Below are 56,675 nucleotides of genomic sequence, written 5' to 3'. Positions count from 1 at the left end.
CTAAAGAACTTTGCATTCTGTTATTAGTAAGAGATGCTGATTCTTGTGCATTTAAAGATGCAACGTTAGTATTAATTCTCATAATAAATCCTTTTAATTATGACACATTGAAAACGTAAAAGTTTTCGCCGGATACCTTCTTGTTTGAAGCAAGCATGAAGCTTAAACTCTAAGAGTTTATCTTCTCGGAACCAATTGGCCCCTACTAATCCATAATAGAAGTATCACATACCATTTCTTATTTTTAGCTTAAATTTTGATATTTTCAAAGAAGTTTTTTAATGTTTGAAGTGTGAGGTTGAGTTTATAGACAATAAAAAAGCCTCCTGCACAATAATGCAGAAGGCTAAAAGGGTTGAGTAGATATTGATAAAATGGTTATTGAAGAAGTCTAAGCACGTTTTGTTGTACTTGATTTGCTTGACTCAATGCAAATGCTCCTGCTTGAGAGATGATGTTACTTTTGTTGAAGTTTGCACTCTCTTCAGCATAATCAACATCTCGAATAATGGATTCTGCTGCTTTTATATTTGTCTCTTGCGTCATAAGGTTTCTAACTGCAGATTCAATTTGATTTTGAATCGACCCGATCGCTCCTCGGTAGGTATTCAGTGTGGTAATAGCTGTATCAACTGTACCTTGTGCAGTTGCAGCAGATGCTGCTGTCATGGTAGTGACACTTGTATACGCATTCAGACTTAACGCTGTTGTATTTGAGTTAATCGCCGTCGTTTGAATCATATTGGCAGTTGCATTCTCTCCAATTTGGAAGTTTAATGCTGGAGCAGAACTGGTTCCTGCAGCATTTGAAATAAGCTGTGTTCCATTATAGTTGGTTGATTTTGAAATGTTATCAAGTTGTGTCAACAGTTTAGAGATATCTAAAGCAATTGATGCTCTACCCGCACTAGACGTAGTAGCCGTATTGGCTTGGATCAATTTGGCTTTTACTGTATCAAGAATGTTTGATTGTTCCGCCATTGATTTATCTGCAATTTGTAATAAAGCAACTGCAGAGTTACCATTATCAATACCTTGTCGAACTGAAGTTGCTTGAGTTCTTAATTTATCCGCAATAGCAAGACCTGATGCATCATCCGCTGCTTTGTTGATTCTAAGACCTGAGCTCAGTTTTTCCAGTGACTCATTGAGTGCAATGTTCGTATTGTTGTTTGATTCTTGTGCATTTAAAGATGCAATATTTGTATTAATTCTCATCTTGTACCCTTTTCTTATTTTATACTTATAGAGTAACCTATATTAAAGTATGATGTCAAACCAAACAGAGTGCATTTTAATGAAAAATATAACCTTTTTTAAAAAAAAATAATGAATAAAGCTAAATTTAAGAAATGTTGCTTAAAAGAGCTTTATTTGTTATACATTTTACTTTAGTTTTAAAATGACACCGCACTCAATATGTTGTGTGTATGCAAATTGATCAAAAAGTGCAAAATGTTCTACAGTATGACTTTGAGTAATATGTTCTAAATCTCGAGCCAATGTCTCTGGGTTACAAGAAATATAAATAATCTGTTCGTAATCACACACAAGTTTTCTGGTTAAATCATCCAGTCCGGCTCTTGGTGGATCCACAAAAATAGTTGAGAAGTGATACTCTTTTAAATTTATTTCTTTTAATCGATTGAATTCTCGCACTTCATTGAGTGCATCTACAAACTCTTCTGCACTCATACGAATAAAGTCAATATTATTGATATTATTTAGCTCACAATTACGTTTGGCAGATTTAATTGATGTTTTTGAAATTTCTGTGGCTAAGACTTTGTTGAACTTTTTTGAAAGAGGAATGGTAAAATTTCCTCCTCCACAATAGAGTTCACACAAGTCCTCTTTCGCATCCATATGGTTTAAAACCCACTCAATCATCTGTATATTCACACCTGTATTGGGTTGAGTAAAGCCACCCTCTTTGTATTCAAAATAGAAAGGATCCTTATTAATAGTGAGTTCTTCTTGGATATAGTCTTGGCTGAGAACAATTTTTTGTTTACGTGCTCGTCCGATGACCTTTATAGCTAAACTCTTTTCTAAAAGGCGAGCTGCAAGTTCCCAAGCTTCATCCAACTTTCGATGGTAAATAAGGGTCACTAACATATCCTGTGTAGTAGAAGATAAAAACTCCACTGCAAAGAGTCTGTTTTTTAGTTCATCACTGTTTTGAATGGCATCTAACAGTTGTGGCATAAGCAGGTCAATATCATTGTAAATAATTTCACAGGAGTCAATTTCAAGTGCTTTTTTATTAAAATCGTTCATGGCGTACGAAAGAGTTGGGTTATTATGTTCATCAAAGTTTTTCCAGATTCGAAACTCTGCTCGGTTTCTAAAGTGGCTATCATTGCTCTTAATGATGTCAAAATCACTTGTTGTAAATGCTTTAAAACGCTCTTTCTCTCTTTGAATTTTATGGTTCAGTTGCTCTTCATACGAGAAGTTATGAAGCGTACAACTTCCACACTCTCCAAAATATTTACAATTCATATACGTAATACTCCTAATTTAATTTGATATTATATTAAAAGCAATATAATACCCTCATGAAAACATCATGGCAAGACCAACTACACAACCTTTTAAATTGTGATTTAAAAACACTCTACCCACTCGCACGTTCATTAAAACGAAAACTCTACTTTTATGTAGGACCAACCAACAGTGGAAAGACGTATTCTGCAATGAGTGAGCTTAAAAGCGCCGATTGTGGTATTTATTTAGCACCTTTAAGACTGCTTGCATTAGAAGGGTATGAGAGTTTAAAAGAGGCAAATATTCCTGTCTCTTTGGTCACAGGAGAAGAACAACATTTTGATGAAGAAGCAGCGCATGTATGCTCCACCATTGAGATGATTGATTTTAACATGGATGTGGATGTTGCCATTATTGATGAAGTACAAATGCTTGACGATATTGACCGCGGTTGGGCATGGGTCAATGCTATTATTGGTACACCTGCAAACAAAGTCATTATGACAGGCAGTGTCAATGCTTTGGATGCAGTTAAAAAGATTGCTGAGTATTTAGGTGAAGAACTTGAAATTGTACGATTTAAAAGAAAGAATCCATTAGAAGTACTTGACAAACCCATAAATTTAAGAGATTTACAACCAGGTACAGCATTGATTGCTTTTAGTCGAAAAAATGTATTGATGTATAAAGAACGTCTTCAAAAGTATCACAAAGTCTCGGTGATTTATGGAAATCTCTCTCCGGAAGTCAGACGGGATGAAGCACGTCGTTTCAGAGATAAAGAGACCGATATTCTTATAGCCACGGATGCCATTGCCATGGGCTTAAACCTGCCTATTAAAACAATTTTGTTTACCACGTGTGAGAAGTTTGATGGGGTGCAACGACGATTAATCAGTCCCAGTGAAATCATTCAAATATCAGGACGTGCAGGACGATATGGTCATCATGAAAAAGGACATATTGGAGCACTCAATAAAAAGACCTTAGCACAAGTTCAAAAGCTGTTTGAAACCCCTGTAAGTACTATAAAACCACCTTTTAAAGTCAAAGCCAGTGCCGAGCAAATTGAAGCCATTGCGTCACACTTGCAAACCACAAGTTTAAGTAAAGTGTTGAAGTTTTTTAAACGCAATATGAGTTTCAGTGGGCCTTTTGTGGCTGCCAATATTGCTTCAATGATTGAGGCTTCAAGCATTGTGGATACTAAGTTTAATTTAAAACTTCAAGATAAATATATGCTCTCCCAAGCACCCATGACCACAAAGTCAACCATCATCAAACAAGCGTATGAAGCCTATATTGCTGCTGTGTTAAAGTCACGAGTGGTGCGATACAAACCCTCAATTACGGTTCCTAAAGTAGCCAAAACGCAAAAAGATTTATTGCTGGTTGAAGATGAAGTGAAAAAAATCTCACTGTATTTATGGCTTTCATATAAATTGCCCAATTTATTCCCCGATGAAAATAAAGCTCGTATGACCCGAGATGCATTAAATACCTTCATTGAAAACTCACTTAAAAGTAATGTAAAACTTGCTTCTGAAAACAGAGAATTTCAATCTAAAAAACGATTTCCTAAAAGAAACAGTAAAGCGCGTGGCAACAGAGAAAAAAGCCGAGGAAACAGGAAATTTAATTCATAGTTTGTTATACTATTAAGCTATAATAAACCAAGGACATCGATGCTGCACTTTATTAAGTCAACGATTAAAAATAAAGCTTTATTTAACGAACTTATTAAAGAACTCAATAGAAACATTCTCGATGAGAAAAAAGTGGTTAAACTCATCAAAAACAAAGAGATCAATATCAATCAACTTGACGATAAAGGTCGAACACTTCTTTTTGACTTGGTTAAAAAACGAAAAACGGAATCCATTAAACTGCTTTTAAAACATGGCTTAAAACTTGAAATTGAAGACATTTACGGGAAAACAGTGATGAATGAAGCCATTGATAACAACGATGGTGTGATGGTTCGTTTCTTATTGGACATGGGATTCAGTCTTAATTACATTAATAAATCACGACGAAGTATTGTACAAGACATTGCACTTGAAGGCAAACACAAACTCTTTGAAATTTTTATTGTCCGAGAGGCTGATTTACTTCATAAAGACAGCTATAATCGAAATGTGCTCTTTGATGCCATTGAAGGTGAGAGTTTTGAAATTGTTGAAGAGATTGTCAACAATGTACCACCTGAAGAGTTAAACGTTTGTGATAATGAAGGTCAGAGTGCCCTTTTTAATGCGGTACTTAAAGAGGACTCGAGGCTGGCGATATATCTAATCAAACATGGGATTGATGTCAATATCGTCAATTTTGAAGGCAGAAATGCTCTTTTTAATGCTGTGTTATTGGGTGCAGACAATTTAGAAATTATTGAAAAGATGATTCGAAAAGGGATCGATTTATCGTGCAGCGATAACAATGGTTTTAATGTGGTCAATGAGATTTTAATGATTTACAAAATGGTGAAAAAACCCATTGATGATGACGAAACCAAAAGTAAATATCGACTGGTCAAACCTTCACGAAACTACTTGAAACTGATGACCATTATGATGCAGTATGATCTGCCCATTAATGAACCACAAAAAAATGGCAAGTCATTGCTTTATAATGAAGTGATGAAAAAGAGCGTGGTAACCATTGAATTTTTACTTAAAGCGGGAGCTTCTTTGAATGTGCCCAATGAAGAGGGACAAACCGTACTTTTTTCAGTCCTTTATGGTGGGGTAAGCAACATCAGAATGATTGAGTACTTAATCGAACATGGGGCAGATATTGAGCATCGTGATTATGAAGAGCGGACGGTCATTGATGAGATGGTGGACATCATTTTAATCCAACAAAACTATAAACGACCCGAACATCGACGTTTTTTGGATATTAAACAAGAAGAACCCTATTTTGGCGTTTTGAAACGTCTGTTAGCGTATCGACCGCACATAAACAAACCCAAAAGCAATGGGCAAACGATTATTTATGAGCTTGTCAATTACAATGACTTTGAACTGCTCAAACTCTTTTTAAATTATGATATCAATTTGCACATCACGGATGATGAACAGAAAACACCACTTTGTGTGATGATTGAGAATGGTTTGAAACTGACCAATCCGCAAGAGAGAGAGGATTTTATAAAGCGTTTAAGTTTTTTATTGAAGTATCGAGTCAATGTTAACGCTGCAGATAAAGATGGCAGAACGGTGCTTCACAAAGCAGTCATTGCCAATGATTTAGAAGTGATTGAAAAACTCATTGCTTCAAAAAAAGTCGATTTACACATCAAAGATAAGCAAGGAAGAACCGCCCTTCACCATACTCAATGGAGAGGCAATACTAAAATTGCACGTCTGTTAATTGCCACTGGAGCACATGTAAATGAACCCGATGGGGCAGGGTATACGCTTTTAAATTATGCGGCTATTTTAGGACATTTGAATTTGGTGCAAGTGCTGATTTCTTATGGTGTTTTGATGTATAATAAAAATAAAAAAAGTAAGTCCGTCACGCAATTTTTTATTAAAAATGAGTCCAATTTGGACAAACTGTTACACAACAGTATCACCGATGTGAAGATGCAACATGCCATTGCACAAGTGGTGAAAAATTTAAAAAAAGAGATACACGAAGTTTAGGGAAGGTCTATGAAAAAAAATTTATCAATTATTATTTTAGCTGCAGGTGCAGGAACACGAATGAAATCAACAACACCAAAAGTGTTGCATACGATTTCGGGTAAACCAATGTTGTATTACTCTATTTTAGAGTCACTCAAATTAAGCGATGACATCACCGTGGTGATTTATCATCAAGCTCAAAGAGTACAAAGCAGCATGGAACAATTTTTTCAAAAAGAGCTTGAAACAGGACAACTGAAATTTGTAGTACAAGACCATGAAAACTATCCAGGAACGGGTGGGGCAGTGATGAATATCACTCCTACACATGAAAAGACGTTGGTACTTAATGCCGACATGCCATTGATTCAAGCAAGTGAGTTGGAGAAGTTTGATATTGATGCTACCATTGTAATGTCTGTTTTAGAACTTGATAGTGCGGATGGTTATGGTCGAGTGGTTGTTGAAAATGGCAACGTTGTAAAAATCGTAGAACAAAAAGATGCCAATGAACAAGAATTGGCCATCACAACTGCCAATGCAGGTATTTATCAGTTTGATACACAATTTTTACTCGAACACTTGCCAAAACTTAACAACAACAATGCTCAAAAAGAGTACTACATCACCGACTTAGTGGAAATGGCAATCAATCAAGGTTTGAGTTTGAAACCATTGGCTGTGAGTGTTGAGAACTTTAAAGGGGTGAATTCCAAAGTAGAACTCTCCCAAGCAGAAGTCATTCATCAAAACAGAATCAAAGAGGCCTTTTTAAAGCAAGGTGTAATCATGCGACTGCCTGATACCATCTATATTGAGTATGGGGTTCAAATTGAGGGTGAATCGATTTTAGAAAATGGCGTAACTCTTTTAGGTAACAGCAAATTGATTAATGCGCACATTAAAACTAACAGTGTGGTTGAAGACTCTGTTGTAGAAGATTCAGATGTGGGACCAATGGGACGCGTTCGACCAGGAAGTGTTCTTAAAGATACGCACATTGGAAACTTTGTAGAGACCAAAAAAGCGAAACTCACAGGGGTCAAAGCAGGCCATTTAAGCTATTTGGGTGATTGTGAAATTGATGAGGGTACGAATATTGGCTGTGGAACCATCACGTGCAACTATGATGGTATGAATAAACATCAAACCATCATTGGGAAAAATGTATTTGTAGGAAGTGATACGCAACTCGTAGCTCCAGTGACCATAGAAGATGATGTGATTATTGCTGCAGGAAGTACCATCACAAAAAATATTTCAAAGGGTTCTTTAGCAATTACAAGAGCTCCTTTGAAAGTCATCAAAGACTATTTTTACAAGTTTTTCAATAAATAAAAAAGGAGAGTCATGCATGCAGAACTTTTAAACAACAAAAAGATACTCGTCGCGGTGACAGGTTCTATTGCGGTGTATAAAACACTGGAACTTATACGTCTGTATGTGAAAGCAGGGGCCCAAGTTCGTGTGATTATGACTCAAAGTGCACAACGTTTTATTTCAGCATTGACCTTTGAAACTATCTCGCAACACACTGTCTTAACAGAAGAGAGTGAGTGTTGGGACAAAGACTCTATTTATAATCACATCGCCATAGGAAAGTGGGCCGATATTTTCGTCATAGCTCCTGCAAGTGTGAATACCATTAATAAACTGCGACATGGCATTGCCGATAATCTGCTCACACAAACAGCGATTGCCTACCCTCAAAGAAAACTGCTTTGCCCCGCAGCCAATACTAATATGTTGCACAATGCCATCACTCAAGAGAGTTTAGAAATTCTTCAAAAAAGCAACTACGTGATGGTCGAACCCGTTTCAAAAGAGTTGGCATGCCGAGATATCGGCAATGGGGCGATGAGTGACGTGGAAGATATCTTTTATGCCACTGCACGCGAGTTGTTACAAGAGCAGTATTGGAGCAATCGTGAGGTTGTGTTAAGTGGCGGTGGAACGATTGAGAAACTGGATGATGTACGTTATATCAGTAATTTCTCTTCAGGAAAAATGGCTTCAAGTTTGGCTTTGGCATTCTACTTAAAAGGGGCAAATGTGCGTTTGGTGTCTACTCGAGGGCATGAAAATTTGCCTAAAACAATGCATGTTGTTCCTGTGCAAAGCAGTGAAGAGATGTATGAACATCTTCAAGAAAACGTGCACAAAGCTAAAAAAAACAGTCCAAAAACACCCTATTTGTTTATGGTAGCAGCTGTGAGTGATTATGTGCCTGAAAATGTGCAAGAGGGAAAACTCAAAAAAGAGTTTTTGGGAACGTTGTGGAAAATAGAGTTGAAACAGAACATGGATATCTTGCACTCTTTGGATAAAAAAGATGTGATTTCTGTTGGTTTTAAAGCAGAGATGGATGAATTGGTAGCTTCAAGTAATGCTAAAAATATGTTGAGTAAAAAAGAGTTGGATGTTGTGTGTTTAAATGTACTGAATGACTCAAAGAGTTTTGGATCGACTCAAAATAGCATTGAACTCTATTGTAAAAACAAAGAAGAGGCTGTAAGTTTTTCAGGAGAGAAATTGCAACTCTCTTTAGCATTAGCAACGCATTTGCAAAAGGAATTCAGTGAGCAGTAACAATAACTTTCCTCAACACATTGCCATCATTATGGATGGAAATGGGCGTTGGGCCAAAGAGCGAAATTTAAAACGAACAGCAGGACATGAAGAGGGTGCAAAAGTGGTGCGTGAAATCACACAACACTGTGCTGCTTTAGGTGTGAAGTATTTAACTTTGTACGCTTTTTCTACGGAGAATTGGAATCGTCCTAAACTGGAAGTAGAGTTTTTGATGAAACTTTTGGAGAAGTATCTTAAAAGTGAATTGGATATCTATATGCAAAATGATATTCGATTCAGAGCCATTGGGGATATGAGTAAATTCTCAAAATCGTTGCAAAAGCAGATTGCACTCACCGAATCAACAACGGCAAAAAACAAAGGTTTAACCCAAGTGTTGGCGTTGAACTATGGAAGCCAAGATGAAATCACACGAGCAGTGAAAAGACTCACTCAAAAAGGCTTGGAGATAAGCCAAGAGAACATTGAAGCGTGTTTGGATACAGCAGGTTTTCCTGATGTGGATATTCTGATTCGCACAAGTGGTGAAGTGCGTATTTCAAACTTTATGTTGTGGCAGTGCGCATATGCTGAGATGTTTTTTGTACAAAAATTTTGGCCCAATTTCACAAAATATGACTTAGATGACATCATTGATGATTTTATAAAAAGAGAGCGGCGTTTTGGTGGAGTATGAGGCACTTATTATTGCATTTATAGTAGGCGCTTGTATGGGCTCTTTTTTAAATGTATTGATTGTGCGTCTCCCTTTAAACCTCTCTATATTAACCTCTTCAAACTGTCCTTCATGCCATACTAAAATACGATGGTATGAAAACATTCCCTTTATCTCTTTTGTTTTTTTAAGAGGTCACTGTTCATCTTGCCATACCAAAATCAGTTGGCAATACCCCATGGTTGAAGCTCTTACGGCCCTTGTGACCACACTTTTGTTTTATAAATTGCAGTTTGGGATAGAGTTTTTGGTTGTGACCGCCCTTTTTTATGCGTTGATTGTGCTTTCAGGCATTGATATCAAGTATCAAGCGGTACCTGATTATTTGTTGCTGTTTGTTTTGGTGCTGGTTTTTTTCTTGCCTTCTCGAAGTTTCATTGAGCAATTAAAAGATGCTTTACTCTTTGCAGGTGGATTTTCTTTGTTGAATTTTATTGTAACGTTTTATATTCAAAACATTAAAAGCAGACTTCTAAAAGATGAAAAACTCAAAAAACAAACCGCATTAGGAGAGGGAGATATTCCTATAGTTGCACTCATTTCTGCGCTGCTTGGAACCTTTTCTGGCTTTGTGGCTCTTTTTTTTGCGGCACTTTTTGCTATAATACCCTCACTCTATTTTACCCTTGTAAAAAAGCAACGGCAGTTGGCCTTTATCCCTTTTTTGAGTTTGGGACTTTTTATAGAGTATATTTTTTCATTTTCAAAGGTTTTTAGTTGAAGTTAAATCAATACATTTTTTCACAATTATCGATTACATTTTTTCCTATATTTTTTGGACTTTTTTTTATCACATCAATTGTATTTTTAGTTAAAATTGCAGCTTTGACCTCGGTTGTCACCATCAATGTATTTGAACTTTTTACGATGTATGCGTATACCATACCCAATATCATTTTTTACACATTGCCCATTTCATTTTTTATCTCATTGGTGATTTCATTGTCGAAACTTTCAAGTGAGTATGAACTCATTGTTATCACCTCTTTTGGATTAAAACCGACACGTATTTTACAAGTATTCTTACCTGTGACGTTTGTACTTTCTGTGGCGCTGTTGATTGTCTCTTTAGGACTAATTCCCAAAACAAGACACCTGACTGAACAGATGATGACCGTAAAGAAAAAAGAGGCCAACTTTAACATCAAATCTTCTGAATTTGGACAGAAGTTTGGAGATTGGATGATTTATATTGAGGATAAAAAAGAGAATACTTACTCAGAAGTTAAACTCTTTAAAACCCAAGATAATGCGGATCAGTTTATTGTCTCTAAGACAGCGACCATGCAGAACCAAGAGGGAGATTTGAACTTCTTATTAAATAATGGAAAACTCTTTCATTTTAAACCCGATGAAATCAACCAAATTGATTTTGAAAAAATGACCATTGCAGATAGAGTTAATGATTCAGAGTTTGAGATTTTTACTGATTCATTTAATTACTGGAAAGATAAAATCAGACGAAATGATAATGTGGATAAGTTTACTTTTTATATTTTGGTCTCTGTTTTCCCTTTTATCTCACTTTTTTTAGTCATTGCCTTTGGGTACTATAACCCACGATATGAAAAGAACAGAAGTGTGCCTTGGAGTGTGCTTTTTATTGTCATTTATTATGTGATGGCTGATTTTTTGTCTAAAAAAATCCAGCTCAATGCTTTGTATATCATTCCTCCTATTTGGATGGTATTGTGTTATTATGTCTATCATAGAAACGTTAAAAAGGTCTATTGAGGTATGAATACCAAAATAACCATTGCGTACGATGGTTTAGATTACAGCGGTTCTCAAAAACAACCATCTAAAACTTCTGTTGAAGATGCTTTAGAAGCAGCATTTCAACGACTCAATGTTCAAGCCAAAATCATCTTAAGTGGACGTACAGATGCAGGTGTGCATGCCACTGGACAGGTTTTTAATACCGTGTTACCTGAACATCTTCATGACCTCAAAAAACTTCAAAAACTGCTCAATCATCAACTTCCTCTCTCTATTCGTGTGAAAAAAGCAGAACATGTCAACGATGATTTTCATGCACGTTTCAGTGCAAAAAAAAGAGTCTATCGTTACTTCATCACGCAAGAAGAACTCACGGCCTTTAATGCACGGTATATCACACATGTTAAAACAGTGGATGAAGCAAAAATCAAAGAAGCCATAACGTGTTTTATAGGCGAACATGATTTTGAGTATTTTCATAAACAAGGCAGTGATAAAACCAACTTTATCAAACACATTTATCAAGCAAAATTTTATAAACATAAAAATCTGTATGTCTTTAAATTCACTGCCAACTCTTATTTGCGTTCACAAATTCGATTGATGGTGGGGTTTTTAATTCAAATTTCTCTGGGAAAACGCACCATAAAAGAGCTTCAATTGCAACTTAAAAAAGAGAAACGAAGCTTTAAAACCCCCATCAATGGCAATGGTTTATACCTCGCAAAAGTAATCTACTGACCGATTTTTTCAGCCTTTCTTCGATATAATTTTCCAGATATTTCTCAAAAATCACAGTGCAATTGGTTTTTGAGAGATGTCTGTATTATCATAGTAAAGGACAGATATGCATAAAAATCGATTTACGCGTATTGGGTTCATTCTTGCAGCAGCAGGAAGTGCCGTAGGATTGGGAAATATTTGGAAGTTTCCCTACATTGCAGGGGAAAACGGTGGTGGTGTTTTCGTCTTGGTTTATCTTGCCACCGTGTTGTTTATTGGAATGTCTATTTTTATTGGCGAAGTGTTGCTTGGAAGTTATGCACACAAAGATGCCGTCACTACATTTGAAACTCACTCTCCTTCAAAGAAAAAATATTGGAAATTTTCAGGTTTTACTTTTCTAACGGGAGTTTTTATTCTGTCGTTTTATGCCGTGGTCGTAGGTTGGATTTTTAATTATGTGGTTGTGGCTGCCACCGCATTGCCTGCAAATGTACAAGAGGCTGAAAGCGTCTTTATGAGCTTGCTTCAAAAAGATGTGTGGACACAGATCTTTTATTATACCTTGGCATTTATTGTGATTGCCTATACGATTTCACGTGGGGTTAAAAAAGGGATTGAAAAACTCAATAACATCTTGATGCCTACCCTGATTATCATCTTAGCTGTTTTGCTTATTTATTCGGTGCAACTCGATGGTTTCACTCAAGCGCTTTCATTTATGTTCTCTCCCAATATTGACAAATTTAAATCGGGTTCTATCATTGTAGCAGTGGGACACGCTTTCTTTACACTCTCTATTGGTATGGTAACCATTTTAACGTATGCTGCTTCACTGGATAAGGGCGTGAATATTGTTAAAGCCTCATTAACAATTGTAATCATGGATACCCTCATTGCCATTGTGGCTGGATTGATTATCTTCTCTATTTTGTTTTCAGCTGGTCAAGAACCAGGAAAAGGGGCAGGGCTTGTATTTATTACGCTACCTGCAGTCTTTTATGAAATGGGAAGCATTGGTACGGTTTTAGCGATTGCATTTTTCGTTGCTTTAGCTTTTGCCGCTGTGACCTCTGCTGTTTCTGTGCTTGAACCAACGGTGATGTATCTGGTAGAACGAAGAGGCATGAAACGAAAAAAAGCAACCTACAGTGTATCGGTGATTTTTTATATTATTGGTATCTTTACGCTCTTATCAAACACCACCGCGTTCTCTTCACTGTTAACTTTTGGAGGTAAAAATCTGTTTGATTGGTTTGACTTTATCTCTGCAGCCATTCTTATGCCTATAGGTGGAATCATTGTGGCAGTTTTCGTGGGTTATATTATGGATCAAAAAGTGGCACGAGAAGCGTTGGTTCCTTATATTGGTGAAAATTTATATAAAGTGTGGTTGTTTATCATGCGTGTGGTTGCACCCATTGCCGTACTTTTAGTGATGCTCAATGAAATGGGTGTCATCTCCTTTTAATGAAAAAAATTGACTTCTGGATTGTTGTTTATACAATCATTATCTTACTTTCAGTGATGTATGCAACGCAACCGTTGCAACCACTGTTAGCGCAGGAGTTCAGTGTCTCTGTGACACAAGCTTCCTCTTTTACTGCGGTGATCATGTTCTTCTTAGCAGTGGCTCCTATTATTTATGGTTATATTCTAGAGCGCATCAATGCAAAAAAAGTGTTGATTATCGCCTCTTTGATTTTGTGTGTGACCAATATTTCATTGGGATTTTCAAACACATATGAAGTTTTTCTGTTTTTGCGTACGTGTGAAGCGGTTGTTGTACCCGCTATTTTAACTGCATCCATGAGTATTTTGGCCAATGACAAAGCAAACATTAAACGCAACATGTCTTTTTATGTGGCTGCAACGGTTTTTGGAGGTTTGATTGGTCGGGTTATGTCCGGAGCCATTGCCACACAGTTTGGGTGGCGTTATGTCTTCTTTTCACTCTCTGTTGCTTTACTTGTGGGGCTTTATTTTATCTTTAAACTCTCATTTAATGGGGAAGCAACACTGACCAAAGCCAAAGTCAAAGATGTGGTGATGATTTTAAAAGACAAACGATTTGTCGTGATATATATGTTGATGTTTACGGTCTTTTTTGTCTTCTCTGGGCTTTTAAATATTGTGCCATTTCGAATCAAAGAGCAATTGCCTGATGTGACTGAAGCACAAATTGGTTTACTGTATTTGGGTTATGGTGTGGGTATTGTGGTTTCTCTTACTATTCATAAAATCACAGCACTGTTTAAAAAAGAGATGCGTACCATTATGTTTGGGCTGGGAGTCTTTTTTCTTGCCACATTGGCATTTTTAAATGACCATATCTGGTTTGTCTTTGCAATGGTCTTTGTGCTTTGTTTTGGGATGTTCACCGTGCATACACTCTCTACACGCTTAGCAAACTCCATGAAGGAGTCTCAAAAATCACTCACATCAGGCATGTATTTGACCTTTTATTACATTGGTGGAGCGGTAGGTTCACTTCTACCTGCGGTTATTTATGAACACTTTGGATGGTATCCTACGGTGTTAACCTTTGTCTTTGTTCTTGTACTTATAACTTTGTTCGTGCATTTTAATCGAAACCATTTTAAGGCGTACAGTTGATGTTAGGCAAATGCCCCTATTGTGAAGATGGGCAAATTGAGGTTCGAAAAAAAGAGGTTAATGGCAAGAAAGTAGAGCTGTATGCTTGTTCTAATGCCAAGTGGTACTCTGAAGATGGCGAACTCTTTGAACTCACTGCTGATGCTACGTGTGATTTTCGTATTTGGCAAAATGCTTTACGAAAGTATGGAAAGTATTTGAAACAAAGAGAGGTGAGGGCACTTCTTAATGGGGAAGATGTGATGGTGACGTTTCATTCGAAGAAGTATAAGGAAAAGATTACCTATCAGAAATATATTACCCTAAACCAAGAATATGGGGTATCCGTCATCTGGGATATTGACGTCGAAGAGTAAGCAAAAGCCATCTTTGTAGCAATCTCAGCGTCAAAACAATAAATTTACTCAGTTATTTAGTTTTAGATATTTTGTTAATTGTTCTCTAGTAATGTTTTCATAATGTTGATTTATTCTTTTTTGAGAATCTTCATTTAAGTTTTCAATTTGAATGAATTGTAATATACCTAATTTAAGACTTTCGTATAGTTCATTGATATGAATTACTTTTGCATTTTCCACTTTTCTCTTTTTTATCAATTGTTCAAGTTCTATATCTTCTCCTATTCCCCAACTATACCATAAAGTTGAAGCTTGATTATTATTTGAAAGGTCTGAGTTTGGAGTTAACGTATGTAAAATAGCACATCTTGCAGCATACAAATCAAGTGCATTGACATTTAGTTTTTTTGTCCTAAACATATAATCATGAATCCATTTTGTAAATCGTTTTTTAACTCCTATATCACCATATGCAACCCACGATAAACTATCAATTGTAGAGTAAATTAATGTCAATGTAGGAAGTTGTAGTTTTTGTTCAATAGACTGTTCAATTGCATATAACATTTGATAATAATTTTTAATAAAAGTATTCATGATGATTATCCTTTGTTAAAATATACTACTATTTTTATATAAATATATTGATTAAGATAAACTACACATGCAGAAGCTTTGCTTCTAATCTCTCCTGTGCTCACTTTCGTGAGTCACGCTTTGCTACTTTTCTCAACGCGAGAATAAGTAGCGCAAAAGCACTGTTTCTAAGGACTGACGCTCCACCTTCATAATTACTAAATCAAACATTGTCTCACGATGATAAATTTTTACTTTACCTTCTTTTGTATAATATGGAATATGACCACATCTGCAAAAGCCGAATGTCTGTTTTTCATTTCGGAAAAAGCTGAGGACTGTTTGAGGAGAGAAAAGTGCTTAATGCACTTTTTCGACGAGTTCCGCAAGCTAGAAATTCAAAACAGTGAGTGAGGGAAGTCGTAAGACCTTTGAAGCCGTGGTTGTTTTTGCTTACTTTTTGTCAATACAAAAGTAAGAGAGCGAAGAACTTGTTCTTCAAGAGGTTACTCAAAAACTTGTTTCGGTAAGTGTTATGAAATTGGTTAGTCTCTTTTAAAAAAATCCTTGAAAAAATTCCTATCTTTAAAACTGTTGGGATAAAAACGGTGTTTGGGAATATTGTTGATAACAATAGCAATCCCTAACATAATAAATGCTCCCGTTGCCACAGGTACTAAAACATATAAAAAACCTAAGTGGTGTATCTCTTCACTTCCAATAACAGCAATAAGAGCTGTGGCACCTCCTGGAGGATGAAGGGTTAAAGTCAGTTGCATTACCAAAATTGCCGTTGCTACAGCAACGGCAGAACATAACCAAATATAGTCTCCTAAAAGTTTAAAACTGATCACTCCCACAATGGCACTTAAAATATGACCACCAATTAAATTACGCGGTTGTGCCAAAGGGGAGTGCACTGCCCCATAGATTAAAACAGCACTTGCCCCAAACGAACCAATAACCAGACTCAAATCCGTACCTTTTAAAAGGTCAAAATGTAAATAGGAGATAGAAACAATCCCTAAAAAAGAGCCAATCCATGACCAAAAGAGGTTAGCTAAGTCTATTTTTTCAGTACTGTTTCTTTGAAATTGTTGTAAAAATTGTTTCATATTGACTCACTTGTTCTTTGAGTGCCAGTATAGTTAAAAAGCAAAACAGATGCCATGACTTTGGTCAATTAATTTTCACCTAAGGTTCTATATTTACCATAGAATGGATGCTTTAGCACAATTATAAAGGAATTGCCAAAAACTACTTGACAAATCAAGACTCAATTCGTTATAATTCTTTAGCAGTATAAGACATAAAGTGCTAAAAAATTGTGAGACAGTATCATGGTAAATAAAAAAGAGTTCTTATTAGAGTCGATAATCAAAGCGTACATTGAACATCTTGAACCCATTGGTTCAACTCAGTTAAAAACAATGTATGACATTACATATTCACCTGCAACCATTCGTGGATATTTTAAAAAGTTGGGTGATGAAGGTTATCTTGCTCAAGAGCACGTAAGCAGTGGAAGAACTCCAACAACTGAAGCGTTGAAGCAGTACTGGATTTCAAAGTTGAACTTTAAAATCGGTGGTGTGAATTTAAAAGCTTTAGAGTATTTGACCAGTAAAATTGGATTGACCGTTTTTGCTAAAAACCAAACAACCGATACACTACAAAATATCATTAATGTAGAGGGGAAATATATGTTGCTGGAGTTTACAACATTCCCCGTAACCATTAAGTACTCTGATGCATTGTATCGTTTTTTAAGTGATATGATTGGGTTTGAGATTTCTCATATCATCAACATATCAAAACAAGTGGGTGCGGTTGAGATTTATGAAAAAGTGAACAGAGTTTTACAAAGCAGAGATTTCAATATATATAATGTTAAAGAGTTTTTACGACTGGCATTGAATTACAACTTTGCAGACCATGATATCAACAATTTTTTAACAGGAAGAATTCTTGACCAATTCAAAGAGGGATTATACTTTGATGAGTTATTGCCTCCTGAATATATGGGTGCTTGTTATAACTGCATGATTGATGGTAATGAGACAAAGATATTTGTAGTGGGAGAACTCTCCAAAGACTACGAATACTTTTTTAATAAAATTACATTGGTATAAATTAGGAGACAATTTTGAGTGATAAAATAAACGAACAAGAAGAAGTTATTCAAGAAGAAGTACAAAATGAAGAGGAGACAGCAGAAGCTACACAAGAAGCGGCTGAACCCACTTTAGAAGAGAAAGTAGCGCAACTTGAAGAGGCGTTAAAAGAGAGTGAAGATAAATATTTAAGAGTACATGCGGATTTTGAAAACATTAAAAAACGTTTAGAAAAAGAGAAGTATCAAGCTATTGATTATGCGTCTGAGAAGTTTGCAAAAGATTTACTTGCACCCATTGATACATTGGAGATGGCACTAGCAGCAGAAGAGGCTGCAACAGAACTGCCTGCAGAAGAGTTGCTTGCAAAATTGAAGCAAGGGGTTGAGTTAACCATTAAAAACTTCTACACGGCGTTTGAAAAACACGATATTACCACAGTAGAAACAGACGGTGAATTTGATCCAAACTTCCACGATGCAGTCATGCAAGTAGATAGCCCAGATCATGAAGATGGACAAATTGTTCAACAGCTTCAAAAGGGGTATAAGTATAAAGAGAGACTACTTCGACCAGCGATGGTGAGTATTTGTAAAAAGTAAAACTTTTTACAAATAAATGAATAGGTAATAATGAACAATGAAGAGTGATTTTCTGAAATTATTCATTTTTCACTTTTCATTATTCATTTGATGCATTGCATCACTGACCGCAACGTCAAAAAACTATCAATGAAGTTAAACAACATGAGGGAATCACACATGCTTCAGCATGTGCTTTAGGATTGATTCTTAGGTTGAATTTATTTCAACCGCTAAAGAACATCAAAAAAGATGGTCCCTTCATTTTATAAAATAAAATTAAGGAAGAAAAAATGAGCAAAGTTATTGGTATAGATTTAGGTACAACAAACTCTTGTATGGCAGTATACGAAGGTGGTGAAGCAAAGGTTATTCCAAATAAAGAAGGAAAAAACACAACTCCATCAATCGTTGCATTTACAGACAAAGGTGAAGTTCTAGTAGGGGACCCAGCAAAACGACAAGCAATCACAAACCCAGAGAAGACTATTTATTCTGTAAAAAGAATCATGGGTCTTATGATGGATGAAGAGAATGCGAAAGAAGCACAATCTAAAGTAGGGTACAAAATCGTTAACAGAAATGGTGCAGCAGCCGTTGAAATTGGAGATAAAGTTTATACTCCACAAGAAATCTCTGCAAAAATCTTAGGAAAATTAAAAGCAGATGCTGAAGAGTATTTAGGTGCACCTGTTACGGATGCAGTTATTACTGTACCAGCATACTTCAACGATGCACAAAGAAAAGCAACTCAAGAAGCAGGAACCATTGCGGGTCTTAATGTATTAAGAATTATCAATGAACCAACTGCAGCATCTTTAGCGTATGGTTTAGATAAAAAAGGTGAAGAGAAAGTTCTTGTTTACGATTTAGGTGGAGGAACATTCGACGTTACTGTTTTAGAAATTGGTGATGGAACATTTGAAGTACTTTCAACAGATGGTAATGCATTCTTAGGTGGAGATGACTTCGATAATGCTATTATTGATTGGTTAGCAAAAGAGTTCGAATCTGAAAATGGATTTGACATCAAAAAAGATAAAATGGCACTTCAAAGACTGAAAGATGCCGCTGAAAATGCGAAAAAAGAGCTTTCATCTGCTGAGTCAACAGAGATTAACTTACCATTTATCTCTATGGGTAATGCTGGACCAGTTCACTTAGTTAAATCACTCACTCGAGCAAAATTCGAGTCTATGACAGAACACTTAATTGCTGAAACACTGCAACACATCAAAACTGCTCTTAAAGATGCAGATTTAGATAAAGGTGAAATCCAAGAAGTAATCATGGTGGGTGGATCAACAAGATTACCAAAAGCAAACGCAGTGGTTAAAGAGTTCTTCGGAAAAGATTTAAATAAAGGTGTTAACCCTGATGAAGTGGTTGCTGCTGGTGCTGCAGTTCAAGCGGGTGTTTTAAAAGGGGATGTAAAAGATGTATTATTACTTGACGTTACACCACTTTCACTTGGTATTGAAACATTAGGTGGAGTATTAACAAAACTGATTGAAAAAGGGACAACCATTCCTGTTAAAAAATCACAAACATTCTCAACTGCTGAAGACAACCAACCAGCTGTTTCTATTCACGTAGGACAAGGTGAGAGAGAGTTTGCTAAAGACAACAAATCTTTAGGTATGTTTGAACTGTCTGATATCCCAGCAGCTCCAAGAGGGGTTCCACAAATTGAAGTTACATTTGACATTGACGCCAATGGTGTTTTAAATGTATCTGCTAAAGATAAAGGGACTGGTAAAGAGAACAAAATTACTATTTCTGGTTCATCTGGATTAAGTGATGAAGAGATTGAAAAAATGGTTCAAGAAGCAGAAGCAAACAAAGAAGCAGATGCGAAGAAAAAAGAGGTGATTGAAATCAGAAATCAAGCAGACGCATTGTTACACTCTACTAAAAAAACGTTAGAAGAGAACGAAGATGCCGTATCTGAAGATGAGAAAAAAGCAATTATTGATGCCGCAGCTGAACTTGAAGAAGTATTAAAAGATGAAAATGCAAGCAAAGAGCAAATTGAAGATAAAGTAAAAGCTTTAACTGAAAAATCTCACAAACTTGCTGAAGCAATGTACAAAAAAGAGGGTGGTGACCAAGCAGGTGCTCAAGGTCAACCAAACGCTAAAGCTAAAAAAGATGATGACGATGTTATCGACGCGGAAGTTGAATAATCTTTGTACAAAAAGCTAAAAAAGAAGAGCATCGCAGAAGTGCCTAAATGGCACTTTGAGAAGCGCAATATCGCAGAAGTACCTGAATGGTACTTTGAGAAGCGCAAGATGATGTTCTCGATGCAAAAGGGGAGGTAACTTCCCTGATGCAAACCCTTATTTTTATACTCTTACTTTTTTTAATTTCAATATTTGCCATACTTTTATATTTTAAAAACAAACATTCTCGAGTAGACAAACTCAATCGAGGTGAGTGCCCATCGTGTGGAGCCAAAGCCAAAGTCTTTTTTGATGAGGTCAATAAGACACGATTTACCCAAGAAGTAATCACTAAAAATGTTTTAAAAAGCCACGGATGCTGTGGTGTGTACGACATAGAGTATCGTTGTAAAGAGTGTGGTTTAAAAGAGGTTTACTCTCAATCCTAAGACTTAATTTTCTGGCATTAACTTTTCCGTAACTTTTTCGTGCTAAAATTACAAAAACCAAAAGGCAAAGCATTGAAAAGAACATATCTATTTATTTTAACACTTGGCGCACTGTTTTTAATCACCGGATGTACCCCAAAATATGCTTCATTTGAAGATGTCTCAAAAGGAAATTTTAAAGAGGCAGACTGGAATGACTTAGAAGGGTTTGAACAAGATGACTTAGAGCACGCTTTTATGGTATTTAAACGTGGATGTGAGAAAGCAAAACGAAAAGCCATCTTAAAAAAAGCGTGTGTACAAGCACAAGATTATGTATCGGCCAAAGAGTTTTTTCAAAGCAACTTTACTCCTTATAAGCTCTACGATGATCACCACAGCGATGAAGGGTTGATTACAGGGTATTACGAACCTTTACTTCATGGAAGCAGAACCAAAACAGACAAATATCAATACCCTATTTATAAAGAACCAAACGATTTAGTGACGGTGAACTTAAGTGCGATTTATCCTGAATTGAAGCGTTACAGATTGCGAGGTAAACTTGTAGGCAATACCCTTGTGCCGTATGCATCACGAGGAGAAATCAAAGAGAGTGAGAATATGGAAGCCATTTGTTATGTGGATGACAAAGTTGATCTGTTCTTCTTACATATTCAAGGTTCGGGAAAAGTACAATTAGACACAGGAGAAATCATCAATGTGGGTTATGCCAATCAAAATGGTCGAAACTATAACTCCGTTGGAAAATATATGATCAGCAATGGATTGTTAAAAGAGTATGGTGGTTCGATGCAAGCGATGAAGCGATGGTTTGAAGACCATCCTGAAGAGACAGACAGAGTCTTGAATGTCAACGAAAGTTATGTCTTTTTCCATGAAAATGACCAGAGTGCTACAGGAAGTTTAGGGGTACCATTGGTGGCCAAACGAAACTTGGCAGTTGATCGAAAGTATATTCCATTGGGAGTGCCTGTGTTTATTCAAACAAGAAACCCTTTAACCAAAGAGGACATTTCTCAACTGATGGTTGCTGCTGATACGGGTGGTGCTATTAAAGGAAAGATTCGAGCAGATTTTTTCTGGGGATATGGAAAAGAGGCAGAAGCCACAGCTGGACGAATGAAAGAGGCTGGAAAGCTGTTTGTATTAATGCCCAACTGATAATATACAGCCAGAAGGCTGTATATTAGTGGCAACCTCCACCACAGCATCCGCTGTGCGCTTCTTGTTTAAAACCAATAACAAAATTATTGCTCTCTTCTAAGACTTCAAAGTCGTGTTTACCACAGAATTCATCATTCATGATATCTCGCATCTCTATGGCTTTGCTTAATGCGTCATCTTTACTCTCTACAGAAATATTGTTTGATAAGTCGCTTCGTTTGAAACATCCACACTCTTGTGCCACTAAAACTTTATGCATATTTAAATCCTTATTATATAATTTTTATAAAATGGAAGATTAGCTAATTAGGATAATTTTTATCTTATTTTAACGAGTTAAATTTAAATTTTAAAAATCAAGTCAAGTTTGGATAAAATAGATTTTTTAAAAGGAACACAATGCATATCACCAATGTCATTTCACAATATTTCGGGAAATTTGCTAAAACAGAATTTCCATCATTCATTCAAACAATCATCAACAAAGGCTATGTCTTTTTTTTGAAGTTGGACATGAAGGAGTTTTTAAAACCTGAAGAGTATCGTTCTTTAAATGCTTTGTTCACACGCGCACTGCTTCAGCCAAGAGAGATTGACCAAAGCAAAGCCAATTTTATCTCACCAGCAGATAGTTTTATCACTGAGTCTGGAAAATTGCAAACGAATACTCTGTTGCAAATCAAAGGCATGGCGTATGATGTTGAAGAGCTTTTGAGCTATTATGTTTCAAAAGAGAATCGAGGCAAAGTGCTCGATGGTGCGTTCATGAACTTCTATTTATCACCAAAAGATTATCATCGATACCATGCTGCGTATGATTGTAAAGTTAAAAAACTTATTCATGTACCTGGAAAACTCTACCCAGTTAACTTCAGATATTTAAAAAAAGAGTTGCATCTGTTTTGCCAAAATGAGCGTGTGATTTTAGAGTGTGAAACCGAAGATAACAAGCTTTTTTATATGGTTTTTGTGGGTGCTTTGAATGTGGGGCAAATGGTATTTGAGTTTGAACCAAGTGTAGAGACGAATATCGATACGCAAGAGATCAAATGCATTGAGTATGATGACTTAGAGATTAAAAAAGGAGACTGTTTAGGTTACTTCAAGATGGGTTCAACCGTGGTTATGATTTGGGAAAAGGATTTTGTTAACTTAAAAGATTTAACAAATCAAAAGGTTAGTTTCGGAACAATAATAACAAATAACTTACAAGGATAAAAGATGTCACAAGTTACTCAATTAGCGAAAATCCCACTGTCAGGGACAAAAAAAGGTGTTATTTCAATTTCAAATGTAACAGAACCATACGGTGCAGGTACTGCAGATGTTGTCAGCATTGGTATTGCACTAAATGGTGAAGATGTTGAGTGGAAGTCACATATTCCTTATGATAATATTGACGAAGTTGTTAAAGTTTTATTAGAAGCAAAAGCAAATAAATAATTGAACATGGGATACTCCCATGTTTCAAACCGCCACAACACTTTTCCCCTCTTGTAACCAATTGATGATCCCACCTTTGAGGTGATACGCGTTTTCATATTTTAATTTATTGACTAAAAAGAGTCCCACATCCAGTGTACGATTGGCATGTGCACAAATAAGTACAAACGGAGTTGCTTTGCTTGGTACCAAAGCTTCAAATGCTTCTAACCATTGTTGTAAATCATACCGACCATATTCATCAAAAAATGTTAACAAATGAGAATTTTCAACGATACCTGTGAGTTGCCACTCACTGGCTCTTCGTATATCGACTAAGACGTAATCATCAACACTCTTTTCTAAACTTATTGGACTTATCTCTTTGAGTTCAAACGCCATAACACTCCTTTTATGTTTGCTATACTATATAAAAAAAACTTATACAAACTTATGCAAAAAAGTTAATATTTAATAAAAAGTTTAGTCTTTTAGATTATAATATCATCACAAGAAAATAGGCCTGTCCCACATTAACTACACATAAATAGACTATAATCTTGTGTTTATACAAAAGGTAGCTGAATGCGAAAAATTCTTTTTTTACTTGTTACTGTTATTTATGCTTGGTCATTTCAAAACGATTTTTTAGAGCCAGACGAGGCTTTTAAACCAACCATAACACAAACGAAAGAGGCTATAGTATTTGATATTCTTCTTGGAAAAGATATCTACTTATATCATGATAAACTCAAAGTGAAACTCACACAACCCATTCAAAAAGAGATTACTGTACAAGCTGTGATTCCACAAAGTGTTACGTATGATGGATTTGATGTGGTCTTTAATCCCGTGCAAATCAATGTGCCACTGAGTGTGATTGAGCAATATGCAAATACCAATCAATTTGAAATAGAGTTTTTTTATCAAGGGTGTTCAAAAGCAGGGCTTTGTTATGCACCTATGAGTTTGAAAAAAGTTTTTGGAACAAGTTCTGATACAGTTAAAAATCCAAAGAGTGCATCTCAAAATCTTAATGAAACGGACATTATTACCAATACACTTAAAGATGAGAATTTTATCATTGTATTACTTACTTTTTTTGGATTTGGAGTTCTGCTTTCACTCACACCATGTGTTTTTCCTATGATTCCAATACTCTCATCCATCATCGTCGCTGAAGGCAATAAAAATGGCATGAGTGCCAAAAAAGGATTTCTGCTCTCGTTGGTCTATGTATTGGCCATGAGTTTAGCCTATACTATTGCAGGAGTTCTTGCAGGTCTGTTTGGTTCAAACTTACAAGTCTTATTACAAAACCCTTATGTTCTAGTGGTGTTTGCTCTTATTTTTGTGGCATTGGCCTTTTCAATGTTTGGTTTTTACAGAATTGAACCACCCAAATGGCTACAAACACGAATCTATAAAACCACCGATGGGCAAAAAGGGCATGGGGTCGTTGGTATTGCAGTGATGGGGTTTTTATCGGCATTGATTGTCGGACCATGTGTGGCTCCACCACTGGCTGGAGCGTTGGTCTATATTGGGCAAACAGGAGATGCACTTTTAGGTGCTGCAGCACTCTTTGTTTTGAGTTTGGGTATGGGTATGCCTTTGCTTGCTTTAGGAGTAGGTGCTGGAAAATACATGCCAAAACCAGGCAAATGGATGGATACTGTCTCTAAACTCTTTGGTATTTTGATGTTGGCCATTGCTGTGTGGATGTTAGACAGAGTCTTTTCTGAATATGTGATTTATTTGTGGGCAGCTCTTTTGATTGGAACAGGTTATTATCTGCTTCAATACAGACACTTTTTAGCTCGAACGTTGATGACCATGATTTTAATTTATGGGGTGTTGACATTTATTGGAGCCATCAGTGGCGCAACCAATGTCTTAAAACCACTAGAGAAATTGACACTCTCTACAAACGCTTTACAACAAGCAACAACTCAAGAGTTACAATGGAATTATGTGAAAAATATTGCCCAGCTTGAACAAGCCATCGCCAACTCAAACAAACCTGTGATGCTTGATTTTTGGGCCCAATGGTGTGTGGCATGTAAAGAGTTTGAGGAGATTACTTTTAAAGATGAACGTGTCATTGAAAAACTCAAAAAATTTACGTTGCTTAAAGCCGATGTAACTGCAAACAGTGTAGAAGACAAACAACTGCAACAGCGTTTTAAACTCTTTGGGCCTCCTGCGCTTATTTTTTGGAATAAAAACGGTCAAGAAATCAATGAATCCAAAATCATTGGTTATAAAAATCCTGAAGATTTTTTAACAATTATCAATAAGAGTTTTTGATGCCATTGGAGTTGCTTTTTATTGTTGCAGCAACACTTTTTGTCGCTGCAATAATACATGGCTCCATTGGTTTTGGTTTTCCTCTAATTGCTACTCCAATTATTGCACTGTTTACAGATATGCAAACGGCTGTCTTTTTTACACTTATTCCCACTCTTTTAGTCAATATTGTCAGTATCAAAAGTGAAGAGAAGTTTATGACAGTCTTTAAAGAGTTTGCTCCATTTGCAATTGTGAGTACCCTTGGAAGTTTGATTGGAACCATCATCTTAATCTCTTTAAATTCTGAATTTTTTAAACTGCTTCTTGCTGTAATTATTTTACTCTATTTATCCATGGATAAGTTCAAAGTAAAAACCAATGTAGTGCACAAGCATCCTAAAAAATCATTGGTTTTTTTTGGTTTGAGTGCAGGTCTTATGGGTGGTTTGACCAATGCCATGGCTCCATTGTTGATTGTTTATTCTTTTGAATCCAATCATACAAAAAGTCAAACCATACAGTTTTCTAATTTGTGCTTTTTATTTGGTAAGATTGTGCAGTTGATTATTTTCTCTTTTTATGCTTCATTTACGCACGTTCAAATGGGATTTTCATTAACGACACTTTTTGTTGTAGCGCTTGCACTCTTTGTTGGTGTAAAGATAAAAAGAAAAATAGAAGGGCCTTTATATAAACTCTGTATAAAAGGGTTGTTGTTTATTATGGCAGTGTTGTTGATTGTTCAAGTAAGTGTCTAAAAAGAAGAGAAGATCTCTTCTTTTTATTAGATAAATATGAATGATCCTAAGATGATCATTGCTAAGTAAATCGCTCCAAAAATGGCACCTAAACCCCACCATCTTGCTTGTGTAATATAACCTGCTCCGTACCAAATAGGTGATGGACCAGTAGCATATGGTGTGATAATACCCATAACCCCTAAACTACCCGCAAGTAAAATAGAGAATGGAATGAGTTGTTCTGGTGTCATCAATTTAACGGCAATGGCCAAGAAAATAGGCATCAATGCAGTTGTATGTGCTGTGGTACTTGCAAAGAAGTAGTGCAGTACAAAGAACAATAACAGCATAGAAAGAATCAACATCGTTGGTGTCATGGTTGCTAAGTGAATCTCTGCACTGTTCCCAATCCATGTTAAAACCCCTACTTTTTTAAGCCCAGCTGCCATCGCAACAAGTGAGGCGAACCAGATAAGTACGTTAAATGCAGCTTTGTTAGAGATAACATCATCCCAAGTAATAACTCGAGTTCCTACCATGATAGCAACAATAGAAATTGCTGCAGTGGTTGAGTGAATACCAAACTCTTTACCAAAAATCCACAAGAACAATGCTAAGATAGCAAGTCCTGCCATTAACAGCTCTTTAGAAGTTATTTTCCCCAGTTTTTTTAACTCTTCTGCTGCCCATGCTGGAGCTTCAGGAGATGTTTTTTGTGTTGGTGGGTAAATAACATAGACCAACCAAGGGGTTAATAAGAACAATGGAATCATCAATGGCAACATGATGCTTGCCCAAGCTGACCATGAAATGGTATTTCCTGTACCTTGTGCAATTAAGTCAACGGCTAAAAGGTTGGGTGCAAGTGCGGTTAAGAACATAGAACTTGTAACACACGTTGTTGCGATTGCAACCCAAGAGATATATGAACCCAATTTTCGTGGTTCGTTATCGGGAGTTGAATCAAAAATCAATGGAATATTACTTGCTACGGGATAAATCGTACCCGCACTTCTTGCAGTGTTTGATGGCATGAATGGCGCAAGTACTAAGTCAGAGAATGCGACAGCATACCCAAGACCCAATGAGCTTTTCCCCATGTATTTAATCATAACAAGAGAAATTCTTCGTCCCAGACCTGTTTTTTTGTACCCAAGAGCAAACATAAATGCTGCAAAGATAAGCCAAATAACAGTATTTGAAAACCCAGAGAGTGCCCAAGAGATGCTTGCTTTTGCATTTCCCATTAACCCAAGTAAGGCAACAACAGAAATTCCTGTAAAACCAACGAGCGCAGCAGGAACTGGCTCTACAATAAGTCCTACAACCACGGCAAAGAATACAGCTAAAAAGTGCCATGCTTCTATGCTGAGCCCTTCAGGGGCTGGTATAAACCAAAATACAATCAGTGTTGCAATTGGTGCTAACGATTTAAATGATAAAATCGGTGACATCTTAAACTCCTTTAATAGTTTTATAATTAAATTATAACTTTAAGCTAGGGATAAAAATAGGACTTTTTTACAAGAAAATGAAGTAAGAGTGTGAATAAAACTGGTATGGTTACTATTCACACACGAAGAAGTAGAGTTTACATTATGGCAATGTTACTGTAAACCCATTGGTAAAACTGATACTTCCATTGATGATACTTGAATCTGCATCCCAAGTTCTCATTTGAGCAGCATTCAGATTAGTTGTATTGCCTGAACCTTTTAAGTTTTCAATGGTTGTTCTATAAACATAGAAAGTTCTAATGGGAAGGGCCGTTCCTGAAACATTGTAAGCATTCTTCTCAACAGTAATATTCTTGTTCTGACGACCTAAAACGCTCATAAAATATGAGAAATCTCCATCACTGTTCATGTTCATCGTATTGTTTCCAATATAAACATTTGTTGAATCAATGATGGTAGTCATGTAAAAATTTGTACCATCTGATGCACTCAAAGAGAAGTGATTGTCTTTGATAGTGACATTATGAACATCATTCATAAAAAACATAGTCGTCCCTGATGCAGGATCGGTATGATTGAGGTTGGCGGATATACCTATAAGACTGCTGTTATTTGCCATATTAAAGAAGGTATTCGCATTTCCGAAATACGCACCTTTTCCTGTTATGGATGCATTGGGAATAAACACAGAGACTTTTTTTCCCGCTGGAGTGGTGATACCCATACTTCCACCTCCAATAATAGTTTGTCCCTCTTTGAGTGATGTGTATGAATCAACACCACTGAAATCTCCATTTAAAACAACCGTAGAGTTTTCTCCTGCACTTTCAATGGTTGTTGTCAAATTTGCACCTGTTGTTGAATTGCTTTTTATAAATTTAATACGGTTTCCATTGGCATCAGTAGTAACTTCTTTGGGCGCTTCAAAAACACCTGCTTGAGAGACAATATCCACGTCACGAATAATAGGCGTGGTCATACGTTTTTCAATGGCACTCAGCTTTTGAATAGGAGCAGATTTTTCTTTTTGATTTCCTAAAGGAATACGAAGTCTTAAACTTGCAAAACTTTGTCGACCTCGTACATCGTCCCTTTGTACTTCTGCACCCAAGGTCAATCGTGAACCTTCCCACAAAAAAGGAACTTCATCGAAAGTTAAGTCAAGACGACCTCGTGGCCCTTGAATACTTTGTACATCATCTTCGTAAAAGCGGAATCCTCCTGCATAAAGTCGGATTTGTTGTTCTTCTTGCGCATCAAAGATAGGAAGTCGGTAACCAATCTCTGCATCATACCCCTTCATAGAACGCTCTTCTCCTTGAGCATACATGATACCTGCATCGGTAAACGCTACACTACTATAAGACTCTTCCAGATGGCTTTTGGTACCTGTTGGTATGTAGACGTTTGCACGAAAATCCCAATCCACTGAGAGGGCTTCCATACCTGCAGTTATTTGAGAAAAATAGTTGTCGTAAGGCGTTTTACGTCTGTCATAGTACGTGTAACCACCAATAATCCACTCACTGGGTAAAATATGTCTAAGACCCAAACCAAAGTTACCTTCACGGCTGCTTTTATTGTCCAGTCTGTAACGAATATCGGTATATAAAAGGGTGTTGTCATCTTGCACCAAAGGAATGAAAAAGTTCCCTTCACCTAAGTGTCGTTGACTGCCCATTTTCCCTTCTACATCTAAGAATGGTTCCCATTTTTGCTTTTTTTGATTTGTATGAGTAGGGGCACCCATGAGTGTACTTCCTAAAAGCAAAGAGAATGTTAAAATTGCCCATTTTTTTTTGTTCATTTCTTACCTTTTATCTTATTTTTTTTATAATATCGTGTCATCGTTATATTGTTCGTTATATTGTGTTATATATGAAAGCTTTTTTAAAACGATGCTCACAAAGTAAATAGCTGTAGTAAAAGTGCCATTTACTTCATGATGAAAGTGTTGAAAGACAAATTCTATTGTACGGTAAACCCATTGGTGAAACTCACACTTCCATTGATAGTACTCGCATTATTATATGTACCCATAGAGCCTGCAGATTGATTCGTGGTGTTATTTGAACCATTTAAATTATTCACGGATACATTGTAAAAGTAGAAAGTTCTTGATTTATCGGTTGTACCTGAAATCGTATAATCATTATTTTCAATAGTGACGTTATTTATTTGCGTACCTATAAAACCAATTAAAGAAGCATATGGACCATCGCTGTGCATCTTTAAAGTATTATTCCCAATATAGATATTATCAGAATCGTTTACAGTGAATACATAAGAAACCTCTATGGGAGAAGATATTACAGTTAAGTTACTGTTTTTTATAGTAACGTTGTTGACATTATGGATATGAGCAATGGCTGTACCCGTTCCTGAACTATTAGTGATATGAGCTGTGATACCAGTAAGAGTGGTGTTATTCCCCATGAGAAAGAATGTGTTTGAGCCTGAAGTAGGGATATAGCCGCCTTGCCCACTAATACTTCCACCCGGTGAGGGAACAGATACTTTGTTTCCTGCAGGTGTCGTAATATCAATGTTGCCTTTTCCAATTATGGTTTGCCCATCTTTCATCGTTGAAAGACTATTGATACCCGTTAAAGTACCATTTAAAACAATGGTAGCATTTTCCCCTGCATTTTGGATGAGTGTATTAAGCTCAGCTCCACTTGAAATCTCATCATGTTTTATATATACGAGTTTATTACCATCTGCAGTAGTAGTTACCTCCACAGGTGCTCCAAATGTTCCTGCTTGAGAGACAATATCCACGTCTCTTATTATAGGAGTGGTCATACGTTTTTCAATGGGGCTTAACTCTTTTTTAGGCAAAGAGTACTCTTTATCCCAATTAAGAGGGATACGAAGTCTTAAACTTGCAAAACTCTGTCTTCCTCTTACATCGTCTCTTTGAACCTCTGCTCCAAAGGTCAAACGTGATCCTTTCCATAAAAAAGGGACTTCATCAAAGGTTAACTCCACTCTTCCTCTTGGGCCTTGAACACTTTGTACATCATCTTCATAAAAACGATACCCACCTGCAAAAAGACGAATTTGTTGCTCTTCTTGCGCATCAAAGATAGGCAATCTGTAGCCAATTTCTGCATCATACCCCTTCATGGAACGCTCTTCCCCTTGGGAGTACATGATAGATGTACCTGAAAAATCGACTGAACTTAACGAATCTTCTAAATGGCTTGTTGTTCCAATAGGAATATATACATTCGCACGAAAATCCCAATCCACTGAGAGGGCTTCCAGCCCTGCAGTTATTTGAGAAAAGTAGTTGTCGTAAGGCGTTTTACGTCGGTCATAATAGGTATAACCACCCACAATCCAGCTGCTTGGAAGGATGTGCCGAAGGCCCAAACCAAAGTTGCCTTCACGGCTGCTTTTATTATCCAGTCTGTAACGAATATCGGTATATAAAAGAGTATCTTTATCTTGCACTAAAGGGATAAAAAAGTTGCCTTCTCCAAGATGTCGGTGACTCCCAAGTTTTCCTTCTACATCTAGGAATGGTTCCCATTTTTCTTTACTTGTTTGTGCATAGGTAGAACTAAGCATACCACTTAAAAGCAAAGAGGATGTGAAAACAGTCCATTTCATTTGGGTCATTTTGAGCCTTTTTTATCTTTTTTTTAGCATAACACGTCAACGTTACATCTCACGTTATATTTGTTGTATTTTTTACTTAAAATAACTCTCATCACAAAAATAGGACTTTTTTGATACAATAAAAAAAAATCATTGAGTATGGTCGATATGAAAATAATTTTCTGTATCTTTTTTTCTTTTTTTGCTTTATGGGCCAATGAAAAAAATGAAGTGTTGTTATTGCACTCTTATAATAAAGGTTTAAAGTGGAGTGATGGTATCTCTGAAGGGATCAACTCTGTTTTTGCCCAAAATACGCAGTATGAAATTACTACAGAGTATATGGACACCAAAAAAAATGATACAAAAGAGTATTTTGATGCGTTGGTGAAACTGTACGAAAAGAAGTTTGAAAAGCGTCAATATAAAGCGATTATCACCGCAGATAATTATGCGTTTACCTTTGCCTTACAACATCATGAAGAGTTGTTTAATGGTGCACCCATTGTCTTTTGTGGAGTAGAGAACTTTTCAAGACTGAATATCCCTTTACAATCTGAACAAAGTGTTACGGGGGTCATTGAGTATAAAGATTTTAAAAAAAATATCCAGCTTATTGCTGAGCTTATTCCTAACTTACAAACCCTGTATATTATAAGCGATCAAACGCTCTCTTCTTTAGCAATCAAAGATCAAATATTAAATACAATGCGTCGTTTTGAGAGCCAATTTAAAATTGTGTATGATAATGAAATTTATCTGCCTGAACTTAAACAAAAGCTTGAAAAATTGCCTACACACAGTGCCATACTTTTTACAAGTCTGTATATCGATAAATTTAAACGATACATTCCTTACAATGAGATACGTCAATTTTTTAAAAATACTTCGTATCCAATTTTTGCTATTAATACCATCCATCTTGAAGAGGGAGTTCTTGGGGGTGTGATGATCGATCCTCGTGAGCAAGGAGTACTTGCAGCAAAAAAAGTGTTGCAAATCATTGACGGGAAATTGCCTGCTAGCATTCCTATTGATACGCCTAAAGGCAAATATTACTTTGATTACAACGTATTAAAAAATTTTGATATTAAAAATGAAAATATGCCTATTTTAGCTACGATTGTTAACCGACCCAAAAGTTTTTTAGATGAGAATCGTGAGTTTGTCAACAGTGTTTTTGTGGTGGTTCCATTATTGTTGATTTTATTGTTGATTTTGTTGGTCACTGTGGTGCGAAAAACACGCTTGGAGATTACGTTGTTAGAACAAAATAAATTGGACAGCGTGCTTTTAAATAATATTAAAAATGCCATTTTTTGGGAGAGTAATGAAGGGATTGTTTTAGGATGCAATGCCACTTTTTGCAGTTTTTTAAACAAACAAAAAGAGGAGATTATTGGTCAACATATCAGTACTTTGATGCCTAAAAATGAGCTTTCAATAGGAAAACTGCAAGGTGATTTTGAAGAGAAAAAGTTGACACTATTAGACAGTGAAGGCAAAAAAATTTATGCACTTGTACGGCGTAAACGGTATCATGACAAAAATGATAAAGTGGTGGGGATTGTAACGGTGTTAAGTGACCACACTAATATGCGAAAACTGGAACTTCAACGACAAAAAGATGAGCAGTTTATTATCCAACGTTCTAAATCTTCTGAAATTGGAGAGATGGTAACCTCCATAGCACATCAATGGAAAAAACCGCTTATCGAAATTTCAACCATTGCTCAGGAGTTGTTGTTTATTCGAAAAAAACGTGATATTACACTTGAAGAGACCCAGTTGCACGTAGATGAAATTATGACGCAAGTGCAGTATATGACCAAAACCATTGATGACTTTAGAAGTTTTATTAAACCATCTCTGCAACAGAGCTATTTCAGTGTGAAAAAAGCCATAGACGAGACCATTGCTGTAATTGAACACAATATTAAGTACAACTATATTGAACTGAGTGTAAAGTTTAAAGACCAAGAGGACTTTACTATCTTGGGCTATCAAAATGAGTTCAAACAAGCGCTTATCAGTATTATTAACAATGCCATTGATGGGATTAAAAAGCGAAAACAAAAAGAAGAGTTTGAAGGCAGTATAAAAATTAAAGTATTTTATGATAAAAACTATATTTGTATCAGTATTAAAGATAATGGAATAGGCATACCCAAAACCAATCTTAAAACCATTTTTAAACCCTTTTATACCACTAAAAAGCAGGGTGATGGTTTTGGTTTATACATGGCAAAATTGTTAATAGAAGATAAAATGAACGGACGTATTAAAGCGTTGGAGTATGAAAAAGGGGCACACATCATGACCTGTTTTCAAAAAAGCAGTGAAGAATGAAGATATTACTGCTTGAAGACAATGAGAGACTCTCAAAGTTGATTGTTGAGTCTTTACAAGAGAAAAACTACAAAGTAGACTGGTTTGATAATGGAAAAAAGGCGATGCAAAGCATCTATGATGGCTATGATTGTTTTATTTTGGATATCAATGTTCCTGGAATTGATGGCTTAACACTGCTCAATGAAATTAAGAGTATGGATGAAACCACTCCTTGTATTATCATCAGTGCCAATGTGGATTTAGAGACGATTAAAGAGGCTTATTGTAAAGGATGCAGTGAGTATTTAAAGAAACCTTTTTATATCTATGAGCTTGAAACCAAAGTAGAAAAATTGTGTCGACATAATGTTTGCAGTGTACAGCTCAAAGAGAACTACTGTTATGATATTGAAAAAGAGAAACTTTACAATAACAACGAGGAGATAAAACTCTCTAAAAAAGAGATTTTATTGTTGAATTTGTTTGTTAAAAATCTAGAGCATATCATCACTTTTGAGCAGATTGAACAGTATGTGTGGGAAGGAGACTTGACCTCTATGGATAACATTCGAGCCTTGGTCAAACGTGTACGAAAAAAATTGCCGCACGATACGATTATTTCCCAAGGGGGCATGGGCTATAAATTTGAAACCAAAAGCAAGGAGTTGTGATGAAACGATGGTGTTGGATATTTCTGTTTTTAGCTGCGATTATTCACGCACAAGAGTTGACTTTTTTCACCTCTTTAGAGCAAGCCCAACAAGAAGCCCAACGTGAAAAAAAACCTCTTTTAATCATGTTTACACAAGAGAGGTGTTCAGCATGTGAATACATGAAAGAGAGAGTATTTGAAGATGAAATGCTCTCTTCTTATATGCATACACAGTTTGTTTTGCTTGAATTGGACATCAACAAACAAAACATCCCTATGGGCTTAAAAGTGTATGGTACACCTACGTTTTATGTCTTGAATCAAAACGGTCAAAAAGTGGGACGTCAATTTGTAGGTGGGGCACAAGCTCCAGCATTTTTAAACGTATTAAAACAATATAAAGCACAATTATAAGGAAAAAAATGTCATATCAAACCCTTTTAGGAAATGTTGATTTTTTGGAGAGTCTTCGTGGAAAACAGGCCAACTTTTTGTTGTCATGTGCAGTGACAAAAACATGTGAGATAGAAGGACTGTCTCAAGCAGGTATTCCTGGAAATTTGCATTTAACACCCACATTGGATGCGGAGTTTGTTACCACGGGAGAGGTACGTTCTTTGCCAGAGATTGCAAGCACACCTTCAGGTATTCCTACTCCTGCACTTATTACGCGTGCGGTTCATGAATTGCACCCTTTTTCAAGTATTGAACTGCTTGATTTGGGCATGAGTGTGAAAGCAAATATCAACTACTTTACAACACACGCTTTAGAGATTCCAAGTTGTGGCAATATTGCCCAAGAGGGTTCCGTGATGGATGCTTTGGAAGTGTTCCAAAAAGGGGTTGAGTTTGGGCAAAGTTACACTACCCAAGCACAGTATACTCTTTTAGCAGAGACCATACCCGCAGGTACAACAACCGCCAATGCAACAGCACAAGCTTTGGGCTATGATTGTAAAGAGTATTTTTCAAGTTCATTTAAAAATGTACCGAGAACACTTCGTGATGAAGTCATCCAAAAAGCATTAAATAAAGCTCAAACAAGCGAGGATCTTTTTACTAAGCTCAGTTTGGTCAGTGATAATATGATTGTTTTTAATGCAGGGTTTATTTTAGGACTTCAATCACAAGATCATAAACTCATACTTGCTGGTGGCACTCAAATGGCAAGTGTACTGTTGGTTGTTAACTCAGTATTAAAAACCATGGGCGGTGAAATCAACAGTGATAATCTGGCACTTTGTACGACCAAATGGATTGCTCAAGATGAGCACTCCAATATCAAAGCACTTTTAGAGTTGTTGGACTTTAAAGTCAATGCCTATTGTGCCACTTTTGACTTTTCAAGCAGTCAAAGTGAGGTGTTAAAGCTTTACGATAAAGGGGAAGCAAAAGAGGGCGTTGGTGCTGGTGGAGCGTTGGTGTATGGTTTGATTAATGGTTTAAGCACAAATACTATTGTTCAAAAAATAGAAAGTTATTTAGGATAAACATGAAACTTTTTTATTTTGGTGGTCAAAAATCGGGCAAAACGTCGTGTGCTTCCAAACGGGCACTGCAAATAGCTGATAATAAGCCCTACTATATCGCAACATATGATAACAGTTTTAATGATGAGGCGATGCAAGAGCGAATAAAAAAACACCAAGAAGAGAGAAAAGAGGATTTTATTTGTATTGAAGAGAGTCATGACTTAGCCAAAGTGATAAAAGAAGGCAATACGTATGTGGTAGATTGTATGACAATGTATTTATTGAATCACATGCAAAACAATTTTGAGGAACTTTTAGAGCAGTTAAATGCACTTTTTAGCATAGAATGCAATGTGATATTTATCCTTAATGATATTAATAGTGGGGTGATTCCTTTAGAGAAGCAGAGTCGAGAATTTGTTGATAAATCAGGGCTTTTAGGTCAGTTTTTAGCACAACAGTGCGATGAAGTGATTGAAGTTAAATACACAATAGAAAGAAGGTTAAAATGAGATATTTTCTGGATGGGATATTTTTGAGCTTTTCATACTTTTCAATCTTGCCTTTAGGCAGTAATATTAAAAAGATGCATAAGATGACGTATGATGGCGTACTCTTTGGACTGCCATTGGTGGGGTTTATTATTGGGCTTATCAGTGCAGCAAGTTTTTTGTTTTTAAAAGGTTTTATGCCCTTAGAGTACAGTGCTATTGTGAGTGCTTGTATCTATCTGGTTTTATATGGTTTTTTACACCTTGAAGCGGTGTGTGATGTGGTGGATGCGTGGTATGCCTCTTTAAGTGGTAAAGATGTGTACAGTATTATGAAAGAGCCACATGTGGGAGCAATTGGTGCCATTGCAACTTTTATTTTAGTGCTTCTAAAAGTCTCTGTGATGGTAACGCTTTTTTTAAATGGTTTGATTACGTTGGCATTGGCTGCGATGGTGTTCAGTCGTTTGGGATTGGCCTTTTCTCTTAATTGGTTTAAAGTGCACAAAAACTCAACGTTTGCACAGGAGCTTAAAAAGAGTGCCAAAGGTAAACTGCTGGTGGTGATGTTGATTGCTTATATGATTTTGGTCTATTTTGCTTTGAATGTGAATGCAGTGTTACTCTTTGCTGTGGTCTCTATTGTGGCGTTTACACTTATTTTACGTCTGCTAAAAAGTAAATTTGGCTTTTTAAACGGCGATTGTTTGGGCTTTACGTTAGAAGTGGTTGAATTGATTTTATTAAACATAGGATTGATGCTGCTTTGAAAACATTTGAACACGGTGGACAAATAGAGGCTTTTGCTAAAGCATTGGACTGTGAAGTCAATGAAGTGATTGATTTATCTTCGAACATTAACTTTGTACAGCCCAGTATTCATTTAAATTTTAATGATTTGGATATCTCTTCGTATCCAACGTACGATGCATTGTATGAAGCGATTGCTTCGAATTATGGAATAAAAAAAGAGCAAATGGAGCTTTTCAATGGGGGAAGCAGTGCCATTTTCACTCTTTTTAGACATCTTCAATTAAATAAGTGTACGATTTATTCACCTGCGTATTTAGAGTATAAAAAAGCAGCAAAAAACTTTGGCTATGAGTTGCAACTGATTAATCGCTTTAATCACTTTGATGCAGGCATAGAGCTCAACTCTTTAGTGGTGTTTGTTAACCCTTCAACGCCTGATGGACGTTATTATGATATTGAGATACTCTTGGAGTATTGGAAAGAGCAAAATGCCACAGTGCTTGTCGATGAATCTTTTTTGGATTTTACTAATGAAAAGAGTGTGATTAAATATCTCAATGAGTATGAAAATCTCTATATTTTAAAATCGATGACCAAATTTTACAGCAGTGCAGGTATTCGTGTGGGAACGCTTGTGTCCAATGCAAACAATATTAAAAAACTGCAAGAAAAAGAGCCCATGTGGAAACTCTCACAGTTTGACTCACACTATTTACAAGCTGCTTTAAAAGACAAAAGCTTTAAACAAATTGCCAAATCAGTCAATATAAAAAACAATCTTTTGCTTGAAGAGGTGTTGAAAAACTCTGGCTTGTTTAAACATGTCTACAGCAGCAGTGCCAATTATTTGTTGGTACAACTTAACAGCATGAATGCCGTGCAGTTTCAAGAGCAGTTGAAACCTTTTAAAATCATGGTACGAAACTGTGGCAATTTTGACTTTTTAGATGATTCGTATGTGCGTATTGCAGTGAAGAGTTCTCAAAGCATAGAAGTTTTAAAACAAGCATTGGAAAGCATGAAGTAGGGCGTATGAGAAATATTTCAATTTTCGGAACCAGCAGTGACGCTGGAAAATCAACCATCACCTTTGTCATTGCCAGAATTTTACAAGAGTTGGGCCACACTGTGGCGCCTTTTAAAGCTCAAAATGTTTCCAACAATGCGCATGTGTGTGATGATGGCAGTGAGATTGCCATTGCTCAATATTTTCAAGCAGAAGTGTTAGGCGTACCAACAAGTTATCATCTCAATCCCGTGCTTTTAAAATCAGGACGAGGCAACTCTGCATCACTCATTGTGGAAGGAAAAGTGGTGACCAATAAAGATGTGCGAGAGTATTATCGTGATTTGGACATGCTTAAACCGGCTGTAAAACGATGTTTTGATTTTTTAAACAGAACCTATGATTGTGTGGTGTGTGAAGGTGCTGGAAGTCCAGTTGAGCTTAATTTAATGGACAAAGACCTCTCCAATATTTTTATAGCCCAAGAGTACAACACCAAAATCATACTTGTAGCAGATATTGAAAAAGGGGGCGTATTTGCTTCTATTTGGGGTGTCTATAACTTACTGCCTGAAAAACTGCGTCACAATGTAATCGGGGTGATTGTCAATAAGTTTAGAGGAGACATGACCCTTTTTGAAGAGGGGCTACGTATCATAGAAGAGGATTTTAAAATTCCTGTGTTAGGAGTGTTGCCGTATGAGCCTTTTAATTTAGGTTTTGAAGACAGTGCCAGTTTAAAAAATTTTGTACAAAACAAAGAGAAATCAAAAATCAAAGTAGGGGTGATTGCGTATCCTACGATGAGTAACTATAATGACTTTGAACCACTCATTGCAGATGAAGAAGTCTTTGTAGAGTTCATACATAACAACATCGCGTTGGACTCTTTTGATGCCATTATTCTGCCAGGGTCAAAACTGGTGATACAAGATCTGCAGTGGTTAAAAAGTACGGGATTGTTTCATGCTTTACAAAGTTATGAGAAACAAATTTTGGGCATTTGTGGTGGCTTTGAGATGTTGTGTGTTACACTTAAAGATCCGTATGCGATTGAAAATGAAACCGCCACAGAAGAAAGAGGGCTTGGCTTGATTGACGATGAGGTTATTTTTGAGCAAGAAAAAATCTTAAAAAAGAGTCTTTATTCTCTTTTTGGATGTTCTCTTGAAGGATTTGAGATTCATCATGGAGTGCTTCAAAAATATGGTTTGGTCTATGAAAGCAAACAAATTAATGCCACATTTGTGCATGGTTTGTTTGATAACAATGCCTTTCGAACAGCATTTTTTAAACGTATTGATGCAACGTATGAAGGGTTTGATTTTCAAGAGTATAAACAAAGGCGTATTGAGAGTTTTGTTCAACGAATGAAACAACATCTGAATATACAAAGGATAGAACAAAGTGTTTTATAGCATCGCTTTATTGGCCTATATCATTGACTTTTTCTTTTCAGAGTTTGAACGTTTTAAGTGGTTTAAACACCCCATTGTCTTTATGGGAGAGTATATTGTATGGTTTGAAAAACGCTTTTATAAAGACTCCATACGACGAGGAGCGGTGTTGGTCCTATCTTTACTGTTGATTGTGTTTTGTATTGCCACGGTAATAAGTTGGATTGACAGTTTGATCATACAAGCTCTTGTTGCGAGTTTTACACTCTCTTCAAAGATGCTTTTTAAAAGCGTAAAAGATGTCATCGAGAGTCTATCGTTGGTGCAAAAAAAGGAGCGCATAGCCATGCTTGTAAGCAGGGACACGCAAGATTTAAGTGAGAGTGATGTGAATAAAGCCTGTATTGAAACCTATGCAGAAAACCTCAGTGATGGCGTAATTGCACCTCTTTTTTATTTGGTCTGTTTTGGTTTGGTGGGGGCTTATTTGTATAAAGCAGCGAATACCTTAGACTCTATGGTAGGGTATCGAACCAAACATTATGAACGTTTTGGAAAAGTGGCCGCGCGTTTGGATGATTTGCTTAATTTTATTCCTGCACGAATCACAGCAGTGTTGATTGCCGTTCTTATGGGAAGTAAAAAAGCCTTCAATGAGTTTTATATGTACGGCAAAGAGCATGCCAGTATCAATGCAGGTCTTCCCATCGCCTCAATGGCCTTGGCGTTAGGTGTGAAACTCGGTGGTGAAACCTCTTATTTCGGAGTCTTGAAAGAGAAACCCTATTTTGGAGATGGCAAAGAACAAATCAGTGAAGAGGATGTACAAAAAGCCTTAAGTCTAAAACCACGATTGGATATGGCGGTGGTGTTGTTATTAGGAGTATTGTATGTCATATAAAAAGTGGTTTGACGCCCACGCACAAAAACATGCCAAAATCATGGAAAAACTCAAAGACAGAAGTGATGATGAAGTCATAGAGTATTTTCGTTTTGAAAACATGGTGAAACATGAACCGGACTTTTGTCCTTTGTATGAAAAAAATAAACAGTGCCACGAGATGGAGAATCTCAACTGTTATTTATGTGCTTGCCCCAATTTTCGTTTTGATGATGATGGCTTTGAGCAACAAAACGGCAAAACCCTTTTCTCGTTTTGTAGTATTGACAGTCGCGATGGAAGTCAATTTGAAGGGGAAGATTACATTCATCAAAACTGTGCAAGCTGTATCGTACCGCACAGAGTCTCGTACATTAAAAAACATTTCCAACGAGATTGGAAAAGCATTATGAAAGAGGTTGAACCTAAAAAATAATGGTGAAGATATTTTGCCCTTTTTGGTGCGTATATTTGAACTTAAAGCCGTGCAGATCAACAATGGTTTTTACAATATAAAGACCCAATCCAAAACCATCGCTTCGCTTCTCCTCTTGTGAAAAAGGCTCCGTGTAGTAATCTAACTCATTTTTTAGAGGTTCCCCATGCGAGATGATCTCCACTTTTTGTTTTGTTGCTCGTGCAACCACATCGCCATGCGTATTAAACTTCACTGCATTGTCTAAAAGGTTTTTTAAAACAATACAAAAAAGGTCTCTGTCCACACACGCTTGAAATTTTTCAAAACGCGTGGTAATCGGCAGTGCATCTGTGAGCATGAGTTTAAGTGTTTGCGTATACAGATGAAAAAACTCCACTTTCTCTTTGTGAAGATTTAAAATATTCGAAGAGATTTTCTCTACGGTTGAAAGCTCTTTAATGATGTTATTCATTCTCTCAAAGGCATTTTGTAAAATCTCTTTATCGCGCACATTAGGAAGCGTTTCTGCGATAATCATGCCTTTGGTAATAGGGGTTTTAAGTTCATGCATCATGTTTCTCATAAAAAGGTTTTTTGACTTGGATTGGTTTTTAATAAACTCCAAAGCTTTGGCAAAACTTCGCGCAATTTTTCCTATCTCGTCGTTGCTGTAGGCGTTTATTTTGACGTTGATGTCTCCTTGTGAAAATTGGTCAATTTGTTTGGTGAGTTTTTTTAATGGTTTAAGTTTTCGTCCCAAAAGAATGTACAACATCATAAAAGTGATAAAAAACAGCGTATAGATAAACAGGGCAATTTGAAAGTTATAGGGTTTGGGTTGTAAGTCTTTGAGCATGAGGTTGTAGCTAAGTTGTTGCACGTAGATATAAAAGTTATCATCGGCTTTATAAACCCTCATTCTTCCTATATAGGAGTTTTTAATCAGTTGCAGTTCAGAGTTATTAATAATATCCAGCTTTTTATCTCGTTTTTTAACCTCTTTAACATCAAATTGATCATACATGCTTTCTAAATCTTCACTGCTAGGGTAGGTTTGAAGACGTTTGAGCAAAGACTCTGCAATGAACATATAACGTTGATGTTGAGAGATGATGTAACGCTCTTTATCAAGATTAACAAACAACACAAATGCGAGAGTAATGGCAAAAAAAGCCACGGCAAAAATGATATTGATAAACGTTGAGATGGATATGTTTTTCATTGGATTAATTGATAACCAATTCCTCGAACGGATTTGATGTAGGTTTGAGAATCATCGATTTTAGAGAGTTTTGTTCTGATTCGTGAAATCATCACATCGATGTTTTTAAGACTGCTGTCATCTTCAATATGAAAACTGTCATAGATGAAATCTTCTCGTGATACAACCCCACCTTTTCTTTGAATAAGCAGTTTTAAGATATCAAACTCTGCCATCGTAAGCTCCAAGGCTTTACCTTGAAAGAGTATCTGCATGTCATCAGTTTTAAGAGTAAAGACAGTGTTGCTTTCATCTGATGTTGTTTCAACGGGTTGCATGCGTTTCAAAATCGCTTTGATTCTGGCACTGAGCTCTCTTGGGTTATAGGGTTTGGGCAAGTAGTCATCTGCACCTCGTTCTAAGCCCATGACTTTATCTAAAATATCATCACGTGCACTGGTGATAATAATAGGAATAGAAGAGACCGCTCTGATTTTAGGGATGAGTTCTAATCCATCAATTTCAGGCAAAGTTAAATCCAAAATCAAAAGTTTATACTTCTTTTCAGTACTGATCATGGACAATCCCGTATAAGGGCTGTCCGTGTTGGTTACTTCAATATCAAAAGAGCTCAGATATCGCGTGATGATATCTGCAAGCTCCAGATCGTCTTCTATCATAAGTACAGGTGTTATGGGATATCCTTTTTATTGAATCACAAACAAAATAGTTTGCCCAAATCGATTCACATAGATTCGTTTATTGGCTTTATTGTACTGTTTCAATGCTTTATCCACATCGCTTAATTGTTTGATTTCAATGTCTTCAATTTGGATGATAACATCCCCTGCTTGAAAACCAACTTTTTCAGCTTTGCTTTTTGGTTCAACATCTCGTACCATCACCCCTTCAAAATTTCGAGGCAGTCTGAATTGTTGGATAATTTGGTCATTAATCTGTGTCAGTTTTAAGCCGCCAAGTACAGTTCCTTCTGTCGCTGCTGTGAGTGTTGAACGATCGGCCAATACAATGACTAAGGTGATCTCTTTTTTGTTTCTTTCAACTTCTAAGACCACTTTTTGTTTTGGTTTAAAATCTCCAATGACGTTTTGTAAATCCACACGGTCTTTTATGGCAATGTCATTGATTTTATAGATTAAATCCCCACGTTTAAGACCATATTTGTCTGCAGGTGTGTCATCTTCAACATCAAGTACCAATGCCCCTTGTTTTCGTTTATAGACTTTTTCTAACTCTGGACTTAAGTCATCGATGATGACACCTAAATAACCACGAGTGACTTTCCCATCTTGAATCAGTTTTGTGACCACATTTTTGACCATATCCACAGGAATGGCAAATCCAATACCGTCATTACCTCCACTTTTTGAGATAATGGCTGAATTAATACCAATGAGTGCTCCACGACTGTCTACAAGTGCTCCCCCAGAGTTCCCTGGGTTGATTGAGGCATCGGTTTGAATGAAGTTTTCGTATCGGTTGATCCCTACTTTGTTTTTATTCAGTGCTGAAATAATTCCTTGTGAAACAGACTCCCCTAAACCAAATGGGTTTCCAATGGCAAAAATTACATCCCCAATGCGTAAATCGTTTGATGAAGCAAATTTAATGGGAGTTAAGTTATTGGCTTCAATTTTAACCACGGCAATATCTGAATCGGCATCTTTTCCAATGATTTTTGCAGTGTACTCTGTTTTGTCGTTTGAAAGCGTGACGGTAACTTCATCCGCATTTTCAATGACGTGATTGTTTGTTACAATATATCCATTGCTTGATACAACCACCCCAGACCCCAGTGAACGTTGGATTCTGCTTTCGTTAAACATCTGTCCAAAGCCTTCCCCAAAGAATTTTCTTAAAAATGGGTCATTGAGCATTTGTAATGGAATATTATTATTTTGACGTACATGTTTTTTTGCAGAAATATTCACCACTGACTTCATAGGTTCTTTAATAATGTCATGAAATGAAAAGAGTTGAGTTGTTGTATTGGGAATCACTCTTTGAGGATTCTCTTTAACGGTTTCAAATGTAATGGATGCTGCAAACAGATTTGCAGACATAAACCCAGTAATGATAAAAAGTTTTGCGCCCTTTTTCAACATATGTGTATCCTTTTTTCTAAATGTTTACCAAATTGTAACCACTATGAATAAACTGTAAACCAATGAAAAGTTAATAAAAGGTTAATAAAGCGCAAAATAAGGGCTTTAGTAACCTTTTAAAGTTTTTCTGTTCATATTTTATATATAGTATCAAAATGTGAATAAAAGATTCTCTTTGGGTTTATTTCAATGCCAAGCCTGAACCAATCTTGATGTGTGTATAGAGTTTTCCAATCACAGTGACTCTGTCGCAATCACTTAAGCTATTGAGTTTTGGAAATTTTTCGTTATCAGAGATGATATCAATCCCTTTTTTCCCTCGAAAATGTAATCGTTTGATTTGAAGGGTGTCATCAATATTAATAAGATAAATTCCATCCACTTCATAGAAACTTCTTCCATTGGCCATATCTATAATCACCCAGTCGTTCATGCTGATAGTGGGTTCCATGCTGTCGCCCACAACTTTAAACATCATCAGGTTTTCAGGTTTGATATTGGCATCCAGTACAAAGGCTTTGCTGACTCTTATTTTTTTACTGTCTGCTTCTTCAATGACCCCTTCACTTCCTGCTCCAACTGCACCATTGTAAACCTCTAAGATATAACTGTCCTCTTCGGAGCTTGATTCAAATAAAAAGTTGTCATTATTGGCTTGAATGGTTTGATGTTTTGATATTTTTTTTAATGTGCGTGGTGAATTGTCAAAAAGGAGTTGTTCAGGGATACTTAAAGCCTCTGCTAATGCGTAAATATCACTGATTTTGACATTGGTGCCATTTTCCCAAGATTTGATGTTTTCATAGGTCGTTTTTTTTCCCGTGATGGCTTCAACTTTTTGTGCCAATACGCCTTGTGAAAGCCCTGCTTGGTTTCTGTAATATTTTAAATTACTGCTAAATTGCATGCCATCTCCTTGTATAGTAATTATATTACCAAAATATATAGTAACAAAAATACTATTTAAGAGAACTTTGATAGAAATAATATTACTATTACATTTAGTAATTATGTTGCTAATTGCAATACAATCGTTCAAACATTAAAAGGAGAAAAAATGAGTATTCGAATCAATACATATGAACTTCTTGTGCAAGAGTTAGGGGAAGAGCTGGCATTTAAAGTGTGTGATAGTTTTTCAGGCATTGAGCTTAAAATACCCAAAAAAGCACATAAGACTTATCGCATTAAAGAGATGGTACGACGACACTTGAAACTGTTACAAATAGAAGATAAAAAAACACGATTTGTGAAATTTTTCAGCACCGAAATGCAGTTGAGTCGTCGAGTGATTTATAAAATAATTCAGGAGGTGGAAGATGAGTACCGAAAATAAAAAAAGAAAAAAACAGATCAAACAAAAAGAGGTGAACCAATTGGTTCAAGAGGTGGTTTATATTGATAAAAAGTTGATACAAAAGGTTAAGAATGGCAGTGCTACTAAAGAGGAGGAGGTGGAATTGCTCTTAAAAATTTAGAGATAAATTTGAAAAAAAACATCTCTTTTGTGCACAACAATCCTTTTATAATTTGACTGTTGAAAGCGTAAAACGACTCTCTTTGAGTGTTCGTTTTATATGGTGAGCCCAAGGCTTTAACAGATTAAAATAAAAAAGGAAAAAACATGGCAACAGAAAATGTTGTAGAAAATTTAGTGGACAACGTAAGACTTCTATTATCAAGTGATACAAGTCTGGAGAGTTTAAAAGAGATTGACCTTTGTGTCAAACAAAACAGAATTGATTTAGAGAGCATTGAACCTTCTAAAATCACAGGTTTAGAAGAGATCTTGGCATTAAAAGTCAATGTATCTGATATTGTGGATGATTTGGTTTCAACCCTTACTAGTGCCCCTTTGAGTGCAAATCAAGGAAGAGTTTTAAATGAGAAGTTAACCATTGCAAGCAGTGCAATTGAGGCGATTAAAACCGTACTTGCAAGTGATGACACAACGCTTGACGAGTTACAAGAGATTGTGAACTTTATCAAACAAAACAAAGCAGATTTAGCAACATTAGATTTAAGTAATATTGCTGAAACAAGCGAATTAAAACACTTTACACAAGCTTTAAAAGAGAAATTGGAAAACCTACCAACTAAAAGTGAGTTAAAAAACTTCACCGTACCTACGGGAATGATTTTTATTAACCCTTCATCGGTGATTCCTGAAGGCTTCTTTGAGTGTAATGGAGCAGAAGTTTCAAGAGAAGAGTATGCAGAGTTGTTTGCCGTTATTGGAACAACCTATGGAGTAGGGGATGATATTACTACATTTAATTTACCTGATTTACGAGGCGAGTTTGTCCGAGGTTGGGATAATGAAAGAGGTGTTGATATTGATAGAGATATTGCAAGTTTTCAGGATTGTGAAAATAAGAATCATACACATACTGGTACGGTAACTTCAAGTGGAACACATAAGCACACTATAAAAGGAGGTAGTTTTTCATCAGGACAACCCTATAGACCTACGATGCAACAAAATGATGATAGTCGTACAGTAATAATGTCAAACTCAAGTCAATCATTTACTATAAGTATTGATGATAGTGGTGCTAATGAAACACGACCACGAAACATCGCAATGATGTATTGCATCAAATATTAGGCAAAAATATGGAGAGTTGGCACGTATCTTTGGCGGTGGTTGTGTGTGGTGTGATTGCTCAGTTTGCTGTGAATAAGTATCAAAACGGTGAATTTAAAAAGCAAATTGATGGTCTATTTAAACGTGCAGATAAACACTCTGAAGATATTGTGCAACTTCAAACGCAAAAAAAACAGTATTTAACCACGCACAGAGCGGATGAAGTCTATTTGCGAAGAAAAGAGTTTGAGCTTTTTGAAAAGCATTTGGACCGTCGCTTTGATACGTTGGATAAGAGTGTAGCGCGTATTTTGAACTATGTCGAAGCAAAATATAAGGAGTGAGTATGTTGGAAGTTTTGTCTGCCATATTTGGAAGCGGTGAGGTGATTAAAAAAAGTTTGGAACTCATCGATGAAGCATGGACTTCAGATGAAGAAAAAGTGCAAAATCAAGCCAAACTCATAGAGGTTAAAACCCGAGCAAAAATGCAGCTTATTTCTGCATATGCGCCTTTTAAATTGGCACAACGATATTTAGCAGTGATGTTTACCGTTGTTTTTTTGTTCATCATGGCAAATGGGGTATTAGGTGCACTGTATGGATGGGTGAATATGGACAATGTTCACAAAGCGTTGGATTTTGCCAATAAAATGTGGCTTGGGGAGATTATGATGGCCATTGTCTCTTTCTATTTTGGCGGAGGTTTTATTGAGAGTTTGAATAAAAAGGAGAAACATGAAACGTAGTTATCCGGGAGTCATCATTCATTGCAGTGAAAGTCATTTTGGAAATGCACAAGAGATTGAATTGTGGCACAGACAAAGAGGTTGGGATGGCATTGGCTACCATTTAGTCATTCTTAATGGGCATGTTGAAAACAACACCTATTTGGAGTTTATGAACGGTCAAATTGAGATGGGAAGAGACTGGGACAAAGCAGGAGCTCATGCCAAAGGGTATAATGACTATTTGGGGATCTGTTTAATTGGAAATGAGCAGTTTTCAACCCGCCAGTATGAGGCGTTGCAAACGGTGTTAAACTCATTGGTGCAACAGTATGATTGGACAAAAGAGAATATTTTATTTCATTATGAAGTCTCCTCTAAAAGTTGTCCCAATTTTGACAAAGAATGGTTTTTAGAGAATTTTATGCCCGCATTAGTATAGCTTAAAAGCTATACTAATTTTAAAGGTCAGTTTTTAAGACTGCCCCGCTACTTGCATTGGTTACTAAGCTTCGGTATTGTCCTAACCATTTTGAGTTAAGAGGTTTTTTGAGTGGTTTGAAGGTTGCTTTTCGTTGTGCAATCTCTTCATCACTTAAGTTTACAGAGAGGATATATTGATCCACATCAATATGGATTTCATCGCCATCTTGCAGTAGTCCAATCATTCCACCTTCTGCTGCTTCAGGAGAAACGTGACCAATAGAAGCCCCTCTGGTTGCCCCAGAGAATCTTCCATCGGTGATCAAGGCAACTTTATCTCCAAGACCCATTCCCATAATCAATGAAGTAGGTGCAAGCATCTCTTGCATACCTGGACCACCTTTAGGACCTTCATATCGAATAACAACCACATCACCCGCTTTTACTTTACCATCAATGATGCCTTTAATCGCTTCTGGTTGTCCATCAAAACAAACAGCCTTACCAGTAAATACTCTATCACCTGTAATACCAGCTGTTTTAATAACCGCACCTTGTTCTGCTAAATTACCATAAAGAATCGCCAAACCACCCACTTGTGAATAGGGGTTATCAATGGTGTGGATGATGTTGGTATCTTTGATGTATGCATCAGAGATTTTCTCATATAAAGACTCACCTGAGATGGTTAAGTTATCAATTAAGATATCATCACCTCGTTTGGTCATCTCTTTCATTACGGCGTTTACACCACCTGCTTTATTGATGTCCTCCATATGCACGGTTGAAAGTGATGGAGAAATTTTAGCAATGTGTGATACTCTTTTAGAGATTTTGTTAATGTCTTCAAGGTTGAAGTTTACTTCAGCTTCTTTAGCAATAGCAAGCATGTGAAGAACTGTATTAGAGCTTCCACCCATTGCCATATCGACTGCAAAAGCATTTCTAACTGCATTTTCATTTAAGATGTTTCGTAATTTAAACTTCTCTGTTGCTTGTGCATCTTTGGCAATTTCACACACTCTTCTGGCAGCTTTTCTGTAAAGCTTTTCTCTTTCAGGCGTTAAGGCTAAAATCGTACCATTTCCTGGCAAGGCAATTCCCATGGCTTCCATAAGGGTATTCATGGAGTTTGCAGTGAACATTCCTGAACATGAACCCCCACTAGGACAGGCATTACACTCGATATCTTTCAGCTCTTCATCGCTCATCTCACCTGCTTCGTGTTTACCTACGGCTTCAAATGCGGTTGCTAAGTCAATAGGAGTTCCCTCTTTGGTATGCCCTTTTGCCATAGGTCCACCACTGACAAAAACCGTAGGAACATTAACTCGTAATGCTCCCATGATCATACCAGGTACAATCTTATCGCAGTTTGGAATTGCAATCATTGCATCAAGTTTATGCGCGTTCATCACGGTTTCAATTGAACTTGCAATCAGTTCTCTTGATGGAAGAGAAAAGAGCATTCCATCATGTCCCATTGCGATACCATCATCAACTCCAATGGTATTAAACTCAAACGGTACACAGCCGTTTGCTTTGATTTCATCTTTAATAATTTTTGAAACTTTATCTAAAAAGAAGTGCCCTGGAATGATTTCAATAAATGAGTTGGCAACACCAATAAATGGCTTGTCAAAATCTTCATCTTGTAATCCTGTTGCTCTTAATAATGATCGATGAGGTGTACGTTGAAAACCTCTTTTTACTTCATCACTTCTCATTGAATATCCTTATACATTAATAAATTTGATTGATTATAGCAGAAAAATAAAAAAATTTCAGTAAAAGCCTTGACAAATAAAAATTTTTTAAATATAATTCCACTCCATTTTGATAAGAAGACTTATCTAAAAGTACACACAAAGTGCGAGTGTGGCGGAACTGGTAGACGCGCGGGACTTAAAATCCCGTTCCCGTTTGGGAGTGTGAGTTCGATTCTCACCATTCGCACCACTATAATAATGTTATGTAGAGAGTTGCCAGAGTTGGTCGAATGGACCGGTTTTGAAAACCGGCGAGGTTCACGCCTCCGAGGGTTCGAATCCCTTGCTCTCTGCCACTTCTTTTTTAATCATTTTTTCTTATCACTGTTAAAATGATTTTTGTTGGAGGTATAGCAAAGTTGGTAATGCCCGGGATTGCAAATCCTGTATGCGTCGGTTCGAGTCCGGCTACCTCCTCCAAGTCTTATATAAAACCCCTAAAACAGAGAATACAATATTGCCAAGCTGATGAATGGTTGAGAGAATCAATAAGAAAAAAATGTCAGCATATAGACTTCTGCTTTATGCAGAATGTCTATAAGTCAGTTTGCTTTTCTTCTTTCTTTAATATAAATGAATGAAAAACCAGCGGCTGCAAATGCTGCTATAAAGTAGATAAAGTCCAAGATTTCCATTGTTGTCTCCTAAAGAGAATGATTTTAATTATTGTAACAAAAAGATGTCACATTTAATTAAACTTAAAATAAAAAAATAAATTTTTTATTAAAGTAATTCTTGTTTTTGAGTCGAAATAGGCAAAATAATCTCAAAACAGGCACCCGTGTACTCTACATCTTCATACTCAAAAACTCTGTTTTGTGCTTTTAAGACTCCTTCCATATGCTCTTCAATGATTTGCTTGGACATATAAAGACCAATACCCGTTCCATTGCTCTCTTGTTTGGTCGTAAAATAAGGATCGAAGATTTTATCAATGATTTGAGGTGGAATACCACCTGCATTATCTTGAATGATTAAATGAACATTTTTTTTATCTTCACACAGATGACTTTTTATGAAAATAAGGCGTCGTTGATGTTTGTGTTTGATGAGCTCATCACGTGCATTGTTTAAAATATTTAACAATGCTTGCGTAAACTCATTTTGCAGATTATAGAGTTTTGTATCTTCTAAAGCTTCTATTATAAGAATATCGTGATTGACATATTGGGGTTTGACAAGTGAAATTGCTTTTGCGATGGCATCACAGAGTTGAAATGCATTTTTGCTTTTGTGTGGTTTGAAAAAATCCCTAAAATCATCAATGGTTCTTGACATGTGTTGTACGGAGTTATTGATAGCATCCAATGTATCAAGCAAAAATTGATCGTTGAGCATTTCAAGCTCTTTTTGAATTTTAATACCTGTTGCAGAGGTTGAAATAACCGAAAGAGGTTGTCTCCACTGATGCGCAATATTGCCTATCATTTCGCCCATTAACGCCATCTTACTTTGTTGAATTAAAAGACGTTCGGTGAGCATTCGATTATTAACTTCATTGGTCACTTTTTGAGTCAACTCTTGATTGCTTCTTTTAATCTCGGTGATATCAATGGCAATACCAAGCAGATAGGTTTTATAAAAAAGTGTGAAATATTGTATTTTGACACGGATAATTTCAAAATAGTATTCATTGTTATCTTTACTGACGTATTTCTCAATAGTTCTTAAGTCCCCTTTTTCTAAAGCTTTTTTGTCTTTTTCATTCGAATTAATTGGTGTATTATCTTTAATCACTTCATATGAATTTTTGTTGATCAGATCTTTTTTGTGCGCAAAACCTAAAAACTCTAAAAGAGCTTGATTGATGATTTTAAAATCACCGTTTGTGTCTTTGATATAAATGGGGTGAGGAATATTGTTGATGATGTTATCCAGTAAAATGGTTTTACTTGATTGTACGTATGCACTGAACATCGCTAAAGGAAGCCCTAATATGCCAATGATAAAAAAGAGTCTCAACATTTCAAATTGCAACTCATTGAGTTGTTGCGTATAAAGGCTCTTTTTTAAGGCGTATAAAATATAAAAGTCATTGTCTGTCAGTTGAATTTTTCTTAAATAATAGGTTTTATTTTGATCCCAATAGGGATTTTCAATGAGATTATTGAGATTAGGTATCTCTTGAAATGCTTTATAATCTGTTTTAAGCTGGTTGCTCCAGCTTTTTTCATGGTTAGGATGCAGAAGAAAGTTGCCATTTAAATCAATACAAAACACATCAAACTCTTTAATCTCTTTGATTTTATTTACAAGTTCTTGTGCATCAAAGTTAATGATCAGTAGTCCATTAAAGATGTTGTCAGAATAGATCGGTTTTGCAATACGTATGGTGGGTCTAAAAGGGCGTTCTATTGTTTTGTTTTCTACATTTAAGTCCAAATCAGAAACATAAAATTTTTCTGCACTGAGTGCTTTTGTTTTTTGGAAATAGTAACGACTGCTTTTATCTTGAAGTTGCACTTTTTTTTCAATTTTATTATTTTTAAGACGATCAAAACGGATGATTTCTTGACCTTTGGCATTGATATAGCGCAGTTGAAACATATGTTTGTTGGATTTGATGTTTAAAAGCATATTGTTTTCAAGGTGTTTAAACGCTTGATTGGTTTTGGGTGTTTGTTTTAAATGAGAAAGCTCATAAATAGCATCCAGTTGAAGTTTGTAATGATTGATTTGTTGTTGTAAAAAGGTATATGTTTGTTGAAATTCATCTTGTGCTTTTTCTTTATACGATTGATACAGCCACTCTTTTTGGTTTAAAAACAGAACGACATAGAGTATGACGGAGATAACGAAACCTAATACAATAATTGTTAAAAAGGAACGTATCAAATAATGTAAATAAGTCTTTTTTTCCATGATGAATTGTAAAAAAGAGAAGGTTTAAAGATAATTGCATAATATGTTTAATTATTTCTTTTAAGTGACATTTTGGACTTGTCACCATTTAATAAAAAATGAGCAGTTCTACTTATATTTTATTAACAATTGGTTAACTTTTATCTTATTTAGGGCAAGAAAATGTTACTATTCAAAAATATTTACGCAAAGTGAGTGGAATGAAAAGAGTAGTTTATATTTTTTTAATTTTTGTGACGGTCTTGAATGCATCGCTTCTTGCACAAGAATCGATAACTCAGTCAGCACACAATCAAGATGAATTTATGGAAAGCTTTGATGCAGAGTATAATGAAGCCAACGATATTTTTGATCCATTGAGTGGTTATAACAGTGCAATGACGACATTTAATGACTCTTTTTATATGAATTTCGTAAAACCAGTATCTACGGTTTATGCGGATTATGTACATGAAAACATTCGAACGGGTGTTGATAATGTGTTTAATAACCTTTTGTTTCCTGTACGATTTATTAACAATATTTTACAGTTTAAACTTGTTAATGCTTCAGAAGAGTTGGCACGATTTGGTATCAATTCAACCTTTGGACTTTTAGGCATTATGGATGTTGCCAAAGATATCAATTTAAAACCTCACAAAGAGGATTTTGGGCAGACATTAGGGTTTTATGGTGTTGGCAGTGGATTTCATGTGGTATTGCCTTTTATAGGACCTTCAAATATGCGAGACATTGTTGGATTGAGTATCGATAATTTGGCCAATCCTTTATCTTCTAATATGGGTTATGAACCGTATCAAATCCCAAATCACTCTTCTGAACAAGCGGCAATAATTGGGGTACGAATGATCAATCATACCTCTTTACACCTCAATGAATATGAAAAATTAAAGGAATATGCTGTAGACTTATATCCTTTTTTACGAGACGTGTACGAACAGCGTCGAAAAAATGAGATTGAACAGTAGAGGGTGAAATGAAAAAAACAATAAAGATTGTAGTGATTTGTTGTCTGTTTTTGACGCAAGCATGTGCTTTAAAAGAGGATGTACTTTTGGATCAAATGCGTTCTAAAATTAACAATGCTACAAAACTTTTACAAAATAAAACGATGGATGAAACACAAAAAGAGCATGCATTATTTAATCTGTTTGATCCTGTATTTGATTTTGAGTTGATGTCTAAATTGAGTTTGGGACGACAATGGATGAGTTTAACCAATGAACAACAAGAACTTTATAAAAAGACTTTTGAGGATAAACTCAAAGCTTCGTATATGGATCAATTGAATTTATATACCAATCAACAAGTCCTTGTTCAAGGGATTACAAAAACAAAATCCAATAGAATTGAGCTGTTGATGCATATCAAAGGGACTGAAGATACTTACGAAGTCATCTATAAATTTTATAAAAATAAACAAAATGATTGGTTGATTTATGATATCAATATTTTAGGTGTCAGTATGATTCAAACTTATATCAACCAATTTGTAGGCGTCCTTCAAAAAGACTCTTTTGAAGCGTTGATTCAAAAACTCAGTGAAGTGAAGGCGATCTCAAAGTAGTTCCATGTTAGAAAAAATATATCAATCTTTTATTCTACCGCACCCTAAAAAAATCCTTTTTTTTATTTTTTTAGCGGTGTGTTTTTTAGGTTTTCATGCCATGAAATTAGAGATTGATGCTTCCGCTGATACCCTTCTTTTAGAACATGATAAAGATTTAAAGTTTTCTCGAGAGATTTATAAACGATATGGAACGAGTGATTATCTTCTTTTAGCATACACACCTAAACATGACCTTCTTTCTGAACAAACACTTCAAACCATTGCTTCGTTGAGTGAAGCTTTAAAGAAGTTACCAAGTGTACACTCCATTAACTCTATTTTAAATGTACCACTTCTGCAAAGCCCGCCAAAAAACTTGGCAAGTTTAGTGGATAATGTGCCTACATTAGAAAAAGGTGGCGTGGATAAAGAGCTTGTTAAACAGGAGTTTTTAAACTCACCTTTATACGCCAATGCTCTAGTAAGCAGTGATTTTAAAACTACGGCAATTTTAATCTATTTGGAACGTGATGAAAAATACTTCTCTTTGATTCAACAAAAAGAGGAGTTGGAGTTAAAGAAAAAAGAGCAACCTCTAAGTGAAGAAGAGTCTGAAAAACTTAAAAGCCTTCAAAAAGAGTATAAACAACATAAAGAGATTCAACGACAAAAAGAGCATGAAAACATTGAAAACATCAGAACAGTGATGGCCAAATACCAAGATACTGGTGAGTTGTTTTTAGGTGGTGTGAATATGATTGTGGACGATATTATCACCTATATTAAAGGGGACTTACTCATTTATGGTACCACACTTTTAGCCATACTTATAGCCGTACTATGGATGATTTTCAGACATCTTCGATGGATTTTGGTTACTTTAGGGATTTGTTTACTCTCAGTAATTTCAACTTCAGGTCTGTTGGGTTTATTTGATTGGCAAGTGACTGTTATTTCGTCTAACTTTATCTCTTTGCAACTGATTATTACAATTTCAATTGTAGTGCATTTGATTGTGCGGTATAATGAACTGCACAATGAAAACTCTACAGCAACACAACAAGAGTTGGTTCTACAAACAGTGCTTTCAAAAGCCAAACCTTCATTTTTTGCCATTATTACTACCATTGCAGGATTTTCTTCTTTGATGGTATCTGATATTAAACCGGTCATTAATCTTGGATGGATGATGAGTACAGGGATCGCTATCTCATTATTATTGGGTTTTTTGGTTTTTCCTTCTGTGTTAATGTTACTTCGAAAAGTAGAAGTACACAAAACAGATTTGCAACATCTTTTTTCCATGACAAAACTCTGTTCTAACAGTGTAATTCGTTTTGGGAAACCGATTTTAATCATCAGTCTGTTTGTGTTTATCTTCTCTTTATGGGGTGCGAGTAAACTCATAGTAGAAAACAGTTTTATCAGTTATTTTAAACAAAGCACACCAATTTATCAAGGAATGAAAGTCATTGACCAAAAACTGGGAGGTACAACACCACTGGATGTTATTATGAATTTTAAAACCGTTGAGCAAACAGAAGATGCCAACGATGGCTTTTTGGACTCTTTTAGTGAGGAGTTTTCGGTTAATCAAGATGCACCTGAATACTGGTTTACACTCGATAAAATGCATCAAATCATTAAAGTGCATGACTATTTAGAAAGCATTAATGCCATTGGAAAAGTGCAATCTTTGGCAACCACTCTTAAAATTGGTAAAAGCCTTAATGAAGGAAAAGAGTTAGAGAGCATTCAATTGGCACTTCTATATAAAAAATTGCCACAAGAGTATAAAGATATTATTCTCTCACCTTATGTGAGCATAGAGAATAACCAAGTACGTTTCACGACACGTATCATTGACTCAAAAGAGAATTTACGTAGAAACGAATTACTTGAAAAAATCAAAACTGATTTACCTACGGTGGTTTCACCGCAAGAGGCTACTTTTCAACTCTCAAGTTTGATGGTGTTATACAATAATATGTTGCAGTCGTTATTCAAATCTCAAATTTTAACCATAGGAATTGTAGTAGGTATACTCTTTATTATGTTCTTGGTACTCTTTAGATCACTTAAAGTTGCTTTGATTGCTTTAATTGTAAATATCATACCTATTAGTATTGTTTTTGGTGTGATGGGCTTTTTAAATATTCCATTAGACATTATGACCATCACCATTGCAGCCATTTCTATTGGTATTGGAGTCGATGATACCATTCACTATATTCATCGATTTACTGACGAGTATGAAAAAACAAATGATTATATTCAAGCCATGAAAAATGCACACAACAGTATTGGCTATGCCATGTATTATACTTCCTTAGTGATTGTGCTTGGATTCTCTATATTGGTATTATCAAATTTTATCCCTACCATTTACTTTGGACTATTGACTGTTTTAGTCATGTTCATGGTACTTCTAGCAGACCTTTTACTCTTACCAAAACTGCTTGTAATGTTAAAGCCATTTGACATAAAAAGAGCATAAAACAAAAAAATCAAAAATTTAAGCCAATATTTAGATTAAACCCTTGACAAGGGGTAAGAATTTGTCTATAATTCCCGTCCAATTTCAGAGGAACGATAGAAAGTTTTGGTCTGAAGAGTTCTTTAAAAGAAGAGGTTTGT

General features: G+C 36.0%; 54 protein-coding genes and 3 tRNA genes. 42 read left to right on the top strand and 15 right to left on the bottom strand.

Going from position 1 to position 56,675, the window contains the following annotated elements:
* Positions 1-378 precede the first annotated feature (378 nt).
* Both CRV04_RS12705 and trmA read right to left on the bottom strand, forming a co-directional pair.
* Positions 379-1,218: a flagellin N-terminal helical domain-containing protein gene (locus CRV04_RS12705; protein WP_128997232.1), complete on the bottom strand. Its 840-nt coding sequence runs from the start codon at positions 1,216-1,218 to the stop codon at positions 379-381.
* Between the two features lie 168 nt (positions 1,219-1,386).
* Positions 1,387-2,505 carry a tRNA (uridine(54)-C5)-methyltransferase TrmA gene (trmA, locus tag CRV04_RS12700; RefSeq protein WP_128997231.1) on the bottom strand — a complete coding sequence of 373 codons (1,119 nt, stop codon included), beginning with the start codon at positions 2,503-2,505 and terminating at the stop codon, positions 1,387-1,389.
* A 56-nt stretch (positions 2,506-2,561) separates the two neighbouring features.
* Here trmA and CRV04_RS12695 point away from each other — a divergent pair, with 56 nt between their 5' ends.
* The 11 genes from CRV04_RS12695 to CRV04_RS12645 all read left to right on the top strand — a co-directional run bounded on the left by CRV04_RS12695 (position 2,562) and on the right by CRV04_RS12645 (position 14,843).
* Positions 2,562-4,136, top strand: coding sequence for a helicase-related protein (locus tag CRV04_RS12695; protein WP_128997230.1), 1,575 nt, complete (start codon positions 2,562-2,564; stop codon positions 4,134-4,136).
* A 39-nt stretch (positions 4,137-4,175) separates the two neighbouring features.
* Positions 4,176-6,140, top strand: coding sequence for an ankyrin repeat domain-containing protein (locus tag CRV04_RS12690; RefSeq protein ID WP_128997229.1), 1,965 nt, complete (start codon positions 4,176-4,178; stop codon positions 6,138-6,140).
* Positions 6,141-6,149: 9 nt separating this feature from the next.
* On the top strand, positions 6,150-7,460 hold the full coding sequence (glmU, locus tag CRV04_RS12685) for a bifunctional UDP-N-acetylglucosamine diphosphorylase/glucosamine-1-phosphate N-acetyltransferase GlmU (protein WP_128997228.1): 1,311 nt from the start codon (positions 6,150-6,152) through the stop codon (positions 7,458-7,460).
* A 12-nt stretch (positions 7,461-7,472) separates the two neighbouring features.
* Complete coding sequence (gene coaBC, locus CRV04_RS12680) at positions 7,473-8,711, top strand: bifunctional phosphopantothenoylcysteine decarboxylase/phosphopantothenate--cysteine ligase CoaBC (protein ID WP_128997227.1); 1,239 nt, start codon at positions 7,473-7,475, stop codon at positions 8,709-8,711.
* A 31-nt stretch (positions 8,712-8,742) separates the two neighbouring features.
* Positions 8,743-9,390, top strand: a complete 648-nt coding sequence (locus tag CRV04_RS12675; protein WP_128997235.1) for a di-trans,poly-cis-decaprenylcistransferase — start codon at positions 8,743-8,745, stop codon at positions 9,388-9,390.
* On the top strand, positions 9,380-10,150 hold the full coding sequence (locus tag CRV04_RS12670; protein ID WP_228126565.1) for a prepilin peptidase: 771 nt from the start codon (positions 9,380-9,382) through the stop codon (positions 10,148-10,150). Before CRV04_RS12675 ends, CRV04_RS12670 begins: the two co-directional genes overlap by 11 nt.
* Positions 10,147-11,163: an LptF/LptG family permease gene (locus tag CRV04_RS12665; protein ID WP_128997226.1), complete on the top strand. Its 1,017-nt coding sequence runs from the start codon at positions 10,147-10,149 to the stop codon at positions 11,161-11,163. Before CRV04_RS12670 ends, CRV04_RS12665 begins: the two co-directional genes overlap by 4 nt.
* Before the next feature lie 3 nt (positions 11,164-11,166).
* Positions 11,167-11,889 (top strand): tRNA pseudouridine(38-40) synthase TruA, encoded by a 723-nt coding sequence (truA, locus tag CRV04_RS12660; protein WP_128997225.1) that lies wholly within the window; start codon positions 11,167-11,169, stop codon positions 11,887-11,889.
* Positions 11,890-11,995: 106 nt separating this feature from the next.
* On the top strand, positions 11,996-13,342 hold the full coding sequence (locus CRV04_RS12655) for a sodium-dependent transporter (RefSeq protein WP_128997224.1): 1,347 nt from the start codon (positions 11,996-11,998) through the stop codon (positions 13,340-13,342).
* Entirely contained in the window at positions 13,342-14,487 is a 1,146-nt protein-coding gene (locus CRV04_RS12650; RefSeq protein WP_128997223.1) for an MFS transporter, read from the top strand. The genes CRV04_RS12655 and CRV04_RS12650 overlap by 1 nt, the downstream gene beginning before the upstream one ends.
* On the top strand, positions 14,487-14,843 hold the full coding sequence (locus CRV04_RS12645; protein WP_228126562.1) for a hypothetical protein: 357 nt from the start codon (positions 14,487-14,489) through the stop codon (positions 14,841-14,843). Before CRV04_RS12650 ends, CRV04_RS12645 begins: the two co-directional genes overlap by 1 nt.
* Before the next feature lie 48 nt (positions 14,844-14,891).
* Here the strand turns inward: CRV04_RS12645 and CRV04_RS12640 are convergent, their stop codons facing one another.
* Positions 14,892-15,422: a hypothetical protein gene (locus CRV04_RS12640; protein ID WP_128997221.1), complete on the bottom strand. Its 531-nt coding sequence runs from the start codon at positions 15,420-15,422 to the stop codon at positions 14,892-14,894.
* 524 nt (positions 15,423-15,946) lie between these two features.
* Positions 15,947-16,516: an HPP family protein gene (locus CRV04_RS12635; protein ID WP_128997220.1), complete on the bottom strand. Its 570-nt coding sequence runs from the start codon at positions 16,514-16,516 to the stop codon at positions 15,947-15,949.
* 225 nt (positions 16,517-16,741) lie between these two features.
* Between CRV04_RS12635 and CRV04_RS12630 the strand changes: the two genes are divergently transcribed.
* The 5 genes from CRV04_RS12630 to mltA all read left to right on the top strand — a co-directional run bounded on the left by CRV04_RS12630 (position 16,742) and on the right by mltA (position 21,874).
* Positions 16,742-17,533, top strand: coding sequence for a heat-shock protein (locus CRV04_RS12630; protein ID WP_128997219.1), 792 nt, complete (start codon positions 16,742-16,744; stop codon positions 17,531-17,533).
* A 14-nt stretch (positions 17,534-17,547) separates the two neighbouring features.
* Positions 17,548-18,117 (top strand): nucleotide exchange factor GrpE, encoded by a 570-nt coding sequence (gene grpE / locus CRV04_RS12625; RefSeq protein WP_128997218.1) that lies wholly within the window; start codon positions 17,548-17,550, stop codon positions 18,115-18,117.
* A gap of 272 nt (positions 18,118-18,389) precedes the next feature.
* On the top strand, positions 18,390-20,282 hold the full coding sequence (gene dnaK / locus CRV04_RS12620) for a molecular chaperone DnaK (RefSeq protein WP_128997217.1): 1,893 nt from the start codon (positions 18,390-18,392) through the stop codon (positions 20,280-20,282).
* Between the two features lie 146 nt (positions 20,283-20,428).
* Positions 20,429-20,710, top strand: coding sequence for a hypothetical protein (locus tag CRV04_RS12615; RefSeq protein WP_128997216.1), 282 nt, complete (start codon positions 20,429-20,431; stop codon positions 20,708-20,710).
* 72 nt (positions 20,711-20,782) lie between these two features.
* Complete coding sequence (mltA, locus tag CRV04_RS12610; RefSeq protein ID WP_228126561.1) at positions 20,783-21,874, top strand: murein transglycosylase A; 1,092 nt, start codon at positions 20,783-20,785, stop codon at positions 21,872-21,874.
* Positions 21,875-21,899: 25 nt separating this feature from the next.
* On the opposite strand, the gene CRV04_RS12605 is transcribed toward mltA, so the two are convergent.
* On the bottom strand, positions 21,900-22,136 hold the full coding sequence (locus CRV04_RS12605; RefSeq protein ID WP_128997215.1) for a hypothetical protein: 237 nt from the start codon (positions 22,134-22,136) through the stop codon (positions 21,900-21,902).
* 140 nt (positions 22,137-22,276) lie between these two features.
* Here CRV04_RS12605 and CRV04_RS12600 point away from each other — a divergent pair, with 140 nt between their 5' ends.
* Positions 22,277-23,095, top strand: coding sequence for a phosphatidylserine decarboxylase (locus CRV04_RS12600; protein ID WP_128997214.1), 819 nt, complete (start codon positions 22,277-22,279; stop codon positions 23,093-23,095).
* Positions 23,096-23,098: 3 nt separating this feature from the next.
* Complete coding sequence (locus CRV04_RS12595; RefSeq protein WP_128997213.1) at positions 23,099-23,320, top strand: hypothetical protein; 222 nt, start codon at positions 23,099-23,101, stop codon at positions 23,318-23,320.
* A 24-nt stretch (positions 23,321-23,344) separates the two neighbouring features.
* Here the strand turns inward: CRV04_RS12595 and CRV04_RS12590 are convergent, their stop codons facing one another.
* Positions 23,345-23,701 carry a rhodanese-like domain-containing protein gene (locus tag CRV04_RS12590; protein WP_128997212.1) on the bottom strand — a complete coding sequence of 119 codons (357 nt, stop codon included), beginning with the start codon at positions 23,699-23,701 and terminating at the stop codon, positions 23,345-23,347.
* A gap of 183 nt (positions 23,702-23,884) precedes the next feature.
* Between CRV04_RS12590 and dsbD the strand changes: the two genes are divergently transcribed.
* Positions 23,885-25,609: a protein-disulfide reductase DsbD gene (dsbD, locus tag CRV04_RS12585; protein WP_128997211.1), complete on the top strand. Its 1,725-nt coding sequence runs from the start codon at positions 23,885-23,887 to the stop codon at positions 25,607-25,609.
* A complete protein-coding gene (locus tag CRV04_RS12580; protein ID WP_128997210.1) occupies positions 25,609-26,349 on the top strand; it encodes a sulfite exporter TauE/SafE family protein in 741 nt (246 codons plus the stop codon). The genes dsbD and CRV04_RS12580 overlap by 1 nt, the downstream gene beginning before the upstream one ends.
* 26 nt (positions 26,350-26,375) lie before the next feature.
* Here the strand turns inward: CRV04_RS12580 and CRV04_RS12575 are convergent, their stop codons facing one another.
* The 3 genes from CRV04_RS12575 to CRV04_RS12565 all read right to left on the bottom strand — a co-directional run bounded on the left by CRV04_RS12575 (position 26,376) and on the right by CRV04_RS12565 (position 31,415).
* Positions 26,376-27,785: a DASS family sodium-coupled anion symporter gene (locus CRV04_RS12575; RefSeq protein WP_128997209.1), complete on the bottom strand. Its 1,410-nt coding sequence runs from the start codon at positions 27,783-27,785 to the stop codon at positions 26,376-26,378.
* Between the two features lie 142 nt (positions 27,786-27,927).
* Positions 27,928-29,595 (bottom strand): inverse autotransporter beta domain-containing protein, encoded by a 1,668-nt coding sequence (locus CRV04_RS12570; protein WP_128997208.1) that lies wholly within the window; start codon positions 29,593-29,595, stop codon positions 27,928-27,930.
* A 161-nt stretch (positions 29,596-29,756) separates the two neighbouring features.
* On the bottom strand, positions 29,757-31,415 hold the full coding sequence (locus tag CRV04_RS12565) for an inverse autotransporter beta domain-containing protein (RefSeq protein WP_128997207.1): 1,659 nt from the start codon (positions 31,413-31,415) through the stop codon (positions 29,757-29,759).
* A gap of 147 nt (positions 31,416-31,562) precedes the next feature.
* Between CRV04_RS12565 and CRV04_RS12560 the strand changes: the two genes are divergently transcribed.
* Genes CRV04_RS12560 through CRV04_RS12515 form a run of 10 tightly spaced genes read left to right on the top strand, consistent with a single transcriptional unit; the run spans position 31,563 to position 40,812 of the window.
* Entirely contained in the window at positions 31,563-33,743 is a 2,181-nt protein-coding gene (locus CRV04_RS12560) for a sensor histidine kinase (protein ID WP_164969174.1), read from the top strand.
* Positions 33,740-34,396, top strand: coding sequence for a response regulator transcription factor (locus CRV04_RS12555; RefSeq protein ID WP_128997205.1), 657 nt, complete (start codon positions 33,740-33,742; stop codon positions 34,394-34,396). Before CRV04_RS12560 ends, CRV04_RS12555 begins: the two co-directional genes overlap by 4 nt.
* Complete coding sequence (locus CRV04_RS12550) at positions 34,396-34,791, top strand: thioredoxin family protein (RefSeq protein WP_128997204.1); 396 nt, start codon at positions 34,396-34,398, stop codon at positions 34,789-34,791. Before CRV04_RS12555 ends, CRV04_RS12550 begins: the two co-directional genes overlap by 1 nt.
* A gap of 8 nt (positions 34,792-34,799) precedes the next feature.
* Positions 34,800-35,867 (top strand): nicotinate-nucleotide--dimethylbenzimidazole phosphoribosyltransferase, encoded by a 1,068-nt coding sequence (locus tag CRV04_RS12545; RefSeq protein ID WP_128997203.1) that lies wholly within the window; start codon positions 34,800-34,802, stop codon positions 35,865-35,867.
* Between the two features lie 2 nt (positions 35,868-35,869).
* Positions 35,870-36,361 (top strand): bifunctional adenosylcobinamide kinase/adenosylcobinamide-phosphate guanylyltransferase, encoded by a 492-nt coding sequence (locus tag CRV04_RS12540; protein WP_128997202.1) that lies wholly within the window; start codon positions 35,870-35,872, stop codon positions 36,359-36,361.
* Positions 36,358-37,110 (top strand): adenosylcobinamide-GDP ribazoletransferase, encoded by a 753-nt coding sequence (locus tag CRV04_RS12535; protein WP_128997201.1) that lies wholly within the window; start codon positions 36,358-36,360, stop codon positions 37,108-37,110. The genes CRV04_RS12540 and CRV04_RS12535 overlap by 4 nt, the downstream gene beginning before the upstream one ends.
* Positions 37,107-38,120 (top strand): aminotransferase class I/II-fold pyridoxal phosphate-dependent enzyme, encoded by a 1,014-nt coding sequence (locus CRV04_RS12530; protein WP_128997200.1) that lies wholly within the window; start codon positions 37,107-37,109, stop codon positions 38,118-38,120. The genes CRV04_RS12535 and CRV04_RS12530 overlap by 4 nt, the downstream gene beginning before the upstream one ends.
* 5 nt (positions 38,121-38,125) lie before the next feature.
* Complete coding sequence (locus CRV04_RS12525) at positions 38,126-39,517, top strand: cobyric acid synthase (RefSeq protein ID WP_128997199.1); 1,392 nt, start codon at positions 38,126-38,128, stop codon at positions 39,515-39,517.
* Positions 39,507-40,397, top strand: a complete 891-nt coding sequence (gene cbiB / locus CRV04_RS12520; protein ID WP_128997198.1) for an adenosylcobinamide-phosphate synthase CbiB — start codon at positions 39,507-39,509, stop codon at positions 40,395-40,397. Before CRV04_RS12525 ends, cbiB begins: the two co-directional genes overlap by 11 nt.
* The gene (locus CRV04_RS12515) at positions 40,387-40,812 is read left to right on the top strand and encodes a hypothetical protein (protein ID WP_128997197.1); all 426 of its coding nucleotides are present in this window, start codon (positions 40,387-40,389) and stop codon (positions 40,810-40,812) included. Before cbiB ends, CRV04_RS12515 begins: the two co-directional genes overlap by 11 nt.
* Here CRV04_RS12515 and CRV04_RS12510 read toward each other — a convergent pair.
* The 4 genes from CRV04_RS12510 to CRV04_RS12495 form a co-directional block, all read right to left on the bottom strand.
* Positions 40,802-42,016: an ArsS family sensor histidine kinase gene (locus tag CRV04_RS12510; protein ID WP_128997196.1), complete on the bottom strand. Its 1,215-nt coding sequence runs from the start codon at positions 42,014-42,016 to the stop codon at positions 40,802-40,804. The genes CRV04_RS12515 and CRV04_RS12510 overlap by 11 nt on opposite strands.
* Positions 42,013-42,690 carry a response regulator transcription factor gene (locus tag CRV04_RS12505; RefSeq protein ID WP_228126564.1) on the bottom strand — a complete coding sequence of 226 codons (678 nt, stop codon included), beginning with the start codon at positions 42,688-42,690 and terminating at the stop codon, positions 42,013-42,015. The genes CRV04_RS12510 and CRV04_RS12505 overlap by 4 nt, the downstream gene beginning before the upstream one ends.
* A gap of 12 nt (positions 42,691-42,702) precedes the next feature.
* Complete coding sequence (locus CRV04_RS12500; protein WP_128997233.1) at positions 42,703-44,118, bottom strand: Do family serine endopeptidase; 1,416 nt, start codon at positions 44,116-44,118, stop codon at positions 42,703-42,705.
* A gap of 184 nt (positions 44,119-44,302) precedes the next feature.
* The gene (locus CRV04_RS12495) at positions 44,303-45,028 is read right to left on the bottom strand and encodes a LexA family transcriptional regulator (protein ID WP_128997194.1); all 726 of its coding nucleotides are present in this window, start codon (positions 45,026-45,028) and stop codon (positions 44,303-44,305) included.
* 150 nt (positions 45,029-45,178) lie between these two features.
* On the opposite strand from CRV04_RS12495, the gene CRV04_RS12490 reads away from it, so the two are divergent.
* The 6 genes from CRV04_RS12490 to CRV04_RS12470 all read left to right on the top strand — a co-directional run bounded on the left by CRV04_RS12490 (position 45,179) and on the right by CRV04_RS12470 (position 47,877).
* Positions 45,179-45,457 carry a hypothetical protein gene (locus CRV04_RS12490; RefSeq protein WP_128997193.1) on the top strand — a complete coding sequence of 93 codons (279 nt, stop codon included), beginning with the start codon at positions 45,179-45,181 and terminating at the stop codon, positions 45,455-45,457.
* Entirely contained in the window at positions 45,441-45,599 is a 159-nt protein-coding gene (locus tag CRV04_RS12915; RefSeq protein ID WP_164969173.1) for a hypothetical protein, read from the top strand. The genes CRV04_RS12490 and CRV04_RS12915 overlap by 17 nt, the downstream gene beginning before the upstream one ends.
* 146 nt (positions 45,600-45,745) lie before the next feature.
* Positions 45,746-46,729 (top strand): phage tail protein, encoded by a 984-nt coding sequence (locus CRV04_RS12485; protein ID WP_128997192.1) that lies wholly within the window; start codon positions 45,746-45,748, stop codon positions 46,727-46,729.
* Positions 46,730-46,737: 8 nt separating this feature from the next.
* The gene (locus CRV04_RS12480; protein WP_128997191.1) at positions 46,738-47,052 is read left to right on the top strand and encodes a hypothetical protein; all 315 of its coding nucleotides are present in this window, start codon (positions 46,738-46,740) and stop codon (positions 47,050-47,052) included.
* Between the two features lie 2 nt (positions 47,053-47,054).
* On the top strand, positions 47,055-47,456 hold the full coding sequence (locus tag CRV04_RS12475; RefSeq protein ID WP_128997190.1) for a hypothetical protein: 402 nt from the start codon (positions 47,055-47,057) through the stop codon (positions 47,454-47,456).
* Positions 47,446-47,877, top strand: coding sequence for an N-acetylmuramoyl-L-alanine amidase (locus CRV04_RS12470; protein ID WP_128997189.1), 432 nt, complete (start codon positions 47,446-47,448; stop codon positions 47,875-47,877). The genes CRV04_RS12475 and CRV04_RS12470 overlap by 11 nt, the downstream gene beginning before the upstream one ends.
* Positions 47,878-47,896: 19 nt before the next feature.
* Here the strand turns inward: CRV04_RS12470 and ilvD are convergent, their stop codons facing one another.
* Entirely contained in the window at positions 47,897-49,585 is a 1,689-nt protein-coding gene (ilvD, locus tag CRV04_RS12465; protein ID WP_128997188.1) for a dihydroxy-acid dehydratase, read from the bottom strand.
* 145 nt (positions 49,586-49,730) lie between these two features.
* On the opposite strand from ilvD, the gene CRV04_RS12460 reads away from it, so the two are divergent.
* The 3 genes from CRV04_RS12460 (at position 49,731) to CRV04_RS12450 (ending at position 50,047) form a co-directional block, all read left to right on the top strand.
* Positions 49,731-49,817, top strand: a tRNA-Leu gene (locus CRV04_RS12460).
* Between the two features lie 17 nt (positions 49,818-49,834).
* Positions 49,835-49,923, top strand: a tRNA-Ser gene (locus CRV04_RS12455).
* 48 nt (positions 49,924-49,971) lie between these two features.
* Positions 49,972-50,047 (top strand) — tRNA-Cys (locus tag CRV04_RS12450).
* 303 nt (positions 50,048-50,350) lie between these two features.
* Here the strand turns inward: CRV04_RS12450 and CRV04_RS12445 are convergent.
* Complete coding sequence (locus CRV04_RS12445) at positions 50,351-52,489, bottom strand: ATP-binding protein (RefSeq protein ID WP_128997187.1); 2,139 nt, start codon at positions 52,487-52,489, stop codon at positions 50,351-50,353.
* Between the two features lie 200 nt (positions 52,490-52,689).
* Between CRV04_RS12445 and CRV04_RS12440 the strand changes: the two genes are divergently transcribed.
* From CRV04_RS12440 to CRV04_RS12430, 3 genes are read left to right on the top strand one after another with little or no spacing between them, the layout of a single operon-like run.
* A complete protein-coding gene (locus CRV04_RS12440) occupies positions 52,690-53,457 on the top strand; it encodes an MlaA family lipoprotein (protein ID WP_128997186.1) in 768 nt (255 codons plus the stop codon).
* An 8-nt stretch (positions 53,458-53,465) separates the two neighbouring features.
* Positions 53,466-54,056, top strand: coding sequence for a Tgt2/MlaC family protein (locus CRV04_RS12435; protein WP_128997185.1), 591 nt, complete (start codon positions 53,466-53,468; stop codon positions 54,054-54,056).
* Between the two features lie 4 nt (positions 54,057-54,060).
* Complete coding sequence (locus tag CRV04_RS12430; RefSeq protein WP_128997184.1) at positions 54,061-56,535, top strand: efflux RND transporter permease subunit; 2,475 nt, start codon at positions 54,061-54,063, stop codon at positions 56,533-56,535.
* The last annotated feature ends 140 nt before the right edge of the window (positions 56,536-56,675 follow it).

Source organism: Candidatus Marinarcus aquaticus, assembly GCF_004116335.1.
GTDB classification, from domain to species: Bacteria; Campylobacterota; Campylobacteria; order Campylobacterales; family Arcobacteraceae; genus Marinarcus; species Marinarcus aquaticus.
This window is presented reverse-complemented; position numbering and strand designations above follow the sequence as displayed.

What these genes read in the sequence shown, in the direction of transcription:
- CRV04_RS12655 (WP_128997224.1), top strand. Translation starts at nt 11,996, where the DNA reads ATGCATAAAAATCGATTTACGCGTATTGGGTTCATTCTTGCAGCAGCA.
- CRV04_RS12630 (WP_128997219.1), top strand. Translation starts at nt 16,742, where the DNA reads ATGGTAAATAAAAAAGAGTTCTTATTAGAGTCGATAATCAAAGCGTAC.
- CRV04_RS12590 (WP_128997212.1), bottom strand. Translation starts at nt 23,701, where the DNA reads ATGGCGTTTGAACTCAAAGAGATAAGTCCAATAAGTTTAGAAAAGAGT.
- CRV04_RS12490 (WP_128997193.1), top strand. Translation starts at nt 45,179, where the DNA reads ATGAGTATTCGAATCAATACATATGAACTTCTTGTGCAAGAGTTAGGG.
- CRV04_RS12605 (WP_128997215.1), bottom strand. Translation starts at nt 22,136, where the DNA reads ATGCATAAAGTTTTAGTGGCACAAGAGTGTGGATGTTTCAAACGAAGC.
- CRV04_RS12475 (WP_128997190.1), top strand. Translation starts at nt 47,055, where the DNA reads ATGTTGGAAGTTTTGTCTGCCATATTTGGAAGCGGTGAGGTGATTAAA.
- CRV04_RS12470 (WP_128997189.1), top strand. Translation starts at nt 47,446, where the DNA reads ATGAAACGTAGTTATCCGGGAGTCATCATTCATTGCAGTGAAAGTCAT.
- CRV04_RS12535 (WP_128997201.1), top strand. Translation starts at nt 36,358, where the DNA reads ATGAGATATTTTCTGGATGGGATATTTTTGAGCTTTTCATACTTTTCA.
- CRV04_RS12560 (WP_164969174.1), top strand. Translation starts at nt 31,563, where the DNA reads ATGAAAATAATTTTCTGTATCTTTTTTTCTTTTTTTGCTTTATGGGCC.
- CRV04_RS12550 (WP_128997204.1), top strand. Translation starts at nt 34,396, where the DNA reads ATGAAACGATGGTGTTGGATATTTCTGTTTTTAGCTGCGATTATTCAC.
- CRV04_RS12645 (WP_228126562.1), top strand. Translation starts at nt 14,487, where the DNA reads ATGTTAGGCAAATGCCCCTATTGTGAAGATGGGCAAATTGAGGTTCGA.
- CRV04_RS12690 (WP_128997229.1), top strand. Translation starts at nt 4,176, where the DNA reads ATGCTGCACTTTATTAAGTCAACGATTAAAAATAAAGCTTTATTTAAC.
- CRV04_RS12510 (WP_128997196.1), bottom strand. Translation starts at nt 42,016, where the DNA reads ATGAAAAACATATCCATCTCAACGTTTATCAATATCATTTTTGCCGTG.
- CRV04_RS12580 (WP_128997210.1), top strand. Translation starts at nt 25,609, where the DNA reads ATGCCATTGGAGTTGCTTTTTATTGTTGCAGCAACACTTTTTGTCGCT.
- CRV04_RS12515 (WP_128997197.1), top strand. Translation starts at nt 40,387, where the DNA reads ATGTCATATAAAAAGTGGTTTGACGCCCACGCACAAAAACATGCCAAA.
- CRV04_RS12525 (WP_128997199.1), top strand. Translation starts at nt 38,126, where the DNA reads ATGAGAAATATTTCAATTTTCGGAACCAGCAGTGACGCTGGAAAATCA.
- CRV04_RS12595 (WP_128997213.1), top strand. Translation starts at nt 23,099, where the DNA reads ATGTCACAAGTTACTCAATTAGCGAAAATCCCACTGTCAGGGACAAAA.
- CRV04_RS12695 (WP_128997230.1), top strand. Translation starts at nt 2,562, where the DNA reads ATGAAAACATCATGGCAAGACCAACTACACAACCTTTTAAATTGTGAT.
- dnaK (WP_128997217.1), top strand. Translation starts at nt 18,390, where the DNA reads ATGAGCAAAGTTATTGGTATAGATTTAGGTACAACAAACTCTTGTATG.
- CRV04_RS12575 (WP_128997209.1), bottom strand. Translation starts at nt 27,785, where the DNA reads ATGTCACCGATTTTATCATTTAAATCGTTAGCACCAATTGCAACACTG.
- trmA (WP_128997231.1), bottom strand. Translation starts at nt 2,505, where the DNA reads ATGAATTGTAAATATTTTGGAGAGTGTGGAAGTTGTACGCTTCATAAC.
- CRV04_RS12440 (WP_128997186.1), top strand. Translation starts at nt 52,690, where the DNA reads ATGAAAAGAGTAGTTTATATTTTTTTAATTTTTGTGACGGTCTTGAAT.
- CRV04_RS12540 (WP_128997202.1), top strand. Translation starts at nt 35,870, where the DNA reads ATGAAACTTTTTTATTTTGGTGGTCAAAAATCGGGCAAAACGTCGTGT.
- CRV04_RS12615 (WP_128997216.1), top strand. Translation starts at nt 20,429, where the DNA reads ATGCAAACCCTTATTTTTATACTCTTACTTTTTTTAATTTCAATATTT.
- CRV04_RS12650 (WP_128997223.1), top strand. Translation starts at nt 13,342, where the DNA reads ATGAAAAAAATTGACTTCTGGATTGTTGTTTATACAATCATTATCTTA.
- CRV04_RS12495 (WP_128997194.1), bottom strand. Translation starts at nt 45,028, where the DNA reads ATGCAATTTAGCAGTAATTTAAAATATTACAGAAACCAAGCAGGGCTT.
- CRV04_RS12675 (WP_128997235.1), top strand. Translation starts at nt 8,743, where the DNA reads ATGGATGGAAATGGGCGTTGGGCCAAAGAGCGAAATTTAAAACGAACA.
- dsbD (WP_128997211.1), top strand. Translation starts at nt 23,885, where the DNA reads ATGCGAAAAATTCTTTTTTTACTTGTTACTGTTATTTATGCTTGGTCA.
- CRV04_RS12445 (WP_128997187.1), bottom strand. Translation starts at nt 52,489, where the DNA reads ATGGAAAAAAAGACTTATTTACATTATTTGATACGTTCCTTTTTAACA.
- CRV04_RS12705 (WP_128997232.1), bottom strand. Translation starts at nt 1,218, where the DNA reads ATGAGAATTAATACAAATATTGCATCTTTAAATGCACAAGAATCAAAC.
- CRV04_RS12545 (WP_128997203.1), top strand. Translation starts at nt 34,800, where the DNA reads ATGTCATATCAAACCCTTTTAGGAAATGTTGATTTTTTGGAGAGTCTT.
- CRV04_RS12565 (WP_128997207.1), bottom strand. Translation starts at nt 31,415, where the DNA reads ATGACCCAAATGAAATGGACTGTTTTCACATCCTCTTTGCTTTTAAGT.
- CRV04_RS12480 (WP_128997191.1), top strand. Translation starts at nt 46,738, where the DNA reads ATGGAGAGTTGGCACGTATCTTTGGCGGTGGTTGTGTGTGGTGTGATT.
- coaBC (WP_128997227.1), top strand. Translation starts at nt 7,473, where the DNA reads ATGCATGCAGAACTTTTAAACAACAAAAAGATACTCGTCGCGGTGACA.
- CRV04_RS12915 (WP_164969173.1), top strand. Translation starts at nt 45,441, where the DNA reads ATGAGTACCGAAAATAAAAAAAGAAAAAAACAGATCAAACAAAAAGAG.
- CRV04_RS12600 (WP_128997214.1), top strand. Translation starts at nt 22,277, where the DNA reads ATGCATATCACCAATGTCATTTCACAATATTTCGGGAAATTTGCTAAA.
- glmU (WP_128997228.1), top strand. Translation starts at nt 6,150, where the DNA reads ATGAAAAAAAATTTATCAATTATTATTTTAGCTGCAGGTGCAGGAACA.
- CRV04_RS12485 (WP_128997192.1), top strand. Translation starts at nt 45,746, where the DNA reads ATGGCAACAGAAAATGTTGTAGAAAATTTAGTGGACAACGTAAGACTT.
- CRV04_RS12640 (WP_128997221.1), bottom strand. Translation starts at nt 15,422, where the DNA reads ATGAATACTTTTATTAAAAATTATTATCAAATGTTATATGCAATTGAA.
- CRV04_RS12635 (WP_128997220.1), bottom strand. Translation starts at nt 16,516, where the DNA reads ATGAAACAATTTTTACAACAATTTCAAAGAAACAGTACTGAAAAAATA.
- CRV04_RS12435 (WP_128997185.1), top strand. Translation starts at nt 53,466, where the DNA reads ATGAAAAAAACAATAAAGATTGTAGTGATTTGTTGTCTGTTTTTGACG.
- CRV04_RS12555 (WP_128997205.1), top strand. Translation starts at nt 33,740, where the DNA reads ATGAAGATATTACTGCTTGAAGACAATGAGAGACTCTCAAAGTTGATT.
- ilvD (WP_128997188.1), bottom strand. Translation starts at nt 49,585, where the DNA reads ATGAGAAGTGATGAAGTAAAAAGAGGTTTTCAACGTACACCTCATCGA.
- truA (WP_128997225.1), top strand. Translation starts at nt 11,167, where the DNA reads ATGAATACCAAAATAACCATTGCGTACGATGGTTTAGATTACAGCGGT.
- CRV04_RS12430 (WP_128997184.1), top strand. Translation starts at nt 54,061, where the DNA reads ATGTTAGAAAAAATATATCAATCTTTTATTCTACCGCACCCTAAAAAA.
- CRV04_RS12570 (WP_128997208.1), bottom strand. Translation starts at nt 29,595, where the DNA reads ATGAACAAAAAAAAATGGGCAATTTTAACATTCTCTTTGCTTTTAGGA.